Origin of the sequence: Micromonospora sp. NPDC005206 (genome assembly GCF_040608175.1) — a bacterium.
Taxonomy (GTDB): domain Bacteria; phylum Actinomycetota; class Actinomycetes; order Mycobacteriales; family Micromonosporaceae; genus Micromonospora.
In genome coordinates, this window is the sequence record NZ_JBEXHU010000002.1 from 57,672 (window position 1) to 113,203 (window position 55,532).

Sequence of the window (55,532 nt, forward strand, 5' to 3'; positions counted from 1 at the left end):
TGGAGGAGGTGGCGAAGTTCCGCGCGGCCCGCAAGATCTGGGCCCGGCTGATGCGTGACGAATTCGGCGCCAAGGACCCGAAGTCGATGATGCTGCGCTTCCACACCCAGACCGCCGGCGTGCAGCTCACCGCCCAGCAGCCGGAGGTGAACCTGGTCCGGGTCGCGGTGCAGGGGCTCGGTGCGGTGCTCGGCGGCACCCAGTCGCTGCACACCAACAGCTTCGACGAGGCGATCGCGCTGCCCACCGAGAAGGCCGCCCGGCTGGCGCTGCGTACCCAGCAGGTGTTGGCGTACGAGACCGACCTGACCGCTACCGTCGACCCGTTCGCCGGCTCGTACGTGGTGGAGGCGATGACCGACGAGATCGAGGCCGCGGCCGTCGAGCTGATGGAGCGGGTGGCCGACCACGGCTCGGCGGTGGACGCGATTGAGGCCGGGTTCCAGAAGCGCGAGATCGAGCAGTCCGCGTACCGGATCGCCCAGGAGATCGACTCGGGTGACCGGGTGGTGGTGGGTCTCAACCGGTTCGCGGTCGACGAGGAGGAGCCGTACGAGCCGCTGCGGGTCGACCCGACGATCGAGGCGGCCCAAGCTGACCGGCTGGCCCGGCTGCGCGCCGAGCGGGACTCCGACGCGGTGGCGCGGGCCCTGGCCGAGCTGCGGGCCGCCGCCGACGGCACGGAGAACGTGCTGTACCCGATGAGGGAGGCGCTGCGGGCCCGCGCCACGGTGGGTGAGGTCTGCGGGACGCTGCGCGAGGCGTGGGGTCTGTACCGGCCCACCGATCGGTTCTGATCGGCTGACCGGCCGTTCTCGCAGGTCAGGGCGGGTTTATTCGGTCCTGGCAGAGCTACAGTCGGAAGCGGATCCTCCACCGGCCGGGCCGAGGGCGGCGTGGCCCCCGACGGCGTCCGGGGTGTGTCCATCAGGTTTGGGGGTACCCCGACCGGGTGATCGGGGACGCACACCGTGTGCGGTCATGGCGGGCCGGCGCGTGTGAGCGTCTTTTCCGGCTCGCTGCGGAGCGTGGTCGGCTTATTGTCGGAGTGTCAGTTCATCATCCCGACTAATGCGACAATTCGCAACGTGGGCCCGCGAGTGGCGCCGGATTCGTGACCGCCGACATCGGTTACGCGTTGTAGGAGGTGAGGGGGAGATGACGGCGTTCGACCGCGATCTACCTGCTGTCCCGCGCATCTCCGAGCGCCCTCAGCAGGGCATACGTGACGCTGTGCGGTCTGATCATCACCGTAACGAGGTTGCGCAGCGTCACCGCCGGAGGTCTAGGCTGTCTGCTGTTCCCGATGATCCATCCATCTCTAGTGATCGAGAATTCGACGTGACGAGTGCGTTGACGCTGCCCACCGGCAGCCAGCTGGCGTCGTCCTGGCCGGAGCTGCCGCCCGGGTCCCAGCCCCTGCCCCGCGACCTGGACCACCTCCTCGCGCTCCGGGTACCCGGGCTGATCGCTACCCGCCGTCACATCCACTCGCACCCAGAGCTCTCCGGCACCGAGTTCGAGACGGCCGCACTGATCGCCAGGGAGCTCTCACTGGCCGGGTTGAAGCCGCGACTGCTGCCCAAGGGCAACGGCGTGATCTGCGACGTCAACGGCCGCCCGGACGGCCCGGTCATCGCGCTGCGCGCCGACATCGACGCACTGCCGCTGGACGACCCCAAGGACGTGCCCTACCGGTCCACGGTGCAGGGCGTCTGCCACGCCTGCGGGCACGACGTGCACACCACGATCCTGCTCGGCGTCGGCATGCTGCTGGCCCAGCTCGCCGACCTCGGCGAGCTGGACGGCCGGGTCCGGCTCATCTTCCAGCCGGCCGAGGAGATCCTGCCCTGCGGCTCGCTGGAGGTCATCGAGGCCGGCGGCCTGGACGACGTGGCGCAGATCTTCGCGCTGCACTGCGACCCGAACCTGCCGGTGGGTCAGGTCGGCCTGCGGGTCGGTCCGATCACCGCGGCCGCCGACAACGTCACCGTCCGGCTCAGCGGCCCGGGCGGGCACACCGCCCGCCCGCACCTGACCGTCGACCTGGTGGACGCGCTCGGCCGGCTGATCACCGAGGTGCCCGCCCTGGTCAGCCGCCGGGTGCCGGCCAACAGCGGGCTGCTGCTGGTCTTCGGCCACGCCTCGGCCGGCACCCGCTACAACGTCATCCCCTCCGAGGCGTCCGCCTCCGGCACCCTGCGGGTGATGGACCGCGACACCTGGGAACAGGCTCCCAAGATCGTGGCTCAGGTCGTCCGGGACGTGATCGCGCCGACCGGTGCGACCGTCGATCTGGAATACCTGCGCGGCCGGCCACCGGTGTGCAACGACGCGCGGGCGATCCAGGTGCTGACCGCCGCCACCGCCGCCGCGCTCGGCCCGGACGGCATCGCCGAGACGCCGCAGAGCATGGGCGGCGAGGACTTCTCCTGGTACCTGGAGTACGTCCCCGGCGCCCTCGCCCGGCTCGGCGTGGGCCGCTCCGGCCCCAACGTCGACCTGCACCGCGCGTCCTTCGACGTCGACGAGGGGGCCATCCCGGCCGGCGTACGCGTCATGGTGCAGACCGCGCTGCGGGCACTGGCGGCGGTGCGCTGACCGGAGCGACCAGGGCCGGCTCCTTCTTCCGCCGGCGCAGCACCAGCAGCAGCACCGCCAGCGGTACGCCGAGCGCCACCAGCCAGGGCAGCAGCGCGCCCAGCACGGTGAGCAGGACGGTCAGCGAGGCGACGAACGCCTTCCAGCCGCCCTTCAGCCCGACCAGGAAGCCGGTCTCGGTCTTCTCCTCGGGGGTCTTGGCAGCCGGCCCGGCCAGCGACACGGTGATCGTGGAGAGGGCGGTCAGGTCGGACAGCCGCCGCTTCTTGGCCTCCAGCGACGCCAGGTCGGCCTCGCGGCGACCCAGCTCGTTCTCCAGCGACACCAGGTCGGTGATCGAGGTGGCTCGGCCGAGGAGCCGGCGTGCGCTGTCGACCCGGGCCCGTTGACTGGTGATCCGGGCGTCCAGGTCGACGGTCTCCTCGGTGACGTCCTGGGTGCTGATCTCCCGGCTCTGCTGCTTGCCGAGCTGCGCGATCTCCTCCACCACGCCGGCGAACTTCGCCGCCGGCACCCGCAGCTGCAACTCCGCGACCGCGTCGGCCTCGGCGCTGCGCCGCTGGTCACCGCCGATGAAGCCACCCGCTCGGGTGACCGCGGCGGCGACCTCGCGGGCGGCGCCGTCCACATCGTCCACCTGGACCCGCATGGCTCCGGTGTAGATGATCGCCCGCTGGTCCACCCGCAGGTCCGGAGCGCCGGCTCCGGCAGCCCCCGGCGCCCCGGCGGCGCTGTCCTTGTCCGCCGCGCCGCCGTTCGCCGCCGGTGCCTCGGCCGCCGCGCCCGCCGTGTCCCGTGCACCGCTGTCGCCGGCACCGCACCCGGTCAACCCGAGCACCGCCGCCAGCGCCGTCGCCGCCAGCAGTGCGCCGCGGCGTCGTCCCGCCCGTCCGTCCATCCCCGCTCCCATCGTCGTCAGCCGGTGTGGCGATACCTCGGACGCGGCGCGCTCGTCGGCTGGTTCCGGCAGACTGCGCTGAGGACGTCACGATTCGATAATCGAGGAGTCACGATGCGGCTCACCAAGTACGCCCACTCCTGTATCCGGGTGGAACACGACGGGGGAGTGCTCGTCGTCGACCCCGGGGTGTTCAGCGACCCTGCGGCGTTGGACGGTGCGGACGCGGTGCTGATCACCCACGAACACCCCGACCACCTCGATCTGGCGGCGGTGCGCCTGCAACTCGACCGGCGACCGTTTCCGATCCACGGGCCCGCCTCGCTCGCCGGCACCCTGGGCGACACGGCCGAGGCGTTGCATCCGGTCGCGGCCGGTGAGTCCTTCACCGCCGCCGGGGTGGCCGTCCGCGCCTACGGCGGGAGACACGCGGTGATCCATCCGGACATCCCGGTGGTGGACAACCTCGGGTTCCTGATCAACGACGTGGTCTACCACCCGGGCGACGCCCTGGTGGTGCCGGAGGAGACGCCGGTCGACACGCTCTTCGCGCCGATCCACGCCCCCTGGTCGAAGTTCTCCGAGGTGGTCGACTTCATCCGGGCGGTCGCCCCGCGCCGCGCGTACGCGTTGCACGACGGGTTGCTCAACGACACCGGGCTGGGCGTGCTCGACCGTCAGTACTCGGCGCTGTCCGGCACCGAGTACCAGCGCCTGGAGCCCGGTAGCCGGGTGGACGTCTGAGGCCATGCCCGGCCCCTCCCCGGAGCTGGTGCAGCAGCTCTACCGCACCCCACCGGAGCGGTTCGTGGCCGCCCGGGACGCCGCCGTGGCCGAGGCCCGCCGCGCCGGCGACCCGACCACGGCCCGGCAGTTGGCCCGGTTGCGCCGCCCCACGGTGGCCGCCTGGCTGGTGAACCTGCTCGCCATCGACCGTCCCGAGCTGGTCGCCGACCTGGTCCAGCTCGCCGACGCGCTGCGGGCCGCCCAGCGGGAGCTGCGTGGGCCGCGGCTCCGGGAGCTGTCCGCGCAACGCCGGGCGGTGGTCGGCGCGCTGGTCGCCGAGGTCCGCAAGCTCGCCGCGGCGGAGCCGGACGCGCCGTCGGCCGGCAAGCTGCCGTTGGCCGAGGTGGAGGCGACCCTGAACGCGGCGCTCTCCGACGCCGAGGTCGCCGAGCAGGTCCGGTCCGGGCGTCTGCTGCGATCGGCCAGCTACGCCGGCTTCGGCGAGGTGCCCCGCCCGCAGCTGCGGCTGGTCACCGGCGATGAGGAGGATCGGGCCGAGGAACGCCCGGCCCGCCGACCCGGCACCCAGCGGACGGGTCCCGAGGCGGCCCCCCGTACCGACCGGGCCGCGGAACGCGCCGAGCGGGCGGCGCAGCGGGCGGCCCAGGCCGAGCGGGCGCGGCAGCGCCGGGCGCTGGACCGGGAACTGGCCAGGGCCCGGACCGATCAGGAGCGGGCCGAGGCCGAGTTGACCGAGGCGACCGGGCAGGAACGGGACGGCGTCGCCGTGCTCGACGGGATAGAGACCGAGCTGGCCGAGCTGGAGCGGCGGCGGGCGGTGGCGGAGCAGGACCTCAGCCGGGCCAAGCTGGCCCGGCGTGCGGCCGAGCGGGCCGTCACCGTGGCCCGGCGGCGCGCCGGCGAGGTGGAGGCGGCGGTCGAGGCGCTGGCGGCCGAAGAGGGGGATGCGGACTCGGGCGGTGGCCCGGCAGACTGACCATCGATGGACGACGACGAGTGGCCGGACCGTCCCGGGCCGGCGATCCCGGATCCGGAAGCCGCCGTGGCCGGCGGGTCGAGGCACCCGACGTTGGCGTCCGGATGACACCGGAGCAGGTCGCCGCCGCCAGCAAGCCCGTCGCGCTCGACCTGGGCGACCGATACAGCCGGTGCCCGACCACACTGCGCCGGGCACGGCTGCTCGGCATCTCCGGCTGGGCCTTCTACATCAGCGGGCGGGCCGGTGCTCTCGGCGACGTACGGGCCGAGACGGCGGCCGCGGCACTCGGCTTCGTCGCCCCGGACGCGGTCGCCGACGGCTGGGACGCGGCGGCCCGGGTCCTCCGGCCGGCCGAGGTCGCCGCCGCGAGCCTCGCCGAGTGCTGCCGGTGGGGGGCGCAGCGGTTGGGCGCCCTGCCCACCGTCGAGCGCCTGGCCGGGCTGGTCGAGCGGGCGGTGGCGGCGGCGGACGCCAGCGGCATGCCACTCTTCGCCGCGTGGCGGGCCATGCCACTGCCGGATCTCTCCCCGGGCGCCCGGAGCGCCGCCGGGCTGCGGCTGCTCCGCGAACACTTCGCCGGCGCCTACCTGTTGGCGGTACGCGCCGCCGGGATGACCCCGCTGGAGGCCGTGCTGGCCGGGCCGGAGGGGGAGGCCGGTGCGGTCGCCTGTGGCTGGTCGCCGCCGTACCCGCCGGTCGGGCCGCTGGTGCGCCGGCGGCTCTGGGCGGAGGCCGTCACCGACCGGCTGGCCGCACCGGCGTTCGCGGCGCTCGGCCCCGCCGACGGCATCGAGCTGGTGGAACTGCTGCACCAGACCCGGGCCGACCTCGCCGCCCGGTGAAAAATCGGCGGCGCTCGCGGGCCTCGGCTGTCAGGATCACCTGCCGTGACCCTTCCTGCTGGCTGGACCGTGCGCCGGCCCACCCTCGACGACGTGCCGGCGATCCTCGCGGTGGTGCACGCCGCCGACACCTTCGCCATCGGTCATCCCGACTTCGACGCCGAGGACGTTGCCGAGTCGCTGACCGGCCCGTTCTTCGACCCGGCTCGTGACTCCTGGCTGGCACTGGACCCGGACGACACCGTGGTGGGCTGGGCGACCGTCGACAACCCGACCGGGGTGGGCAGGGAGTTCGTCGAGGTCTACGTCGATCCGGAGCGGGGCGCTGCGGTCCGGGCGCCGCTGCTGGCCCGGCAACTGGACCGGGTCGCCGAGCGGGCGGCCGAGCGGGGGCTGCCCGCACTCACCGTCCGCTGCGCGGTCTTCGCGCCGGAACGTGACTGGGAACGCGACCTGCGGACGGTCGGCTTCACCCTGGCCAAGAGATACGTCCGGATGCGCCGCCCGCTGGCCGACCTGCCCGCCGAACCGCCCCCGCCGCCCGGGATGACGGTGCGGCCGGTCCGCTCCGACGACGAGGCCGAACTCCGGGAGTTCCACCGCATCCAGGACGCCGCCTTCCGCGACACCCCGGACCACGAGCCGCTGTCGTACGAGCGGTGGCGGGCCCGGATCGGTGACATGACCGCCTGGGACGAATGGTTCGTCGCCGAGGTCGACGGGGCGGTGGCGGGCGCGTTGCAGTCCTCGGATCAGGCGCTCGACCAGCAGGAGGGCTTCGTGCGGAGCCTGGCGGTGCTGCCCGCGTACCGCCGGCGGGGGGTGGGCGCCGCGCTGTTGCGCCGCGCCTTCGCCCGCTACGCCGAGAAGGGCCGGCAGGCGGCCGGCCTGGGGGTGGACCTCACAAACCCGACCGCCCCGCTGTCGCTCTACCGGACCGTGGGCCTGCGGGAGACCCGGTGGACGGACATGTACCAGCTGCTCGTCCCGGTTGCCGGTGTGTGATTGACGACGCCGGTCGAGCCCGACGGACGGTCCGGCCGGCGTCGGTAGCAGACTGGCAGCGTGCGACAGCCTCCAGGCCGACTGCGACAGCCCCTAGGCCGACGCGGTGCCGGTGGGGCGGGCCCGCAGCTCGGTGACGTAGTCGTCCGGCGCGCCCGCCTTCTCGGCGGCGTTCGCGATCTCGGAGAGATACCACGACGTCGGCAGGCCGCCCTCGTACCCGTCGAAGACGTAGATCCACGCGGTCACGTCGCCGTCGAGGGTGGAGACCCGAACGTGCAGCTTGCGGTACGTGCCGGCGGCGACCCCCTCAAGCTCGTCGAGCTGGGCCGCGTCGTACGGGTGGATGTCGTAGAGCGCCACGAAGACCCGGTCACCGGGGGACTCGACCAGGGTGCTCACCGCGCCCTCCCAGCCGATCACGTCCGCCCCGGCGAAGGTCAGCCGCCACCCCTCCAGCCAGCCGACGCCCACCATCGGCGAATGCGGGCAGTAGGCGCGCATCCGGGCGGGATCCAGGTTTGAGCCGTAGGCGGCGTGAAGACCCACGGCGATGACGATAGCCGGACAGGCGGGTGGGGGAGAATACGACTGTGCGTGTCGGGTGCGTTCGGGAGAAGAAAGTCACTGTGAGCATCGACGAAGGGCAGACGCTGTGAGCCGGATCGTGATCATCGGTGGGGGGCCGGCCGGGTACGAGGCGGCGCTGGTCGCCGCCCAGCTGGACGCCGATGTCACCGTGGTGGAGGCCGACGGCGCGGGCGGGGCGTGCGTGCTCTCCGACTGCGTTCCGTCGAAGACCTTCATCGCCAGCTCGGAGGTGGTCACCGGCTATCGGGACACGGAAGAGTTCGGGGTGCACTCGGACGGCCTGGAGGCGGTGACCGTCGACGCGCGGGCGGTGCACGAGCGGGTCAAGCGGCTGGCGCTGGCGCAGTCCGCCGACATCCACGCCAAGCTGCTCAAGGCGGGGGTCGCCTTCGTGGCCGGCACCGCCCGGCTGGGTGAGGACACGCTGGGCCACACCCACCGGGTCATCGTCACCCCCGCCGACGGTGGCGAGGAATACTCGATCGCCGCGTCCACCGTGCTGGTGGCCACCGGCTCGACGCCCCGCCAACTGCCCACCGCCGTACCGGACGGTGAGCGGATCCTGACCTGGCGCCAGGTGTACGACCTGCCGGAGCTGCCCGAGCATCTGATCGTGGTCGGCTCCGGCGTGACCGGCGCCGAGTTCGCCAGCGCGTACCTGGCGATGGGGGTCCAGGTCACCCTGGTCTCCAGCCGCGACCGGGTGATGCCGCACGAGGACGCCGACGCGGCGTCGGCCATCGAGCGGGTGTTCCGCAACCGGGGCATGAGCATCCTCAACAACTCCCGCGCCGACGCGGTCCGGCGTACGGCCGACGGCGTCGAGGTGGAGCTCTCCGACGGCCGTAAGGTCTCCGGCTCGCACGCCCTGATCGCGGTCGGTTCGATCCCGAACACCGCCAACCTGGGCCTGACCGAGTACGGCGTGGAGCTGGGCCGGGGCGGCTACGTCACGGTCGACCGGGTGTCCCGGACCAACGTGCCCGGCATCTACGCCGCTGGTGACTGCACCGGCGTCCTGCTGCTGGCCAGCGTCGCCGCCATGCAGGGCCGGATCGCCATGTGGCACGCCCTCGGCGAGGCGGTCCGCCCGCTGCGGCTGCGGACCGTCGCGGCGAACGTCTTCACCGACCCGGAGCTGGCCACCGTGGGCGTCTCCCAGGACGAGGTGGACGCCGGCAAGGTGCCGGCCCGGCAGGTGATGCTGCCGCTGTCGGGCAACGCCCGGGCCAAGATGGACGACCTCTCCGACGGCTTCGTGAAGCTGTTCTGCCGGCCGGCGAGCGGCCAGGTCGTCGGCGGGGTGGTGGTCGCGCCGAAGGCCAGCGAGCTGATCCTGCCGATCACGATGGCGGTGGAGAACAACCTCACCGTCAACGAGTTGGCGCAGACCATCACCATCTACCCGAGCCTCTCCGGCTCGATCACCGAGGCGGCCCGCCAACTAATGCTCCACGAGTTGGAGTAGGACCCACCCTCCGCGTCGCGGTCAGCGGGCGGGCGACGGACGTCCGGGTCAGGGCCACCGCGACGGTGCCTAGTACGGCGACCTCGGTGAGGATGAGCAGGCGCTCGGCCAGGCCGATCAGCACACGGTCGCCGGGGTAGGCGGACCAGATCATCGCCGCGGCCAGGGCCAGGCTGAGCACGACGAGGGTGCGCAGCGTCCGGGCGGTGGGCGCCAGGTCGGGCCGGCGGGCGAGCAGCCAGCCGGCGGCCGGCAGCGCCAGGAAGGCGACCACCGAGGCGTACCGGTGCAGGTAGGCGGCGGTGGTCATGGCGGTGCCCGGCTCGTTCGTCGGCACCACCGCGGCCAGCAGCAGCCCGGCCGCCCACGCGCCGAGCAGCAGCTCGGCCGGCCGACCCGGGGCCGGTTGGGGTGGGCCGGCGCGGCGCAGCCCGTACAGCAGCGCCACGGTGGCGAGCGCGAGAACCACCATCGCGATGTCGATGACGCCGCCGCGGTCGGAGACCGCGAAGTCGCTGATGGTCAGCGCCCACGGGTTGAGGTCGTCGTTGACTTCGAGGTGGCCGATCACGGTCAGCAGCGCCGCCAGGGCGATCCCGCCGAGGGCGAACAGGCCGGTGCTCCGGGTTCCAGGCATGCCTCAGCCTGTCGCTCCGGAGGCCCGAGCCGGATCCGGGACGGCCACCGAAATCGTCCCGGGGGACTACCCCTAGAGGCACCCGGGTGTGCCGCGCCCGACACTCAGTCGATGGGGATGTCGGCTGCCGCTGCGGCCCGGGCGTGCCGTGCACTGACCAGGGTCATGGCCCACCCGGCGGCGGCGAAGCCGGCCGCTGCGGCGGTGGCGATGATGGCCAGCCGCCAGGCCGACTCGGTCAGCGCGGTGCCGCCGAGGTGCCCGACCAGCGCACCGTAGGTGGCCCAGCCCAGCGCCGCCACCGTCTCGTAGAGCACGAACAGCCGGTACGGGTAACGGCTGCGGCCGGCTGAGAAGCAGGCCGCCATTCGCCCGCCGGGCACGAACCGGCAGAGCAGGATGACCAGCGGCCCGGGCTGTCGCAACCCCTGGGTGACCCGGCTGGCGACCCGTCGTGCCCGGCTCGGCTCGGCGTGCCGGGGTGCCCGCCGGTCCGGTGCGCCGCGACCGAGCAGGTAGCAGGCCAGGTCACCGGCGAAGACGCCGAGCGCGCCGACGATGATGGTGACCGGCAGGCTGAGCCCGCCGTAGACGGTGAGCGCACCGCTGGTGATCATGACGATCTGGGTGGGAATCACCGGGACGAAGGCGTCCGCGATCAGCAGGCTGAGCAGCACGAGGTACGCCCAGGTCGGCGATGCGACGTCAGTCAGTAGTTCGGGCACGCGTGCCACCTCGCCGGATGCGGCCGATTGGGTGTCTCGAGCCTGACGGCGTGTCCGGCGTCACCGTGGACAGCCCCACCCCGCCGTGACCGTCGACACGACTGGGCCACCCAGGTACAACGAGGCGAGCCGTCCTCGGGTGACGGTCCGGTGGCCGTCCGCCCGCCCCGCGCCGGTCGGCGGATCGGCGTTCGTCGGCGTACCGTTGTCCGCGCGGCCCCAGCACCGTCGGGTCCCCCGTTCCTGACGATCCGGGTCGCCCAGGGCCGCCGGCGGGTCCCGCGCCGGCGGCCCGCCCTCCCCTCCGCCACGCCAAATCCGGGTGCGTTCCCGATCGCCCGACGGGTACGGTCGCCGCATGCGCAGCGCGGTAGTGGTGACCACGACGCCGGGTGTCCCCGGCGTGCCGCTCTGACGTAACCACCGTCGACCAGGCCTCGGGGCGATCCGCCCCGAGGGCCGCGCGGCGTTCGGAGTCCGGGTCGCCTCCGGGTCGTACCCGATCCAGGAGCGCGACATGATCGACCACCGCAAGCTCGGCCGGGAGCTGGACCTCTTCGTCTCCGACCCGTTGGCCGGCGCCGGCCTGCCGATCTGGCTGCCGGCCGGCGCCGCCGCCCGGCACGCCGTCGAGGAGTACGTCCGTGAGCTGGAGCGCCGGTCCGGCCACCAGCACGTCTACTCGCCGCCGCTGGGCAAGCGCGAACTCTTCGAACTCTCCGGGCACCTCGGCTACTTCGCCGACGACATGTTCCCGCCGATGCGGCTGAGCGCCGACGACGAGTTCGTGCTCCGGCCGGCGCTCTGCCCGCACCACGCGCTGGTCTTCCGAGCCCGGGGCCGCTCCTACCGGGAGTTGCCGCTGCGGATCGCGGAGCTGGGTGGGATGTACCGCTCGGAGCGCTCCGGGGTGCTCGGCGGGCTGTCCCGGGTGCGAGCTATCTCGCTCAACGACGCGCACACCTTCTGCGCGCCCGACCAGGTGGGCGCGGAGGTCGCGGAGATCCTCGGGCTGATCCGTGCCGCGCACGCCGCGCTCGGCGTCCGCCCGGCCGGTTTCCGGCTGTCGCTGCGCGGGCTGGGCGAGAAGTACGTCGGCGACGACGCGCAGTGGGCCCACGCCGAGGAACTGCTCCGGGGTGCGCTGGCCGGGGTGGCGTACGTCGAGGCGCCGGGGGAGGCCGCGTTCTACGGTCCGAAGATCGACATTCAGATCGTCGACGCTGCCGGTCGGGAGTCGACCATCTCCACCATCCAGCTGGACTTCGACAAGCCGGAACGGTTCGACCTGTCGTACACCGACTCCGACGGCGGCCGGCGCCGGCCGGTGATGGTGCACCGCAGCCTGGTCGGCAGCATGGAGCGGTTGTTCGCGTACCTCATCGAGGTGCACCAGGGCGCCTTCCCGGCCTGGTACGCCCCGGTCCAGCTGGTGCTGCTGCCGGTGGACGACGGGCAGGCCGAGGCGGCGGCCGAGCTGGCCCGGCGGGCCCTCGCTGCCGGGCTGCGGGTCGAGGTCGCCGCCCCCGGCTCGTTGGGCGCCCGGATCCGGGACGCGACCCGCCGCCGCGTCCCGTACCTCGGAGTGCTGGGCTCCCGGGAGGAGGCCGACGGGCACCTCGCGCTGCGCCTCCGCGACGGCCGCACCCTGGATCCGATGCCCGCCGCGGCCGCACTGACCCTGATCACCCGCCAGGTCGCCGCCCGCTCGGCCGACCTTTTGCCCCCCGACTGACCCACCCGTCGATCCGGGGTGGGTCGTTGTGAGTGGATCTCCGTTCATGATGATCCGCCCTAGATCGACGCGGGCTGGGGGGACTTGGCGGGTGCGGCGGGGTCTTCCTCGACCACGGCGGCGGTGAACTGGGAGCGGTAGAGCTGGTGGTAGGGGCCGTGGGCGGCCAACAGCTGTTCGTGGGTGCCCTGCTCGACGATGCGGCCGTTCTCCATCATCAGGATCAGGTCGGCGTCGCGAATGGTGGAGAGCCGGTGCGCGATGACGAAACTGGTCCGATCCGAGCGCAGCGCGGCCATCGCGCGCTGGAGCAGCACCTCGGTGCGGGTGTCCACCGAGCTGGTCGCCTCGTCCAGGATCAGCAGGGACGGCTCGGCGAGGAACGCCCGGGCGATGGTGATGAGCTGCTTCTCGCCGGCGCTGACGTTGCTGCCCTCCTCGTCGATGACCGTGTCGTAGCCGTCCGGCAGGCTGCGCACGAACCGGTCGACGAAGGTGGCCCGGGCCGCGGCGAGGATCTCCTCCTCGGTGGCGTCCGGCCGGCCGTACGCGATGTTGTCGCGGATGGTGCCGCCGAAGAGCCAGGTGTCCTGGAGCACCATGCCGATCCGACCCCGCAGGTCGTCGCGGCGCATGGTGGTGATGTCCACCCCGTCCAGGGTGATCCGGCCGGCGTCCAGCTCGTAGAACCGCATGACCAGGTTGACCAGGGTGGTCTTGCCGGCGCCGGTCGGGCCGACGATGGCCACCGTGTGGCCTGGCTCGGCGACCAGCGACAGGTCGTCGATCAGCGGCTTGTCCGGCTCGTACCGGAACGAGACGTGCTCGAACTCGACGCGACCGTGCGGGTCGGTGACTCGGGCCGGCTGAACCGGGTCGGGGCTCTGCTCGTCGGCGTCGAGGACCGCGAAGACCCGCTCGGCCGAGGCCACTCCGGACTGGAGCAGGTTGGCCATCGAGGCGAGCTGGGTGAGCGGCTGGGTGAACTGACGGGAGTACTGGATGAACGCCTGCACATCGCCGAGGCTCATCGTCCCGGAGGCCACCCGCAGCCCACCGACCACCGCGATCGCCACGTAGCTGAGGTTTCCGATGAACATCATCGACGGCATGATGATCCCGGAGATGAACTGGGCGCCGAAGCTGGCCCGGAACAGCTCCTCGTTCTTGGCGTTGAACGCGGCCTCCACCTCGCGTTGCCGGCCGAAGACCTTCACCAGCTCGTGACCGGTGTAGGCCTCCTCGATCTGGCCGTTCAGCTCGCCGGTGTGCTTCCACTGCGCGATGAACTGCTGCTGGGAGCGCTTGGCGATGCGCTGGGTGACCAGCACCGACAGCGGCACCGCGACCAGGGCCACCAGGGCCAGCAGCGGCGAGATCCAGAACATCACGGCCAGCACGCCGACCACGGTCAGCAGCGAGGTGAGCAGCTGGCTGAGCGTCTGCTGGAGGCTGGTCGAGATGTTGTCGATGTCGTTGGTGACCCGGCTGAGCAGCTCGCCGCGGGGTTGCCGATCGAAGTACGGCAGCGGCAGCCGGTTGAGCTTCTCCTCCACCTCGGCGCGCAGCCGCAGCACGGTGCGCTGGACCACCCCGTTGAGCAACCAGCCCTGCCACCAGGACAGCACGCTCGCGGCGAGGTAGAGCCCGAGCGCCAGCAGCAGCACCCGGCTCAGGGCGCTGAAGTCGATGCCCACGCCGGGCACCACGTCCATTCGGCCCAGCATGTCGGCGAAGCTGTCGTTGCCGCCGGCCCGGGCCGCCGCGACGGCCTGCTCGGTGCTGGTGCCCGCCGGCAGTTGCCGACCGATCACCCCGTTGAAGATCAGGTCCGTGGCGTGGCCGAGGATCTTCGGTCCGACCACGCTGAACCCGACGCTCACCACGGCCAGGGTGATGATGGCGGCCAGGTGCAGCCGGTGCGGGCGCAGCCGGCCGAGCAGCCGCCGGGCGGACGGCCCGAAGTTCATCGACTTCTCGGCGGGCATCCCCGCGCCCGCCCACGGCGGCCCACCGCCCTGCCGGCCGGGGGGCAGCCGCTTCGGCGTCGGCCCGTCGCCGGCCGGCTTCTGCGTGGGTACGGCCGCGGTCCGCGGCTCGTCGGGCTCGCTCATGCCGGCACCTCCGCCGTCTGCTGGGAGGCCACGATCTCGGCGTACGTCGGGCAGCTCTCCAGCAACTCCTCGTGTCGTCCCACTCCGACGACCCCCCCGTCCTCAAGCACGATGATCTGATCGGCGTCGACGATCGTGGAGACCCGCTGGGCCACGATCACCACCGCGGACTGCGCGGTGACCGGACGTAGCGCCGCCCGCAGCCGCGCGTCGGTGCCGAGGTCGAGCGCGGAGAACGAGTCGTCGAAAAGGTAGATCTCCGGCTGTTTGACCAGGGCCCGGGCGATGGCCAGGCGTTGGCGCTGCCCGCCGGAGACGGTGCTGCCACCCTGGGCGATCGGAGCATCCAGCCCGCCGGGCATCTGGGCCACGAAGTCCCGGGCCTGGGCGAGCTCCAGGGCCCGCCACAGCTCGTCGTCGGTGGCGTCCGGGTTTCCGTAGCGCAGGTTGCTGGCGACCGTGCCGGTGAACAGGTACGGCCGCTGCGGCACCAGGCCGATGCGCCGCCACAGCTCGTCGGGCGCCAGCTCCCGCACGTCCACGCCGTCGACCAGCACCGCGCCGGCGCTGACGTCGACCAGGCGGGGAATGAGTGACAGCAGGGTGGTCTTGCCCGCGCCGGTGCTGCCGATGATCGCTGTGGTGGTGCCGGGGGTCGCTCGGAAGGAGATGTCCCGCAACACCGGCTCGACCGCGCCCGGGTACTGGAAGCGCACCCCGCGCAGCTCCAGCTCGGCCCTGGTGGGCGGCTCAGCGATGGGCTCGGCGGCGGGAACCACCGAGGAGTCGGTGTCCAGCACCTCGACGATCCGCTCGGCGCAGACCGCGGCCCGGGGCACCATCATCAGCATGAAGGTGGCCATCATGACGGCCATCAGGATCTGCATCAGGTACTGGAGGAAGGCGGTGAGCGCGCCGACCTGGATCGCGCCGGAGTCGACCCGCTGGGCGCCGAACCAGAGCACCGCCACGCTGGAGACGTTCAGCACCAGCATGACCACCGGGAAGATCAGTGCCAGCAGTCGGCCGGTACGCAGCGCGGTGGCGGTCAGGTCGGCGTTGGCGACGGCGAAGCGGTCCGTCTCGTACGGCTCGCGGACGAAGGCGCGGACCACCCGGATGCCGGTGATCTGCTCGCGCAGCACCCGGTTGACCGTGTCGATCCGGGTCTGCATCAGCCGGAAGCCTGGCACCATCCGACGGATGATCATGCTGAGCGCGACGGCCAGGACCGGCACGCTGACCAGCATCAGCCAGGAGAGCCCGAGATCCTCCCGGAGCGCCATCACCACACCGCCAACGCTCATGATCGGTGCGGCGACCAGCATGGTGCAGCTCATCAGCACGAGCATCTGCACCTGCTGCACGTCGTTCGTGTTGCGGGTGATCAGCGACGGTGCGCCGAACCGGGCCACCTCGCGGGCGGAGAAGCGGTTGACGTGCCCGAACAGGGTCGCCCGGACGTCCCGGCCGAAGCCCATCGCGATCCGTGCGCCCAGGTAGACCGCGGCGATCGAACAGATGATCTGGATCAGGCTGACCAGCAGCATCCAGCCGCCGATGCGCACGATGTAGTCGGTTTCGCCCCGGGCCACGCCCCGGTCGATGATGTCGGCGTTGAGGCTGGGCAGGTAGAGCGACGCCATGGTGCCCACGAACTGGAGCAGCACCACTGCCGTCAACGGTCGCTGGTAGGTGCGCAACTGGTTGCGCAACAGTCGGATCAGCACGCCGGGTCCTTCGCGTCGGTGGGGCGTCCGGTCATCCGCGGGTCGTCCCCGCTGCCGATGACCTCGAGCAGGAAGTCCCGGATCACCTGCGCCTTCGCCGGGTCAGCGTCGACCGAGGTGAGCGGACTTCCGGAGTGCATCAGGGTGGTGAGGGCCGCCACCCGCTCCCGGCCGGCGGGGGTGATGGCGAGCCGGACGCTGCGTCGGTCGCTGTCGTCGCGCTGCCGCTCGACCAGCCCCTCGCGGGCCAGCGTGTCCACGATGCCGGTCAGGGTCGCCGGGCGCACGAAGCCCTTCTCGGCGACCTGGCGGTGGGGCAGCTCGCCGTGCCGGGCGAGCGTCATCAGGGTCACCATGCCGGCCTGGGTGAGACCGTGCTCCTCGGCGAGGTAGCGGTTCCACCGCTGCCCGACGAGGTGCCCGGCCACGACCAGCAGCCGGCCGAGCGGCACGTCCTGGAGAGTGACGATGTCCACGGCAAGCAGGTTAGTCCCCTGATAGTCAGGGGCCAAACGAAATAGCCGCCGCGGTGGCTACGAACATGATCTGCAGAACGGTGCGCTGGCCGAGCGGGGTGACCGGTTGCCCGGCCAGGGTCAGCCCCCGGCGGGCGGCCGAGACGTTGGCCGGGAACATCGCGAGCATCAAGAGGCCGAGCCCGGCGGCGGCCAGGCGGGCGGTTGCCGGAATCAGCAGGCCGACCGCGCCGACCAGCTCCAACACGCCGGTGACGGTGACCAGCAGCCCAGGGCGGGGCATGCCGGGCGGGACCATTGCAATCAGGTCGGTGCGGCGCTGGCCGGCGAAGTGCGCCACGGCGGTCAGCGTGAACATCAGGGCCAGTCCGACCCGTAGTGCGGGGTGCCAGCCGTCCACCGCGTCGACGCCGGCGAAGCCGGTCAACCGGGCCAGTGCGGTGCCGACCAGCAGGGCGATCAGGGGTGCCATTGGAATCCTCCTCGTGAACTTGTCAGTGACAAGATTGCCTGGGCGAGTGGCATCTTGTCACTGACAAGATAGGATTCGGGTATGACCGGAACGCGCGCCTACCACCACGGCGATCTGCGCCGTGCCCTGCTCGCCGCCGCGGTCGAAGCGATCGAGGAGGTGGGGCCCGTCGCGCTGAGCCTGCGCGACCTGGCCCGCCGGGCCGGCGTCTCGCACGCCGCGCCCGCCCACCACTTCGGCGACAAGGCCGGGCTGCTCACCGCGCTGGCCGCCCAGGGCTTCGACCTGTTGGCGCAGGCGCTGACCGCGACGGCCGACGACCTGTTGGACGCCGGTGTCGCGTACGTCGACTTCGCCGTCCGGCACCGCGCGCACTTCGAGGTGATGTTCCGGACCGAGCTCTACCGGGCCGACGACGCCGAACTGGTCGCCGCACAGGAGCGCGCCGGTGCCGCGCTCCGGTCGGGGGTGGCCGCACTGCCCGCCCGTGGCGCGCCCGTCGACGCCGACAGCGACGCGCTCGCCGCCTGGTCGATCGCGCACGGCTTCGCGACCCTCTGGCTGGCCGGCGCACTGCCGGACCGGGTCGGCGACAACCCCAGCGACGCAGCCCGCGAAGTCCTCAAGCGCCTGACCCGGTAACCACCCACCCCTCCACGGCGTCGATCATGGAGTTGTGGTGGGGGCTCGCCCATTGGTGCCCCTTGTGTGAGGCACCACCACAACTTCATGATCGACACGTCCGTGGGATGCGGGATCACCAGCTCGTGGGCAGCGGCATCCCCTCGGTGAAGCCGGCGGCGCTCTGCACACCGACGACCGCCCGCTCGTGGAACTGCGCCAGGTCCCGCGCGCCGGCATAGGTGAAGGCGCTGCGGACCCCGGCGATGATCTCGTCGATCAGGTCCTCGACGCCGGGCCGGGCCGGGTCCAGGTGCATCCGGGCCGAGGAGATGCCCTCCTCGAACACCGCCTTACGGGCGCGGTCGTACGGGCTGTCGTCGGCCGTACGGGCGCTGACCGCCCGCGCCGAAGCCATCCCGAAGCTCTCCTTGTACCGCCGACCGTCGGCGTCGGTGTACAGATCGCCGGGAGACTCGTAGGTGCCGGCGAACCACGAACCGATCATCACGTTCGAGGCGCCGGCGGCGAGCGCGAGCGCCACGTCACGGGGGTGCCGCACGCCGCCGTCGGCCCAGACGTGCCGGCCGAGCTCGCGGGCCGCCACCGAGCAGTCGAGCACGGCGGAGAACTGGGGTCGGCCCACGCCGGTCATCATCCGGGTGGTGCACATCGCCCCCGGGCCGACGCCGACCTTGATGATGTCGGCGCCCGCCTCGACCAAGTCACGTACCCCCTCGGCGGTCACCACGTTGCCGGCCGCCACCGGCACCCCCGGGTTCAGCTTGCGGACCGCCCGCAGCGCCGACATCATCCGCGCCTGGTGGCCGTGAGCGGTGTCCACGACCAGCGTGTCCACCCCCGCCTCCAGCAGCGCGGCGGCCTTGCCGGTGACGTCCCCGTTGATCCCGACCGCGGCCGCGATGCGCAGCCGACCCCGGTCGTCCACCGCCGGCGTGTAGAGCGTGGCCCGCAACGCGCCCTGGCGGGTCAACACCCCGACCAGTCGGCCGTCGGCGTCCACCACCGGAGCGAGCCGGCGCCGCCCCGCGGAGAGCAGGTCGAAGCCGGCACGCGGGTCCGCGTCCGCCGGGACGGTGTGCAGCTCGGTGGACATCACGTGCCGCAACTGGGCGAACCGGTCCACGCCCATGGTGTCCGCCTCGGTCACCACGCCCATTGGCCGGCCGGCCTCGTCGACCACGATCACCGCGCCGTGCGAGCGCTTCGGCAGCAGGTGGATGGCGTCACCCACGGTCTCGGTCGGACCGAGCGTGATCGGCGTGTCGTAGACCAGGTGCCGTTGCTTCACCCAGGCGACGACGTTCGCCACCACCTCGATCGGGATGTCCTGCGGAATCACGGCGATCGCGCCCCGCCGGGCCACCGTCTCGGCCATCCGCCGACCGGCGACGGCGGTCATGTTCGACACCACCAGCGGAATGGTGGTGCCCGTGCCGTCGCCCGTGGACAGGTCGACATCGAGCCGGGAGCCCAGGTCGGAGCGGGCCGGCGCCATGAAGACGTCGGTGTAGGTCAGGTCGTGCGCGGGGGCCGCGCCGTGAAGGAACTGCACCTGGCCATCATTCCTGCCTCCGACCGTCCGCGCCCACGTCGGTGCCGCAAACCACCCCCGCGCCGAGCCCCACCACGGACAAAGTGTTAGGAAGGGCCCCTTCTTATGCACCAGGCGTTAATAAGGTGCCCTTCCTTCAGGCGATGGTGCAGATCGCGGCGCCGGCGGTGATCACGGCGCCGACCTCGGCGGAGAGTCCGCTGACCGTGCCGGCCTTGTGGGCGTGCAGCGGCTGCTCCATCTTCATCGCCTCCAGCACCACCACCAGGTCGCCCTCGGCGACGGTGTCGCCGTCCGCCACTGCGATCTTGACGATGGTGCCCTGCATCGGCGAGGCGAGGGTGTCGCCGCCGATCGGGGCACCGGCCTTGGCCCCGCCGCGCCGGGTCGACTTGCGCGCGGCCGGTGCGGCGGTGGTCGTACCCCCGCCGAAGCCGGCGGGGAGGCTGACCTCCAGCCGCTTGCCGCCCACCTCGACCACCACGGTCTCGCGCTCGACCGGCGCCTCGGCGGCGCTGGCGGCGGCGAACGGCGGCACGGTGTTGTGGAACTCCGTCTCGATCCACCGGGTGTGCACGGTGAACGGCTCGGCGGTGAACGCCTCGTCCCGCACCACCAGCCGGTGGAACGGCAGCGCGGTGGCCATCCCCTCGAGCACCATCTCGTCCAGCGCGCGGCGGGCCCGCTCCAGCGCCTCGGTGCGCGTCTCGCCGGTGATGATCACCTTGGCCAGCAGGGAGTCGAAGTTGCCGCCGATCACGTCGCCGGCCGAGATGCCGGTGTCCACCCGGACACCGGGGCCGGTGGGCAGCCGCAGGGCGGTGACGGTGCCGGGGGCGGGCAGGAAGTTGCGGCCCGGGTCCTCGCCGTTGATCCGGAACTCGATCGAGTGCCCGCGCGGCGTCGGGTCCTCGGTGATGCGCAGCTTCTCGCCGTCGGCGATCCGGAACTGCTCGCGGACCAGGTCGATACCGGCGGTCTCCTCGGTCACCGGGTGTTCGACCTGGAGCCGGGTATTGACCTCCAGGAAGGAGATGGTGCCGTCCACGCCGACCAGGTATTCCACCGTGCCGGCGCCGTGGTAGCCGGCCTCGCGGCAGATTGCCTTGGCGCTCTCGTGAATCTGGGCCCGCTGGGCGTCGCTGAGGAACGGCGCGGGGGCCTCCTCAACCAGCTTCTGGTGTCGCCGCTGCAACGAGCAGTCCCGGGTGCCGACCACGATCACGTTGCCGTGCTGGTCGGCGAGGACCTGCGCCTCGACGTGCCGCGGCTGGTCCAGGTAGCGCTCGACGAAGCACTCGCCCCGGCCGAACGCCGCGACCGCCTCCCGGGTGGCCGACTCGAACAGCTGGGGGATCTCCTCCATGGTCCGGGCCACCTTGAGCCCGCGCCCGCCACCACCGAAGGCGGCCTTGATGGCGACCGGCAGGCCGTGGTCGACGGCGAACGCCATCACCTCGTCCGGGCTGGCGACCGGGTCCGGGGTGCCGGGGACCAGCGGCGCGCCGGCGCGCTGGGCGATGTGCCGGGCGGTGACCTTGTCACCCAGATCGCGGATCGCCTGCGGGGTGGGGCCGATCCAGGTCAGCCCGGCGTCGATGACCGCCTGGGCGAAGTCGGCGTTCTCGGACAGGAAGCCGTAGCCGGGGTGCACGGCGTCGGCGCCGGCCCGGGCGGCCACGTCGAGCAGCTTGTCGATGCGCAGGTACGTGTCGGTCGCGCTGTCCCCGCCGAGCGCGTACGCCTCGTCCGCGAGCGTGGCGTGCAGGGCGTCGCGGTCGGAGTCCGCGTACACGGCGACGCTGCCGAGGCCAGCGTCGCGGCAGGCGCGGATCACCCGGACGGCGATCTCGCCGCGATTGGCGATGAGTACCTTGCGCACCTTCGTGGCTCCTCCCGGCAGGTTACTGACGGGGAGTGTATCGGCCGCCCTGGTGGCCCTAACGATCGCTCAGTGTGGGATGCCGCACTGTGCGTGCCGCGCTCTAGTCAAACTTGCCTATTACGCTTGTCCGGTGTCTGCGACTCGGATGATGATTCTCGGTCTGGTGCGGTGGATGCAGCCCGTACACGGCTATGACGTGCGCCGCGAGCTGCTGAGCTGGAGCGCCGACAAGTGGGCCAACGTGCAGCCCGGCTCGATCTACCACGCTCTGCGAAAGCTCACCGAGGAAGGGCTGCTCCGCGCCGTCGCGACCGAGCAGGTCGGTGCCCGTCCCGCGCGGACCACGTACGAGGTGACCCCCAAGGGTGAGGACGAGTTCGAGACGTTGCTGCGCGGCCTCTGGTGGAACTTCTCCGAGCCGGTGGACCCGTTCACGGCGGCCTTCTCCTTCCTGCCCGCGATGCCGCGGCCCGAGGCGGCGGCGGCTCTGCGCAACCGGGCCAACCTGCTGCGCGCCGGCATCGAGTCGATGCGCGCCTCGCTTGAGTCGGACTGGGTGCGCAACACCAAGCCGGTCCACGTCGGTTGGATGTTCGAGCTGTGGTCGGCGCGGGCCGAGGCCGAGATGGCCTGGTGCGAGCGGATCGCCGAGAAAATCGATTCCGGAGTGTCGTACCTACCTGCTGAGCTGGAGAGCGCCGAGGGTTGGCCGCAGTGGACGGACGGGACCGAGCCGGCCGCTCCCAACGCGGAATAATCAACGTTGACCATAAGAGCTATATCGCGTTAGCCTGCTGTCGGCACAGCGGGGGAGTGCGCCGTCCGGCGTCGTCCCCTTCGACGGCCGGCTCGACCGGCCCGGACGACCAGGAGCAGAAATGATCGAGACCAGGGGGCTGCGGAAGTCGTTCCGCTCCCGCGCGGGTCGAGAGACGAAGACGGTGGACGCCGTGCGGGGCGTCAACCTCGAGGTCGCCGAGGGCGAGATCTTCGGCTTCCTCGGCCCGAACGGCGCCGGCAAGACCACCACGCTGCGGATGCTCGCCACGCTGATCGAGCCGGACGGCGGCGAGGCCACCATCGCTGGCGCGGACCTGCGCAAGGACCCGGCCGAGGTACGCCGCCGGATCGGCTACGTCCCGCAGGGCGGTAGCACCTGGGACGAGTCCACCGCCCGCGAGGAGCTGGTGCTGCACGCCCGGATGTACGGCATCGGCAAGGCCGACGCGCAGCGCCGCGCAGCCCGCGCGCTGGACGCCTTTCAGCTCACCGAGTACGCCGACCGCAAGTGCAAGACCTACTCCGGCGGCCAGCGCCGGCGGGTGGAGATCGCGCTCGGCATCATCCACGAGCCGAAGATCGTCTTCCTGGACGAGCCGACCACCGGCCTCGACCCGCAGAGCCGCGCGCACATGTGGGACGAGATCCGGCGGCTGCGCCGGGACGGGATGACCGTCTTCATCACCACCCACTACCTCGACGAGGCCGACGCGCTCTGCGACCGGATCGCGATCATGGACAACGGCGAGGTGGTGGCCGAGGGCACCCCGGCCGAGCTCAAGCGGGAGATCTCCGGCGACGTGGTGCTGGTCGGCCTCGACCTGGCCGCCACCCCGCAGGCCGCCCAGGCGCTCGACGGCGAGCCGTACGTCAACAAGCTGGAAACCGCCGACGAGGGCGGCCTGCGCCTCTACGTCGACGAGGGCGCCACCGCCATCCCGCAGGTGCTGCGCCGACTCGACAACGCCGGGCTGGAGCTGCGCTCGATCGAGCTGCACCGGCCCAGCCTGGACGACGTCTTCCTGACCAAGACCGGCCGCTCGCTGCGCGAGTCCTGACCACCCGGAGACGACTCATGAAATTCGCCCGTGACACGTGGCTGATCTTCCAGCGGCAGATCCAACTCCTGCTGCGTAACCCGGTCTGGGTCTTCGTCGGCGTCTTCCAGCCGGTGATGTACCTGCTGCTCTTCGCCCCACTGCTCAAGCCGGCGCTGAACGCGCCCACCCAGGCCGCCGCCTACAAGATCTTCGTACCCGGTCTGCTGGTGCTGCTGGCCATCTTCGGTGGCCTGTTCCAGGGCTTCGGCCTGATCGCCGAGCTGCGCGCCGGGGTCATCGAACGCTCCCGGGTCACCCCGATCAGCCGGCTCGCTCTGCTGCTCGGCCGCTCGCTGCGCGACGTGGTCTCGCTGCTCGTGCAGGCGGTCATCATCACCCTGCTGGCGCTCCTGTTCGACCTGCGGGTGTTCATCGGGGACCTGCTGCTCGCGTACCTGATGCTCGCCCTGATCGCGCTGATGACCTCGGCCGTCTCGTACGGCGTCGCGCTCAAGGTCAAGAGCGAGGACGCGCTGGCCCCGCTGATGAACACGGTGGCGCAGCCGGTGCTGCTGCTCTCCGGAATCCTGCTGCCGCTCACGTTCGCGCCCGGCTGGTTGCAGGCCATCGCCGACTGGAACCCGTTCTCCTGGGCGGTCGACGGCACCCGGGCGCTGTTCGCCGGGGACCTCGGCAGCGACAAGGTCTGGCAGGGCCTGACCATCACCGCGGTGCTCGCCGCGGCGGGGGTCGTCTGGGCCGCACGCCAGTTCGCCCGCAGCGTCCGCTGACGTTCGCGCTCCGGATGTCGGGGTGTCCTTCGCGCGAGGACACCTCGACATCCGCGTTCACGGTTGCCTGCGTTCAGCGCACCCGGGCGAGGGTCAGGCCGTCCGCGACCGGCAGCATCACCGGGTCCACCCGTACGTCGGCCAGCACCTCGTCGTTGAAGGCGGCGATGGCCCGGTCGTCGGCGTTCTGCGGTGCGATCACCCGCCCGCCGCGCAGCACGTTGTCGACGGCGATCACCCCGCCGGGGCGCATCCGGGGCACCAGCTCCGCCCAGTAGACCGGGTAGCCGGTCTTGTCCGCGTCAATGAACGCGAAGTCCAGGTACCGCTCGTGCGGCAGCTCCCGTAGCCGGTCCCCGGCCGGGCCGATACGCAGGTCGATCCGGTCCTGCACGCCCGCGCGAGCCCAGTAGCGCCGGGCGATGCCGGTGAACTCCTCGGAGATGTCAAAGCAGGTCAGCTGCCCGCCCTCGGGCAACCCGCGGGCGATCGCCAGCGACGAGAGCCCGGTGAACGTGCCGACCTCGACGGCCTGCCGCGTGCCGAGCAGCCGGGTGAGGAAGGTCAGGAACGCAGCCTGTTCCGGAGCCACCTGCATCGTGGCGTGCTCCGGCAGCACCGACCGGGTCTCCTCGGCCAGGTCCCGGATGATCTCGTCCGGCGGGGCTCCGTGCGCCACCAGGTAGGCGTGCAGCTCGTCGGTGAGCGGGATCGATTTGGCGGTCATGACCGGACGTTACCGAGCGGCTCGACCGACTGGCCGCCGGGCGCGACCTTCGTCCACAGATCCGTGATCCGCAGGTCCAGCTCGGGGAGGAGGCGGCGCAGCAGCGGCATCGACAGCCCGATCACCGTCCCCGGGTCACCCTCGATCCGCTCCACGAACGGCCCGCCCAGCCCGTCGATGGTGAACGCGCCGGCCACCGCCAGCGGCTCGCCACTGGCCACGTAGGCGGCGATCTCGTCGTCACTGATGTCGGCGAAGTGGACGGTGGTCGAGGCCACCGCCTCAGCGCGCCGCCCGGCGACAACGTCGATCAAACAGTGCCCGCTGTGCAGGACGCCGCTGCGCCCCCGCATGCGCTGCCAGCGCCGGGTGGCGTCTGCCGGATCCGCCGGCTTGCCGAGGATCTCCCCGTCGAACGCGAGCACCGAGTCGCAGCCGATCACCAACGTCCGCTGGTCGGTCGCCGGGCTCAGCCGGGTCAGCACAGCCTGTGCTTTGAGCCGCGCCAACTCCAGGCACAGCTCCTCGGCCCGATCGGTCACGACCAGGGATTCGTCCACCCCGCTGACCAGCACGTCCGGCTCGATGCCGGCGGCCTGGAGTGACTTGCGACGGGCTGGGCTCGCCGAGGCGAGCACGAGACGGAGCGGCAGGGATGCAGACACCCGACCGACGTTACCGGCTCACCACCCTCGCCACGACCATCCGCCCCGCGCCGGCCCGTGCCCACCAGTTCACCCGCTCTTGATCGACTCGATTTCATTGATACCTGGCGGTCCCACCACCCCCGACACCGCGACATCAATGATCCCGAGTCGATCACTGTGCCGTCTTCCGGTCAGCGACTGACCCGGGGAGGCGGATCGTCCCGCGCCGCCGACGCCGCACCACCAGCACCCACCCAGCACCAGCGGCCACGATCACCCCGAGGGTGGCCAGACCGCGCACCGACGAGCCGCCGTCGTCGTCCGGCTGAGCGCCGGCCGTCGTGGTCGGGCCACCGCCGGCCGGCGCGCTCGCCGACTCGAACCCCAACGGGGGTACGTCTGCCGTCAGCGCCGCCACGAGGTCGATCACGCCGTAGCCGTACTCGTCGTCGCGCCCGGGCGGACCCTTGTCTACCGCGGTGGCCGTGAGGCGGTGCGCCACCTCCTGCGCGGGAAGGTAGGGGTATTTCGATCTGATCAACGCCGCCGCCCCCGCCACGATCGCCGTCGCACTCGAGGTCCCGGTGCCCTTCGAGTATTTTCCGTCGTAGCTGGTGCTGTAGATGTCGACCGCCGGTGCTACTACGTCGACTTCCGGTCCAGTCACCGAAATAGCCGCATGTTTCCCCGTGCGGTCGACACCACCGACGGCGATTACCCCAGTCTCGCTGGCCGGGTATCCGATGGTCTGGTCACGAGGCAGATTGCCAACACCAGCGACGACAACTATGTTTGCGTTCAGGGCGCCTTTGATCGCTTGGCGCAGCCTCGAACTGCTCCCGCCGACGGAGGCAATGCTTATCACGTCCGCGCCGTTCGCTATTGCGTACTCTATCCCCTGCGCGAGGCCGTCCGGATTGCCATCGCCGTGCGGCGGGGAAGCGTAAATAGGCAGTATTTTCGCTTCGGGTGCAATGCCTAGCGCGCCCAGCTCTCCACCCCGGCCATGAGCAGCAATTAGGCCCGCCATGGACGTCCCATGGCTATCCCTGTCTTGTCGAACGTCACCACTTCCGCCAGCGATGATGTCTGTTCCCGTAAGTAAGTTGGTACGTAGATCGGGATGTGAGTCAACCCCAGTATCCGGTACAGCGACAACTACCCCGTTGCCGCGACTAATAACCTGGGCCTTGGTCGTCTTAAGATAGCTGAGGTGCCATTTGCCATTGCTCTGCGCGAATCCGGGCTGCGGCATCAGTCGCTTGGCTAGGCTGGGTCGAGGAACTTGTTGACGCGGCTAACGCGACGATCGCCGACATCGAAGTCAGCAGCAATATGGCGCGAATGGTCACCGATTGAAACCAATGGCGGGGCCAGGGTCAATCGGGCCTTGCTCATCTCCTGGGCGGACAACTGGGTTCACCCCTTGGTCGGTCTCCCACGGATTATCCGGATCCCATCGGCCGGTCTGATCGTTGTCTCGCTGCTGGCGGCTTGGACGTCCGGGAGGTAGGCCTGCGCCCGTATTAGTCCCCATCGAAGGTGCGCCGCCGATTGGAGTAAGACCGCCGTGAACGCTGCCAGCTGCGCGGCTGCCGCCCGGACGAGACCCAGCTCCCCCTGTCGGTCCTGTGCCAGCCCCACCGCCGCCGATCACACCTCCAATCGGATTGACCTTCCGGGGCGGAGTTGTCCCCGGGGCCGGTGGGCCGAGCCCCAGGCCAGGCGGTCCGCCAATCAGTCCGCTAGGGGGCGTCAGGCGTGGCTGCGACATCGGAGGCGACGCTTGCGGTCGATTCATGCTGCTGCCGGGTGGTCGATTAGTGGAGATTGGCGGGCCTGCGCCACGGGATGAGATAGACGGGCCGGGTGGCAGCCCAGGTCCTAGATGTGGGCCCGTCGACGTCGTTGAAGGTGGACTTCCTGTGTTCACAGTGGCAGGACTATTCACCAGCCCTGTCCCTGCACTGCCTAGAACTGGTCCAACGCCTTGCGACTGCGGCATGGGCACTGCGATGTCGGCTGTCGCAGGTCGGGCTGCCACGGACCTGCCGACAGTTGGCATCGGTACCGGGACGATCGGCGGGATAACTGGTGCTGTGGGGTTGGGGCCTAATGCGTCAGGATCCCCAGACTGAATTGGCGGTCGCACCACCGGTGGTTTTTGGAGGGTGGCTTGGGCTTGTTGGAGTTCCCCGCTGAGGTTGAACATCATGCCCCGCGCCTGCGCGTTCAGCCGTTCCAGTTCGGCGTCGGTCACCGGTGATTCGGTGACTCGGCTGCCCATGACCGCTTTCGCGTCGGCGGCCGTGGCCTCGTACGCCTGTTTCCGCTGGAGCTTGGTCGCGTACTCCTCATGGATCTTGCGAAGCTCGGCGCGGGTGGTGCCGATGGCCTGGGTGGCGGCGGAGAGCGCGGTGTAGTTGGCGGCGGCGGCGTCGTGGGTGTGCCGCACCTTGTCGATCAGCTCATCGAGTTGGGCGAGGTACGTGCGGGAGGCGGCGCTGGTTTCGGGCGGCCACGCCTCGGCGAGACCGCGCCGGTATTCCTGGAGCCGGCCGAGGTGGATCTGGGCCAGGTCGCAGACCTTGCGCCAGCCGGCGACCTGCTTCCAGTGGTTGGCGGTGTCGTGGTCCTGCAGGCAGGCCCACATGCTGTTGACGTCCATCAGTTGCCAGTCGGTGACGCCGGAGGTGCGGCCGCTGCCCCGTTCGATCACGGCAGCACCACCGGCCTGTCCCCGTCGGCGCCGGTCGGGTCGGGCAGCATCGGGGTCGGGCCTCCGGGCAGGACGGTCCCCGGGTCGGCGAGTGCCCGCTGCACGTCCACGACGCGGGCGGCCGAGAAGGCGTCGGCGTCGGAGTATTGGGTGGCGACCCGGTCGGCGACGGCGGCCAGGTGGCCGGTGGCGCCTTGGACGGCATACACCATGTCGGCGGTGGCCTGCTGTGTCTCGTGGTGTGCCTGCAGGAAGGTGACCAGCTCGATGAAGGCGTCGCACGGGTTGGGCAGTTGGGCGGACATGTCGTCGGCGATGTACGACAGGTGTGGCGCGTAGTTGCTCTCGACCTCCGCGGCGAGCCGGTCGGCGAACTCTCGGAGTTGGCGGATGTCGGCCTCGATGCCGCCATAGTTGCGCAGCCAGGGGGTTGGCCGGTCCTCTTCGGGGATCATCGATCCTCCCTACCCGTCACGGCACCGTTTCCCTGAGTGAGGTTAACGGCTGGGAGCGACGCTGGCAGCCCCCGCACGGCGGGTCGGGTCAGCGGGGCAGACCGGCGGAGCGCCATCCGCCCGGGCGGGCCGTGAGCACCGCGCCGGCCGGTCGACCGCTGCGAGCCCAGGCCGACGTGGCCACCGGCGCGGAGGCGGCGGCCGGACGGGACCGGACGACGATCGCCCCCACGAGGGCGGCCAGTTCCTCGGTGGTGGGCACGCCGCGGACGACCCGGAACAACGGCTCTTCGGCAGACATGACGCCAGGGTACGCGCCGCGAAGTTACCGACAATGCGGAGTGGCGTGCCGGCGGTGTGACGATCAGGGGGTCCGGGTACCGTCTCACCGATGTCGAACGCGCTTCCCCAACTCGTCGCTGACCGATACCGGCTCCTGTCGCCGCTCGGCCAGGGCGGCATGGGTCGGGTGTGGAAGGCGCGCGACGAGGTGCTGCACCGGGACGTGGCCATCAAGGAGTTGGTGCCGCCGCCTGGCCTCACCGACGAGGAACGCCGCGAGATGCGGGAGCGCTCGCTGCGCGAGGCCCGGGCCATCGCCCGGCTCAACCACGTCAATGTGGTGCGCATCTTCGACGTTCTCCGCACCGACGGCGATCCGTGGATCGTCATGGAGTACGTGGCGTCGAAGTCGTTGCAGGACACCCTCGCCGAGAGCGGGCCGGTGCCGCCGGCCCGCGCGGTCGAGATCGGCCTCGGCGTGCTGGGCGCCCTCAACGCCGCGCACAAGGCGGGCGTCATGCACCGCGACGTGAAGCCCGGCAACGTGCTGCTCGGCGACGACGGCCGGGTGGTGCTGACCGATTTTGGTCTCGCGACCATCCCGGGCGACCCGAACGTCACCCGCACCGGCATGGTGCTCGGTTCGCCCGCGTACATCTCTCCGGAGCGTGCCCGGGAGGGCACCGCCGGGCCGGAGGCCGACCTGTGGTCGCTGGGCGCGACGCTCTACGCGGCGGTCGAGGGCAAGTCGCCGTACGCGCGGCCGTCGGCGATCGCCACGCTGGCCGCGCTGGCCACCGAGCCGATGCCGCCGCCGAAGAACGCCGGTCCACTCAAGCCGGTGCTCAACGGGCTGTTGCGCAAGGACCCGAACGAGCGGATCAACGCCGAGGTGGCGGAGCGGCTGCTGCGCCGCGCCGGGGGCAAGCGGGCGCGAAGCATCTCGCTGCTGGATGGCGTACGCCGGCCCGGGCCGAACGGCCCGCGCGAGCCGCGCCCGCCGCTCGTGCCGGCGCCGCGACCCGCCGACAAGGGCGCCGACCGGCCGGTTTCGCCGCCGGCCCCGCGGACCCAGCCGGCCGCCGCGGCCGTGACTCCCGTCGTCGACACCAGCTCGACGCCCAGCGATGCGAGCCCGACGGCCGTCGTGCCTCCCGCTGCGGACGCCGCGCCGGTTCCGGCCGAGCCGACCGCCACGATCGACCGCCCGGATACCGCCGAGGCCGACCCGACGGCGAAGGTGACGGCCGCGGTCGGCACATCCGCCGACGGCACGACGAAGGCCGACGACGAGCCGACCGAGGTCGACGGTCCGCCGGTGGCGCCGGAACAGCGCAGGCCGCCGACCCCGACGTCGGTCATGTCGACCCCGGTGAGCCCCGCCGGGCGGGCGTCCGTGCCGCTCTATGGCGGTACGAAGCCGAACAACACGCAACGCAACCTGCTGATCGGGGCCGTGGTGGCCCTGCTGCTGATCGGCCTCGTGGTGATCGTGCCGCTGCTCACCAAGGGCGACGGCGACGGCGACAAGAGCCCGCAGGCCGGCCCGACCGGGGGTGCCGCTACCTCGGCTCCGGCGCCGCAGACCACGGCTCCGGCGGTGCCCCCGCCCACCAGCGGCGCGCCCAGCCCGACGGCCTCGGCCACCCCGTCGGTCGACCCGAACGCGCTGCCGGCGGGCTGGAAGCTGCACAGGGACCCGGCCGGCTTCGCCCTGCCACTGCCGGACGGCTGGTCGCGCCGGCAGGTCGACGGCAGCACGGTCGTCTTCAGCCAGAACAACGGGCCGGGTGAACTGCTCGTGCAGTGGACCAGCACTCCGGCGAAGGACGCCGTCAAGGACTGGCAGGCGCAGGAGCCGAACCGGAAGAGGCTCGTCAACAACTACCAGTACCTCAGCATCAATGCCTGCGACTTCTGGAAGACCTGCGGCGACTGGGAGTGGCTGGAGACCCGGGACGGGACCCGGATTCACGTCCGCAACCGCGGCTTCGTCACCGCCAGCAACCGCGGCTACGCCCTGCGGTGGGAGATCGCGGAGAAGGACTGGCAGGCCAACCTGCCGAACTTCGACCGGATCGCCAAGGGTTTCGTGCCTGACCGCAAGGACTGAGCATGACCTTCCGTCGTCCGGGGTATGTGACCTTCGACGACGGAAGGAGGTACGACATGGGTTACCGACGGAGGGACGCTCGGCCCCGGCTGGCACTGTGGATGCTCGTCGCGCTCGGCGACGCCGTCCTGCTGCTGGTCAGCGCGGGAATCTGGGCGCTCATCGCGCTGCTCAGCGTCGTGACCGTTGCCGTCTGCGGGGTGGCTGCCTGGCGGCTGACCCGGCGGAGCGCTCTGGCCAGTGAGGACGCTCCGGTGGTGGTGCCGGCGATGAGCCGACGGCGGGCCTGACCAGTACCGGTGGTGTGGCGGCAGCCGGACCGATTGTCGACCGTGCGGTGACAGCCGATCCCGCTGCCGCCAACCGCCTCCCCAGGCGGATCAGGCGGACCGGTCCGGTCAGGGCGTGTTGTTGGCCAGCGCGATCAGCCGCGACCGGTCGCCGTTCCAGTAGTTGCGGTCCACGTTGCCGCTGATCCCGGAGACGGCGCCGGTGCTGGTGTACTGCCAGAAGCTCCACACCGGCGCGCCGGCCGGCAGGGCGCCCGGCGTGCTCGCCCAGCGGGCCAGCCAGAGCGGGTGGTTCGCCCACGGACCGGTCCAGCTGCCGGTGCACTGGTTCCAGAAGCTGGTCGTGGTGTAGATGACCGCGTAACGGCCGGTGCGGGAGCGGTAGGTGTTCAGGAAGTCCTGGACCCAGTTGCGCATCCCGGTGGTGCTCAGGCCGTAGCAGTAGCCGCCGGCGTACGGGTTGGCTTCCAGGTCCAGGGCGGCGGGGAGGGTCCGGCTGTCGGCCGACCAGGCGCCGCCGTTGGAGGCCAGGTAGTTGGCCTGGGTCGAGCCGGCGGAGATGTTCGGCCGGGCGAAGTGGTACGCCCCGCGGATCACCCCGGCGTTGTACGAGTTGACGTAGTTCGCGTTGAAGTTCGGGTCCTTGTAGCTGGTGCCCTCGGTGGCCTTGATGAAGGCGAACTGGATGCCGGCGTTGCGCACGCTGGTCCAGTTGATGGTGCCCTGGTAGCGGGACACGTCGACGCCGGGCGTGGTGGCGGCGGCCGCCGGGCCGGCGGTCGCGACCAGGGTCGCCGCCGCGGTGGCGAGCAGGGTGAGGCCGGCCGCGAGCACGCGGCGCAGCGGTGATCTGGTACGGGCCATGGCTGCCTCCAAGGACGTCGGTCTATTGACGCCCATCTTTGGAGGTAAGTGCCCTAGATCGCAAGAGTTGTAGAAAAAAGCTTCATCGACGGGTGTCGGTGGCACCTCGACGTAGTGCTCGCCGTCGAGCCGGAACAGCCTCAGGGAATCCCACCCGATCAGTCTCACCCGATACGAGCCGGTGGCCCGGGACCGACACCGGAACGACGCCGGTAGGCTCGCGCCCCATGATGTCGATCGACGGGCTGAGCGACCTGTGGGACACGCTGTTCGGCGCGCAGCCGGACCCGCCCGCGCTGTTGGTGCTGATCACCGCGGCCGTCGCGCTGGTGGTGGTCAGCACCCGACTGCCGTGGCGGATCGCCCGTAACGCCATCACCATCGCCCACGAGGGCGGGCACGCGCTGATCGCCCTGCTCACCGGCCGCAAGCTGCGCGGCATCCGGTTGCACTCGGATACCTCCGGGCTGACGCTCTCCGCCGGTCGGCCCTCGGGGCCGGGCATGATCCTCACCCTGCTCGCCGGTTACGTCGCCCCGCCGCTGGTCGGGTTGGCCGGCGCCTGGCTGCTCGGCGGCAACCGGATCACCCTGCTGCTCTGGGTCGCGGTGGTGCTGCTGCTCGCCATGCTCGTGATGATCCGCAACGCTTTCGGCGTGGTGTCGCTGCTGGTCACCGGCGCCCTGGTGCTCGCCGTCTCGTGGTACGCCACCCCGCAGGTGCAGGCCGCGTTCGCGTACACCGGGGTGTGGTTCCTGCTGCTCGGTGGGGTGCGGCCGGTGGTGGAGCTGCAACGGCTGCGCTCGCGCGGCCGGATGCCCGCGTCCGACGCCGACCAGCTCGCCGGCCTCACCCCGTTCCCGGCGTTCTTCTGGGTGCTCTTCTTCGCCCTGGTCAACCTGGTCGCGCTCGTCGCCGGCGCGCTGCTGCTCGCCGGCCCGATCCTCACCGACGCCGGCCTGACTCTCTGACCACGAGGGTTCGGGCGGGCAGAATGAGGCGCATGCGATACGTGATCATCGGGGCGGGCGCGGTCGGCGGGACCATCGGGGTACGGCTGGCCGAGGCCGGTCGGGACGTGACCCTGGTGGCGCGGGGCGCGCACCTGGACGCGATCCGCGAGCGGGGCCTGACCCTGCGCCAGCCTGACGGCGACCTGACCGCCCGGCTCGCCGCCGCGGACGGCCCCGGTGACCTCCCGCTGCCGGCCGACACGGTGCTGATTCTCACCGTGAAGTCGCAGGACACCGCGGGCGCGCTGGCCGCCTGGGTGGACGCGCCGGTGGACGGGGGTGGCACGGCGGGTGAGCGGCTGCCGCTGGTCACCGCGCAGAACGGGGTGGCTAACGAGAGGGCCGCCCTGCGGCTCTTCGCCGACGTGCACCCGGTCTGCGTCTGGCTGCCGGCCACCCATCTGGACCCGGGCGCGGTGGTGTCCAACGGCTACCCGCACCCGGGAATGCTGCACATCGGGCGCTACCCGGCCGGCGTCGACGACACCGATCAGGCGATCGCCGCTGACCTGACCGCCGCCGGGTTCGTCGCCCCGGTCCGGCAGGACGTGCTGCGCTGGAAGTACGGCAAGCTGCTCGCCAACCTCGGCAACGGCCTCCAGGCGCTGCTCGGCCGGGACATCCCGGACGCGCTGGCCGAGCGGGTACGCGCCGAGGGCGTCGCCGCGCTCGCCGCCGCACACATCGCGCACACCTCGCAGGACGAGGAGCGAGCCGAACGCGGCGATCGGGTTCAGCAGCGCCCGGTCGACGGCGCGGGCCGCTCCGGCGGTTCCACCTGGCAGAGCCTGGCCCGGGGTACGGGCTCAACCGAGGTCGACCACCTCAACGGTGAGATCGCGCTGCTCGGCCGGCTGCACGGCGTACCGACGCCGGCCAACGTGGCCGTGCAACGCGCGGTGCGCCGGGCGGTGCGGGAGCGGATCGGACCCGGCGCGTTTTCGCTCGCCGACCTGGAGAAGATGATCGCCTGACCGGGGCAACCGAGGACCCCACCCGGCGCGTGTTCCCTGCGACCGACACGGGGAGGTAGCGGGTGCCGGACGTCGACGGGTTCGACGAGTTCTACCGCGGGAGCCGGCAACGGCTGCTCGGCTTCGTCTACGCGCTCACCGGCGACCGGGTCGAGGCGCAGGACGCCGTGCAGGAGGCGTACATCCGGGCGTGGCAGCGCTGGTCGACGGTCAGCCGATACGACGACCCGGAGGCGTGGGTGCGGGTGGTGGCCAGCCGGATCGCGGTCAGCCGGTGGCGCAGCCTGCGCAGTCGCGCCCGCGCGTACCTGCGGCACGGCGCCACCGAGACCGTTCCCGGCCCGGGCACCGACACCGTCGAGGTGGTCGCCGCGCTGCGCCGGCTGCCCGAGGAGCAGCGCACCGCCATCGCCCTGTACTACCTGATGGGCATGCCGGTCGCCGAGGTGGCGCGGGAGACCTCGGCCCCGGTCGGCACCGTCAAGGCCCGGCTCTCCCGGGGGCGCACCGCGCTCGCCGGGCTGCTCGCCGTCTCTGAACTCGAGGAGGCTACCGATGCGTGACGACCTGGCATTCGTCGAGCGGGTCCATCGGGACCTGCGGGACGTGCGGTGGCCCGAGCCGCAGGAGATCCGGGCCCGGGCCCGGCGGCGCAATCGGCGTACCGCCGTGACCGCCACGGTGGTGCTGGTGATCACGGGGGCGTTCGCCGTCGACGTGGTCGGCAACGGTCGTGGGCCGACAGCACCCCCGGTGGCTGCCTCGGCGAGCCCGACCGCACCAGCCCGGGGCGAGATCGACGCCGACGCACTGTTGCAACCGGCCGACCTGGCGCAGCCGGCGCAGGTGCAGCTCAGCCAGTCGGGGTTGGGGGAGATGGTCGTCGTCGAGAACATGCTGGGTTACTGCCGGGAAGAGCAGGGGATGGCCCCTGCCTGGCAGACGTCCCGCTGGTCACGGGCGCTGACCATGCTCCGGGAACCCGCAGAGGCCGCCGACACCGGTCCCGATGACTTCCTGCTCAGTCAGGATCTGTACCGGGTGACGCCGGAGGCTGCCGGGTCGTTCTTCGCCGACCTCGACCGGCTGGTGGCTCCCTGCGCCGAGTGGCGCAGCGTCGGGCCGTACGAGGTCGCGGGACGAAAGGGGACCGGGACGGCCGTACATCAGTGGGCGGTGGTGCAGCGGGACTTCGCCGGCGACGGTGCCGCCCTGCTGCGCCACACCGTGTCGCAGCCCCGCGACCAGAAGACCGGCAAGGCCATTGGTGACGAGCACTCGCCGACCAGCACGGCGGTGGTACGAGTGGGTGACCTGATCACGGTGCTCAGTCTGGGACGGAACAGCTCCGAGCCGGAGCTGCGCCGGCTGGCCGTGGTGGCAGCGCGTCGGATGTGCCTCGCCGCCAACCCCTCCTGCTGACCGCGGCCGCCCTTGGTCTGCACAACTTCTGTGAAGTTGCGCGGACCAGGGAGCGCGGTCAGAGCGGGATGTTGCCGTGCTTCTTCGCCGGGAGGGTTTCGCGCTTGGTGCGCAGGACTCGTAGCGCCCGGACGATCTGGGTCCGGGTCTCATGCGGCGGGATCACCGAGTCGATGTACCCACGCTCGGCGGCCACGTACGGGTTGGCCAGAGTGTCCTCGTACTCGGCGATCTTCTCGGCCCGAACCGCCGCCGGGTCCTCGGCGCCGGCCAGCTCGGAACGGTAGAGGATGTTCACCGCGCCCTGCGCGCCCATCACCGCGATCTGCGCGGTCGGCCAGGCGAAGTTCAGGTCCGCGCCGAGATGCTTGGAACCCATCACGTCGTACGCCCCGCCGTACGCCTTGCGGGTGATCACGGTGACCTTGGGGACGGTCGCCTCGGCGTACGCGTAGATGAGCTTGGCGCCGCGGCGGATGATGCCGTCCCACTCCTGACCGGTGCCGGGCAGGAAGCCGGGGACGTCCACGAAGGTCAGCACCGGGATGTTGAACGCGTCGCAGGTGCGGACGAACCGGGCGGCCTTCTCCGAGGCGGCGATGTCCAGCGTGCCGGCGAAGTGCATCGGCTGGTTGGCCACCACGCCGACCGGGCGCCCCTCGACGCGGCCGTAGCCGACCACGATGTTCTGCGCGTAGAGCGGCTGGACCTCCAGGAACTCCCCGTCGTCGAGGACGTGCTCGATCACCCGGTGGATGTCGTACGGCTGGTTGGCCGAGTCGGGGATCAGCGTGTCGAGCTCCCGGTCCTCGTCGCTGATGGCGAGATCCGCCTCGGCAGGGTGGACCACCGGCTCGTCGAGGTTGTTCGACGGCAGGTACGACAGCAGTGCCTTGACGTAGTCGACCGCGTCCTCCTCGTCCGTGGCGAGGTAGTGCGCGTTGCCGCTGCGCGAGTTGTGCGTACGGGCCCCGCCCAGCTCCTCCATGCCGACGTCCTCGCCGGTCACCGTCTTGATCACGTCTGGGCCGGTGATGAACATGTGCGAGGTCTGGTCGACCATCACGGTGAAGTCGGTGACCGCCGGGGAGTAGACCGCGCCGCCGGCGCAGGGGCCCATCACCAGCGAGATCTGCGGGATGACGCCGGAGGCGCGGACGTTGCGGAAGAAGATCTCGCCGTAGAGGCCGAGGGAGACCACGCCTTCCTGGATGCGCGCCCCGCCGGAGTCGTTGATGCCCACCACCGGGCAGCCGATCTTCATGGCCAGGTCCATCACCTTGACGATCTTCTCGCCGAAGACCTCGCCGAGGGAGCCACCGAAGACCGTGAAGTCCTGGGCGAAGACGCAGACCTGCCGGCCGTCCACCGTGCCGTAGCCGGTGACCACACCGTCGCCGTACGGCCGGTTCTTCTCCAGCCCGAAGGCCGTGGACCGGTGCCGGGCCAGTTCGTCGAGCTCGACGAAGGAGCCCTCGTCGAGCAGCATCTCGATCCGCTCGCGGGCGGTCTTCTTGCCCCGGGCGTGCTGCTTCTCGACCGCGCGCGCCGATCCGGCGTGCACCGCCTCGTCGACCCGGCGCTCCAGGTCCGCCAGCTTGCCCGCGGTGCTGTGGATGTTGGTCCCGGTCTCGGTAGTCACCCAGGGAATATAACGATGGTTCAGGACGACGCCGCTGTGCAGTACGCCTCAGTGCCGGTGCGGCCACCGCCGTAGGCTGGCGGGATGCCGGGCTCCCCGTACACCGATCTGGACCGCCCGCCGTTGTCGGCGGCCCGGCTGCGGCGCGCGTTGGTCGCGCCGCACGGCCCGTGGGCCCGGCTGGAGCTGCGCACCGAGACCGGCTCCACCAACGCCGACGTGGCCGAGGCTGCCCGGGCCGGCGAGCCGGAGGGCCTGGTCGTGGTCGCCGAGCGGCAGACCGCCGGTCGCGGCCGGCGCGGCCGCGTCTGGCAGTCGCCGGCGCGGGCCGGGATCACCACCAGCGTGCTGCTGCGGCCCGGCGAGGCCGTGCCGGACCGTGGTTGGCAGGCCGCGCCGCCCACCGGGTACGGCTGGCTGCCGCTGCTGGCCGGCGTGGCGCTGGTCGAGGCGGTGGCCCGGCTGGCCGAGCTGGAGGCCACCCTGAAGTGGCCCAACGACCTGCTCATCGGCGACGCGAAGTGCGCCGGCGTGCTCGCCGAGGCGGTGCCTGGGGGTTCGCCGGACCAGCCGCCGGCGATCGTGCTCGGTATCGGGCTGAACGTGACGCTGCGCGCCGACGAGCTGCCGGTGAACCCGACCGGGCTGCCGGCCACCTCGCTGAAGTTGGCCGGCGGGGCGGCCACCGACCGGGACCCGCTGCTGCGGGCGTTGCTGCGCGCGGTCGCCGATTGGTACGAGCGCTGGCGCGCCGCCGGCGGGGACGCCGTGGCCAGCGGCCTGCGCGACGCCTACCTGGCGGCCTGTGCCACGGTCGGTCGCGAGGTGCGGGTCCTGCTTCCTGGCGGCGACGACCTGACCGGCACCGCCACCGGCGTGGATCCCGACGGGCAGCTCCTGGTCACCACCCCCACCGGCGACCGCGTCCTGGCCGCCGGCGATGTCCTGCACCTCCGGTGAACGCAACCCGCCCCGTGCGGCTGATCCGCCGGGGCGGTTGGACCGGTTACGGTCTGCGCGTCGGAAAAATGGCGATGGAGGTTCCCGTGGCGTTCCCCGAAGACGTGCTCACCGAGGACGAGCACGTCGTGCTGCACCTGCACCCGCACTGGAAGGCGTTGATCCGGCCGATCGCGGTGCTGGTGCTGGCCGTTGCGGCGGTAGTCGTTGGCGTGCTCCTGCTGCCGGCCGGCGGCGGTGGCTCGATCGCGCTGGCCGTGATCGGGGTGCTCGCCCTGGTCGCCGTGTTCTGGCTGGGGCTGTGGCCGTTCCTGGTCTGGCGCACCACGCACTACCTGTTCACCAATGAGCGGGTGCTGCTCCAGCAGGGTGTCTTCTCCCGGGACCGGCGGGACCTCCCGCTCACCCGGATCAACGACCACTCGATGAACCAGCGTTTCATCGAGCGGCTGCTCGGCTGCGGCACGCTCACGATCGAGTCCGCCGGCGAGCGCGGCCAGTCGGTGCTCGCCGACGTCCCGGGCGTCGGCCAGGTGCAGACCACCCTGTACGAGCTGGTCGAGGCGCAGCACGACAAGCACTCGCTGGGCGACGGGGAGATGCGTGACATCCTCGCCGACATGCGCGAGGGCAAGCCGCTGCGCGACACCACGAGCTGATTCCGACTGCGTGACCGCCCCGGCCACCGCGCCGGGGCGGGTCAGGCGGGCGGTTCGGTCTCGGTCGGTTCGGTCTCAGGCGACGGGTCGGCGGGGCGCAGGGCGAACCAGCCGCGGAAACGGGTCCGCAACACCTCCTGCTCGGGCCGGTCGTCCGGGCCGAGGCGGAGCATGGTGCCGGTGAGGCTGGCGGTGCCGAGGCCCGGGCGGGCGGTGGACGGCCGGGCGCCCATCACGTCGACCCGGACGGCGAGCCGGTCCCCGGCGCGCACCGGGGCGAGCCAGCGCAGCTCCTCCAGGCCGGGGGAGGCGTCCGCCGCCGCGCGGGACAGCAGGTGGTCGACGTACGCCCGCATGAACAGGCTGACCGTGTAGAAACCGCTGGCGATGAGCCCCCCGTGCCGGCTCGCTCCGGCCAGCTCCGGGTCGACGTGGTACCACTGCGGGTCGAAGCGGCGGGCGAAGGCGACCATCTCGTCGCCATCCACCGTGACCACGCCGAGGTCGACGGTGAGCCCCGGGACGAGGTCCTCGAAGAACAACTCGGCGCGTGCCCCGGTGCCGGAGCGGGCTGCGGGTGGGGTCACCGGCGGGGCGCGCGGCGGGTGCCGGCGTGCAGCTCCGCGGCGAGTTCCGCGTCCAGGTCGGCGGAGAAACCAGCGCTCAACGGCGTGGGCCTCCCCTGGGTGGGAGCGCCGATCGGGCCGGGTGCGGTCGCCGGACGGCCGTCGGACTCCTCCAGCTCGGAGACGGATTCGGCCAGCTCGGCGACCGGGTCCATCCCGGCCATGGTGTCCCACTCGTCACGCGGGATGCTGTGCCAGGTGGGCTCGGCCTTCGCCTCGGTCTCGGCCGGTACGACGGGCTGGAAGACGAAGGTCCGGTACGACCAGAACCGGAACAGGGTGGCCAGCAGCACGCCACCGGTCTTCGCGACGTTCAGTGCCAGCAGGCCGTGGACGCCGAGGCCGTACTTGGCTGCGGCCAGTACGCCCAACTCAATGAGCAGGCCGGTCGCGTTGAAGAGAAAAAACAGGACGTACTCCCGCCGGAGCGCCGATTTCGGGCGGTCCCGGTACGTCCAGTGACGATTCATAAGATACGACGTGATCGTGGCGACGATGGTCGCGATCACGGTGGCCTTCAACTGACCATCGGCAAAGACGGTGAGTGCAAGGACATTGAACACCGCGTAATTGATGACGGTGTTGATGCCGCCGACGATGCCGAATTTGAGCGCCTCGCGGATGAACTTCTGCCAGCGCTCAGGCAGCAGACGGACAAGACGCATGCGAAACACCTTAGGGCAGTCGGTGAGGCCGGCGATCACCGGCCGGACGAGGTGGGCGGCAGGTCACGCCCCGTGGTCTCGGTCGTGCTTCACCTGCGGAACGGTCCGGGTTCCCGCTTCGACGAAGACGAACCGCCGGTAGGACCAGAATCGGAAGAGCGTGCCGAGGCCCGTGCCGACGACGAAGCTGGCGATGTTGTCGGCCAGCGGCGTCTGGAACACCGCCGGCCAGATGCTGCCGAGCCCGTACCGGCTGATTGCGAGGCAGGCCACCGCGATGCCGAGGCCGACAGCGTTGAAGAAGAAGAAGAGCGCGTACTCCCGGGCCGGATTGTTGCGTTGGCGGTGCCGCCAGGTCCAGAACCGGTTGCCGACGAACGCGAAGCTGGCCGCGAGAACGGTGGAGATGGTCTTCGCCGTCACCTGTTCGACGCCACGCGCGGTCGTCAGGTAGTTGAACAGCGCGAAGTCGATGAGGAAGGCGATGCCGCCGACCGTGGCGAACTTGCTCAACTCGCGGACGAGGTGACCGAAACGGTCGAGGAGTGCCCGGACCAGACCCGGCCGGGTCTGCCGGGGACCCGGTTGCTCCCCGGTCATCGTGGCGGCCACGGGCCGAGCGTACCGGCTGATGACCAGTCAGCGGGGTAGCAACGGCGAGCATGCGTGGTCGCTCGTGCCGGGCTCGCGCCGGGTGCGTCGCTGCTGAACGCAGCGTAACCAACGGGAGGAGTGACGCGTCCCGGAACGGGAATCCACGCAACGGTCGGCGGGACCGGTTCGCCGCTCGACCGCAACTCACGTCGACGGGGTGCACAACAAGATTTGCGTGAAACTGCGCGGGAAAGCGGGTATCAGCTCCCAATGCCGCAGCGTAGCCGTAGCTTGTGCAGTTCTTCACAACCAGTCCCACTGACTCGGAAGGCTGCCCGGTTTACGCTGAGCCCAATCCCAGGTTTCCACGAAGCGACGCATCGCGCCGCTGAGACTCGTGCATCCCATAGATCGGTCAGCGTCGACCACAAGGAGATGTGTCATGGTTGCTCCGGCTGTTGTGCGGGGTATCGATCAGGCCCCGACGTCCCATCCGAAACTGCTCGCCTGGGTCCGTGAGGTCGCGGAACTGACCACCCCCGACCGGGTCGTCTGGGTGGACGGGTCCGACGAGGAGTGGCGCCGCCTCACGGATGAGCTGGTCGAGGCCGGCACCCTGATCCGGCTGAACCCGGAGAAGAAGCCCAACTCGTTCTACGCGCGCACCGATCCCACGGACGTCGCCCGGGTCGAGGAGCGCACCTTCATCTGCTCCGTCGACGAGGCGGACGCCGGCCCCACCAACAACTGGATGGCGCCGGCCGAGATGAAGCGGACGATGAACGACCTGTACCGCGGTTCGATGCGCGGTCGCACCATGTACGTCATCCCGTTCGTCATGGGCCCGGTCGAGGCCGAGAGCCCGATGTTCGGCGTCGAGGTCACCGACAGCCCGTACGTGGTCGCCTCGATGCGGATCATGACCCGGATGGGTGCCAGGATCCTCGAGGCGATGGGTGACGACGCGGACTTCGTGCACGCGTTGCACTCGATCGGCGCCCCGCTCGCGCCGGGCCAGGAGGACGTCGCGTGGCCGTGCAACGAGACGAAGTACATCTCGCACTTCCCGGAGACCCGCGAGATCTGGTCGTACGGCTCCGGGTACGGCGGCAACTCGCTGCTCGGCAAGAAGTGCTACTCGCTGCGGATCGCCAGCGTGATGGGGCGCGACGAGGGCTGGCTCGCCGAGCACATGCTGATCCTCAAGATCACCTCGCCCGAGGGGAAGGTCTACCACATCGCGGGGGCGTTCCCCTCCGCCTGCGGCAAGACCAACCTGGCCATGGTGGAGCCGACCATCCCGGGTTGGAAGGTCGAGACCATCGGCGATGACATCGCCTGGATGCGGTTCGGCGAGGACGGTCGCCTCTACGCGGTCAACCCGGAGTACGGCCTCTTCGGCGTCGCGCCGGGCACCGACTGGAAGACCAACGCCAACGCGATGCGGACGCTGGACCGGGGCAACTCCATCTTCACCAACGTGGGCCTCACCGACGATGGGGACATCTGGTGGGAGGGCATGGGCGAGCCTCCGGCGCACCTGATCGACTGGAAGGGCAACGACTGGACGCCGGACAGCGACCGCCTCTCCTCGCACGCGAACAGCCGGTTCTGCACCCCGATCACCCAGTGCCCGATCCTGGCCGAGGACTACTACAACCCCAACGGCGTGCCGATCGACGCCATCCTCTTCGGCGGCCGCCGCCGGGACACCATCCCGCTGGTGACCGAAGCTCGGGACTGGGTGCACGGCGTCTACATGGGTGCGACCCTCTCCTCGGAGACCACCGCCGCCGCGTCCGGCGCGGTCGGCGTGGTGCGTCGGGACCCGATGGCGATGCTGCCGTTCATCGGCTACCACGCCGGTGACTACTTCCGGCACTGGATCGAGATGGGCAAGGGCACCGACGGCGACGAGGCCAAGCTGCCCAAGATCTACTACGTCAACTGGTTCCGTAAGGACCCGGACGGCTCGTTCCTCTGGCCGGGCTTCGGCGAGAACTCCCGGGTGCTGAAGTGGGTCGTCGAGCGGATCGAGGGCCGGGCCGCGGCGGTGGAGACCCCGATCGGCATGGTTCCGGCCCCGGACGCGCTGGACGTCGAGGGCCTGGACATGACCCCGGAGGACGTCCGGATCGCGCTGAAGGTCGACCCGGACGAGTGGCGCAACGAGCTGCCGCTGGTCACCGAGTGGTTCGAGAAGTTCGGTGACAAGCTGCCCGGCGTGCTCTGGGCCGAGCTGGACGCGTTGCGGGCCCGACTGGACGCCGCGCAGCCGCAACGGTAGGTGTGAACATCGCCCCTGCCGGGCATCATCGGATCCCATGAGGACGGCCGCCGAGACCGAGGTCCGGCGGCCGTCCGCCGTCCGGGTGCTGACCATCCTGCTCGCGACGACCGCGGCGGCCACCGTCGTGGTCGAGCTGCTCAACTGGTGGTACGCCCCGGAGCCGGGCTTCGGGCTGGCGGTGCGCACCGGCTGGGCGATGCTGCGCTCGTTCGGTTTCCTGCTGCTGATCGGGCACGTCCGGCGGGGGCGTACGGCCGCCCGCCCGTTCGGGCTGATCCTCGCGGTCACCACGATCTTCGCCGTCGGCCGGCTGATCGTGCCCCGGCAGGGAGTGCCGCCACTGCCCGGGTTGCTCGGCTTCGCCGCGCTCACCGCGCTCTGCGCGGCGGTGGTCTGGCTGCTCTACCACTCGCCGGCGCTGACCGGGCACCTGGTCCGGCACCGGCCGCGACTGGTGATCGACCGGGCCGGCATCTCCTGGCGGGAGACGCCACGGCGCCGGCCGGAGGCCAGTGGCTGGCTGCTGACCAGTCGGGTGGCGGCGTTCACCTACAGCCCGCTGATGCTGGTGCCGGCGCTGGTGGCCGGAGGATCCATCCTGGACGATCGCCTGACCGCGGTGCCGGCCGTGCTGTTCTGGTTCGGCGCCGGGATCACGGCCAGCTACGCGGTGCTGTTCTGCACCGCGTTTCTGATGCGCGGCAAGCACTGGGCGCGCGGCCTGCTGGTCGTCGTCACGATGGCCGTACTCGCCGTGGACCTGCCGCTGTGCTGGTGGCTGTTGGGGCTGGACGGACTGATCCGGGACGGTGGCCCGCTGCTCGCTGCCGCGGCCCTGACGCTGTACGGGCTACGGCGCGCGGCTCGCGCGAAGGATGCCGCGGCCCCGGCCTGACCCCGCGTGGCGCGGCTCCGTTCGGGCCTGCCACGCCTCTCTGGTGCCCTGTCGAGCTGCCCCGGAAATGGGCCGCCGGGCACTTCGGCCGTTTGCGTGGCCCGCTCGCGGGCAGCTTCTCCGGGCACCTGTCGAGCTGCCCCAGAAATGGGCCGCCGGGCACTTCGGCCTTGCATGCCCCACAGGTGGGGCAGCTCTACAGGGCCTGGGACATGCACATACCCCGGGCTGCCGCGGCAGCGTGCGGCACGAGGGGGTGCCGGCCGGTTGGGGCGTTCTGGCCAGATCGGGCGCTTCGGTGTCGGTCGACCCGAGCCGGCAGGAGGCAGGATGGCGGGTGGCGTCGGTCACAGACCGGCGTCGGCGGCACGGGCGGATCGCCGGCGGGGCGGGACGGGCCGCGTCGCACCGGCCGGAGGGAGGCTCGCGGTGGGCGACGAGTTCGACGTGGTGGTGGTGGGAGCGGGGCCGGCCGGAGCGGCCGCCGCGCTGACGGCCCGCCGGGCCGGTGCCAGCGTGCTGCTGCTGGACCGGGCCGACTTTCCCCGGGACAAGGCGTGTGGCGACGGGATCGCCGCGCACTCGGTGGACGTTCTCGCCGAACTGGGGGTGGCCGAGGCGGTGGCGGGCTACGTGCCGCTGCCCGCGCTGCGCATGATCGCCCCGGGCGGGGGCGCGGTGGCGCGGGCGTTGCCCCGCCCGGCGTACACGGTGCCCCGGCAGGTCTTCGACGCGCGGTTGGTGGCGGCCGCGGTGGCCGCCGGCGCGCAGTTGCGCCGGCACACCGTCCGGCGGGTGGAGCCGCGCGCCAACCGGGTGGTGCTCGACGGGGAGTTGTCCGGCCGTGTGGTGGTGGGCGCGGACGGCGCCGGGTCGGTGGTGCGCCGGGCGCTCGGCCACCCGGTGAACCCCGACCGGCACCTGGCGCTGGCCATCCGGGGGTACGCGCCGGCGCTGCCCGGCCCGTCCGAGCAGCTCATCGTCACCTCGCAGGCTCACTGGCCGGCGTACGCCTGGTCGTTCCCGATCGGCGACGGACGGGCGAACGTCGGGTACGGGGAAGTGCTGCGCGGGGAGCCGCTGAGTCGGGCGTACCTGCTGGACCGGCTGGCCGCGCTGCTGCCCGGCACCGACCTCGCGACGGTGACCGCGCTGCGTGCCCACCACCTGCCGTTGTCCACCCACCGGCCGGCACCGGCGCAGGGCCGCACCCTGCTCGCCGGGGACGCGCTGTCGCTGATCAATCCGTTCACCGGGGAGGGCATCTTCTACGCGCTGCTCTCCGGTGCGCTGGCCGGGGCGGCAGCGGCCCGCGCACCCGAGGCCGCCGCCCGCCGCTACGCCGACGGACTCCGTCGCCGCCTCGGCACCCACCTGCGGCACAGCTCGGTGGCGGCCTGGTTGGCGCGGCGCCGGTGGGTGGTCGACGCGGCGGTCCGGGCGGCCCGTCGGGACGATCGGGTGTTCGACGACGTGGTCGAGCTGGGGCTGGGCGACGGGCGGCTCACCGCCCGTACCCTGGCCATGATCGGATTCGGGCTCTCCGGCGGGGATCGGCCTCCGAGGCGGTGATCCGCCCGGCGGGTCGCTACGCTGCTAGGTGATGACGCTGCGGAACCTTATCTACTCCGTGTACGAGCGCCGGCTCACGGCGAAGCTCGCGGGTAAGCCGGTGCCCCGGCACGTCGGGGTGATGTGCGACGGCAACCGTCGGTGGGCGAGGGAGATGGGCTTCGTCGACCCGAACGACGGGCACCGGGTCGGCGCCGCGAAGATCAAGCACGTCCTCGGCTGGTGTGACCAGGCCGGTATCGGGCACGTCACGCTCTACCTGCTGGCCACCGACAACCTGCGCCGGCCGGCCAGCGAGCTGGACCCGCTGCTCAAGATCATTGAGGATCTGGTGGTGGAGCTGGCCGAGGAGGGCAACCCCTGGCGGCTGCGCATCGTCGGGGCGCTCGACCTGCTGCCGGCACAGACCGCGGCGGCGCTCAAGGGCGCCGAGGAGCGCACCCGCGAGCGCAGCGGCGGCGCCGAGGTCAACATCGCGGTGGGCTACGGCGGCCGGCGGGAGATCACCGACGCGGTGCGCTCGCTGTTGCTGGAGCACGCCGCCTCCGGCGGCACCATCGAGGAGTTGGCCGAGGTGCTGGACGTCGAGCACATCGCCGAGCACCTCTACACCCGCGGCCAACCCGACCCCGACCTGGTCATCCGCACCAGCGGCGAACAGCGGCTGTCCGGCTTCATGCTGTGGCAGTCCGCGCACTCGGAGTTCTACTTCTGCGAGCTCAACTGGCCGGATTTCCGGCACATCGACTTCCTGCGTGCGCTGCGCTCGTACGCCACTCGGCAACGTCGCTACGGCGCCTGACGTCAGGGCAGGTGGGTCAGCGCCCGGGTGAGGAAGTCGCCCAGGGCGGCCGGGGACTCGATGGTCAGATCGGCGGCGTTCGCCACCTCCTGGCCGGTCTCCGGGTTGGCCACCGCCACGCAGACGCCGAAGAAGTCCGGGTCGGCCGCGGCTCGGGCGCGCAGGGCGGCGAAGGCCTTGATGTCCGAGACGTCGTCGCCGAAGTACCAGGCGCCGGTGGCATCCCGGATCACCTCGCCGATCACCATGCCCTTGTCCCCGTCGACCGGCGGCTTGAGCTCCAGCACCATCCGCCCGGCCTGCACACGCAGCCCCAGACGGTCGGCCTGGGCCTGCCCCCACTGCTGCATGGTCGGGCCGAGCTGCGGCGCGGTACGCCAGTGCAGCGCGACGGAGAGCCGCTTGTACTCGACCAGCGTGCCGGGCGGCAGCTCCGCACGGGCCAGGTCGGCCAGCTCCGCCATGGTCGGCACCCAGGGCAGCGCAGTCGGCTCGGTGACCGTCTCTCCGCCGGAGTGGCTGTGCTCCAGCCCGTAGAGGCCGTACAGGTCCACGCCTGCGAGCCCGCCGAGATGGTCCCGGAGGAACTCCACCGGTCGGGCGGAGACGATCGCGACCCGCTGCACCACCGGGGCCAGTGCCTCGATCGCGGCCAGCGCCTTGGGAGCGGGGCGTACCGCGGTCGGATCGTCGTCGACGGGCGCGAGCGTGCCGTCGAAGTCGAAGAAGAGGACGGTCCCGGCGGCCCGGCCGGCGGTGATCCGCCAGGCCTGGTCGGCGTTCAACGGGGTCCTCGGCTGCTGATTGCCCAGATTCAACGGCGGCACGCGCGTCAGCGTACCCCGGCGAAGGAGGCTCATTCCTGGCCGAGCGGGCCCACTCGGCGGCGCGTGGTCAGCGTTCGGCGGCTCCTCGTCCGCGACGGCCGAACGGCACCACCGCCGCCTCCTGGCCGTGACTCAGCAGATAACCCTCCACGAACCCGGTGTTGCGATCGCCGGTGTGGTTCTCGATCTCGTTGAGCCGTGCCACCAGGAACTCGGTGAGTGCGCTGATCCGGTCGTTCAGCCGCTCGTGCAGCTCCGCCATGACGGCCAGGATGACCGCGGTGCCGGCGCTGATGAGCACGAGGAGGTTGACGAGCAGCGGAAGCTGCCCGCCGTTGACCACGAGGGTCACCGCGTTGCCGGTCGCCCACAGTGTCATCGACACCGTGGCGACCACGACTGCCAACCACTTCAGGGTCATGGACAGACGCCTCCTTCTGTCCCGCAGGGCTGGGTTCGGCCTTGTCCCGTCCCCCGCCGACGACGAGCCCAAGCAGTACGAATAGGGACGCTAGCGTGCCCGTTCCGGCCCCGGAGCCAAACGAATGAACCTGACCAGGCGTTCTTTCGCCATCTGAGGAACTAGCCGGCCTGATTCCCTCTTTTTCGGACGTCGACCGGCAGCGTCGGGCGATATGCGAGGTATCGAATGGTTTCGCGGATGTGGAACTTCTCCGCGTCCGACACGTTCGGATCGACCAGCCGCCGCAGCAGTGCCTCCACGTCCGGGTCCATCGGCGGTGCCGGTTGGCCGGCGCGCGGGCCCGCGGCGGTGCGGTCCCAGCCGAGGGCGGCGAAGGCCGCGGCGGGGTTCAGCCCCAGACCCTCGCAGAAGGCGACCACACGTTCGGCCTCCGGGTCGCTGGCCCAGTCGCCGCGGACCCACCGGTTGATGGTCTGCCGGGAGACGCCGGTGCGCCGGGACACCTCGGTGCCGCTCCAGGCCCGGGTCGCCCGGGCCTCGTCGAGCGCGCGCCGGACGAAGGTGGCGAAGGCGATCTTCCGCGCATTGGCCGTCTCGGTCACCCCGTGACGGTACGGCCAGTCGGTCGTCGGCGCGCGCCCGGGCGCGCCGTCGTCACGCGAACGTGACGGGTTCTTCGGATTTCCGGTAAACGATCCAGTGCCACTGTTGAGGGGTGTCACCCGGGCAGAATAGATGCCTTTAGGGGCGGCGGTAAACGGACGAAAAGCTGATACTGTCACGCCCATGGGACAATCTACGGTGTGTCACGTGCATGAGACGACTGGTGCTCACATGCGTCACGCCCCCGGCGCGAGGGGGGTGCGGTGACCGAGCTCGCCACCCGAGCCCAGGCCTTCGGGCTGATTGCCGAAGGGGTGGCCGCAGGGCTGACCGCTCCGTGGCGCCTCTACGTCGCCCGAGGCTGCCGCTACCTGTCGCTGAGCGTCGGCGACCGCACCGAGTGGAACGCCTGGCGTACCCATCTCGGTTGCCCGGAGCTGAGCGTGCGGGTCTACGACGCGGGCGGAGAGATCCGCCGCTCCTCCGTGGCCGAGGTCGTGCTGGACGGCTGCCGGATCAGCGTCGAGCTGGTCGAGGAGGTCAGCACCGACGACCTGGACCGGCTGCTCGTCGCGGATCCCACCGCGGTCGAGCCGGAGGAGCGATGACCGGGCGTCCGGGCCGGGCCGGGGCCGCCCGATGAGCCCGTTCCTGGCGGTCTTCCTCGTCCTGGTGCTCGGCGCCACCAGCTACGCGGCCGGCCGGCTGCACGGCCAGCTCAGCTACCGCATCGGCTACCGCTTCGGCTACCGGCAGGGCTACTTCGACGGTGACCGGGGCGCGTGGAACCGACGGCGGCGCGACGCCCAGGCGGCCATCGCCTCCGCCCTGTCGGTCTCCCCCGCGGGCGTCGTGCGCTCAGCGGGCACGGTCGCTCGCCCCGGTACCACCTACACCGGCTCGTCGTTCACGGCGCCGGCCGCCCCGATCACCGGGCGGCACCCGACCGGCACGCTCGTCCGACGGACCGGCTGAGGCCGGTCGGCGAGCCGCCGGGGGCGGTTCCGCCGACCGGCGCCACGAGCGCGGTGCGTCGTCCGCGGCGGACACGCACCGTCGGGGCCACGTCAGACCGGTGACGGTGGCCCCACCGGCCGGGATGCACGCAGGGGGCATGCATCCCGGCCGGTTCCGCCGCGCCCCGTCGGCGCCGGCCCGGCCGCCGCCGCGTCGGGCTGTGCGCGTTCACACGGCGGTCACCGGAGATCCACGATCGCCCTCTAGCCGGGACGGTCCGCCGCCGCTAGCGTCTAGGCATGGCACGGGGTTCTCCCGGGCCAGCCGGTCCGCCCGGATCTGCGACCTCGCGCATGGGGTTCCGCATCCGACCCCGTGTCCCCGGGCACCGGAGGAGGCGGAACACGGGTGGCGGGTGCCCATCCGTCGGAGCAGGCCTGTGACGACTCGCCGTTCGACCGCCGGTGCCGATCAGACCCCGGCCGCGACTGCCACGACCCGCCGCGCCAGCAGGGGCCGCCGTGCGGCGGGCGCCGCGCCGGCCGACCCCAAGGAGCCGCGACCAACCGGCCAGGCCTTCGTCCTGGACACCTCCGTGCTGCTGTCCGACCCGGCGGCCTTCCACCGCTTCGAGGAGCACGAGGTGGTCCTGCCCCTGGTGGTCATCACCGAACTGGAGGGCAAGCGGCACCATCCGGAGCTGGGTTGGTTCGCCCGGCAGTCGCTGCGGATGCTCGACGAACTGCGGATTAGGCACGGGCGACTCGACCACCCGGTGCCCGCCAACGACAACGGCGGCACGTTGCGGGTGGAGCTGAACCACACCGACGACGGGGTGCTGCCGCCCGGGTTCCGCACCGAGAGCAATGACGCCCGGATCCTCTCCGTGGCGCTCAACCTCGCCGCCGAGGGGCGGGAGGTCACCCTGGTCAGCAAGGACATGCCGCTGCGGGTCAAGGCCGCCTCGGTGGGCCTGCGGGCCGACGAGTACCGGCACGGCCAGGCCAGCGACCCGACCTGGACCGGCATGTCCGAGCTGGAGCTGGGCGAGGAGCAGATCGGTCGCCTGTACGCCGGCGAGACGCTCGACGTGGACGAGGCGGGTGGGCTGCCCTGCCACACCGGCCTGGTGCTGCACTCGGGGCGCGGCTCCGCGCTCGGCCGGGTGCTGCCGGACAAGTCGGTCCGGTTGGTCCGGGGTGATCGGGAGGCGTTCGGGCTGCACGGCCGCTCGGCGGAGCAGCGGATCGCCCTCGACCTGCTGCTGGACGAGTCGATCGGGATCGTCTCGCTGGGTGGACGGGCCGGCACCGGCAAGTCGGCGTTGGCGCTCTGCGCGGGCCTGGAGGCGGTGATGGAGCGCCGCCGGCACAAGAAGGTGATCGTGTTCCGCCCGTTGTACGCGGTCGGCGGCCAGGAACTGGGTTATCTGCCCGGGTCGGAGTCGGAGAAGATGTCGCCCTGGGCCCAGGCGGTCTTCGACACGCTCGGCGCGGTGGTGCACGAGAACGTGCTGGAGGAGGTGACCTCGCGGGGCATCCTCGAGGTGCTGCCGTTGACCCACATCCGTGGGCGCAGCCTGCACGACGCCTTCGTGATCGTGGACGAGGCCCAGTCGCTGGAGCGCGGCGTGCTGCTGACGGTGCTGTCCCGGATCGGGCAGGGCTCCCGGGTGGTGCTCACCCACGACGTGGCCCAGCGGGACAATCTGCGGGTCGGGCGGCACGACGGCGTGACCGCGGTCATCGAGGCGCTCAAGGGCCATCCGCTCTTCGCCCATGTCACGCTCAGCCGTTCGGAGCGGTCGCCGATTGCCGCCATGGTGACGGATCTGCTGGAGGACATCCCGCTCTGATGGTGCTTATGTAGGGATTCGTCTGCATTCTCAGTGTGACGCAGATCACGAACGAGTCGGTTGGTTTCCCATCGGTCTCACTGTGCGCGATGGTGTCCAACGAGCGCCCACGCACCACAGGAATCGTTGATGATCGTTCGTCCCGAGATGGACGACATCGGCGAAGGCCGGTGCGGCGGCGCGACCGGCAACCGGTCGGGGCGCTCGCGGCACGGCTGACGGCCCTCGTGTGGCCGGCGCCGCGCCCCGTCCTTGCCCCCGACGAAGGGACCACTTCGTGAGTCGGCTGTGGAGCCGGTTGGGCGCCCGTACGGCTGCTGTCGCACTGCTCTCCGTGGGCGTTGCCGGTGGCTTCTACCTGGGCGAAGACCGCGAAACCCAGCAACAGGGCCTGACCGCGCAGGTCGGCCTTGAGGTCGACCGCGCCGATTTCGCCTACCAGCGCGAGCGCCAGGCCGCCCACCGGGTGAAGTTCGCCAAGCAGCGGGCCGCCGAGTACGAGGCCAAGCTGCGGGCGGCCCAGGCCGCCAAGGAGGCCGCCGAGCGGGCCCGCAAGGCCAAGGCCGCCGCGGCGTCGCGCAAGGCGGCCGAGCGGAGGGCGGCGGAGCAGCCCAAGCCGTACGACGGGCCGATCCCGGCGTCCTGCGCCGAGTACAGCGGCAACCGCAAGGTCGGCTGCGCCATGATGATCGAGGCGGGTTTCGGCATCGCCGAGTTCCCGTGCCTGGAGAAGCTCTGGACCAAGGAGAGCGGCTGGAACCACAAGGCCAGCAACTCCGGGTCCGGTGCTTACGGAATTCCGCAGGCCCTGCCGGGCAGCAAGATGGGTACGGTCGCCGACGACTGGCGGACGAACCCGGCCACCCAGATCAAGTGGGGCCTGGGCTACATCAAGGGCAGGTACGACACGCCCTGCGGGGCCTGGGGTTTCTTCCAGAGCAACGGCCACTACTGACGGTGTCGATGGCGGGGCGGGTGGGCGACCATCCGCCCCGCCGTCGTCCGTACCGGGCCGGCGCGGACGGGACGCGAGTGGCGGCCGGCCCCATTTGCTGATAGCAGTTGGGGGGTGACCCTGCACCCTGGAAGCGGCGACCCCCACCGGTTCGGCACCGAGGCGTTCTACGCCGCGCTCGGCCGGGCCTTCGTCGCGATGTGCGCGGTGGTCCCGTTCCTCTTCCTCATCGAGGCCGTCGACCAGGGGCTGGAGTTCGGCCTGGACGCCACCGCCGGCATCATTCCGAAGCGTATCGACGGGCTGGACGGGGTCTTCTTCTCGCCGTTCCTGCACCATGGCTTCGACCACCTCTACAGCAACAGCATCCCGCTGATCCTGCTGGGCACCTTCGTGCTGGCCGCCGGCGCCCGGCGGTTCCTCTGGTCGACCCTGATCATCATCCTGGTCAGTGGGCTCGGCGTCTGGTTCACCGGCTCGCCCAACTCGGTGGTGGTCGGTGCCAGCGGCGTGATCTTCGGATACCTGGGCATCCTGCTCACCCGGGGCATCTTCGAGCGCAGTTGGTGGAACTTCGCCGTCTTCCTGCTGGTTGGTCTGCTCTACGGCTGGCAGCTGGTCGGCATCCTCCCCACCGACGAGCGGATCTCCTGGCAGGGCCACCTGTTCGGGCTGCTGGGCGGGGTGGTGGCCGCGATCCTGTTCCGTCGTCGCCGGCCGGTCGTCGGCGGCTCGGACTACACGGGGTCCACGCTCAGCCTGCCCTGACCGGTTCCCTCGGCGCGCCTCTGGGACGTGCTTGCCGGACCGCCGCCACCCGCCTACCGTCGTGATCAGCAAGCGTTGATCCGTGAGCGGAAAGCGACGGTACGCCATGCGCGAGGTCGATGTCGCCGTGATCGGGGCCGGTCCGGCCGGCCTCTTCGCCGCGTACTACGCCGGGTTCCGAGGGCTGTCGGTGGCGGTGATCGACGCGCTGCCGGAGCCGGGCGGTCAGGTCACCGCGATGTACCCGGAGAAGCTGATCCTCGACGTGGCCGGTTTCCCCGCCGTCAAGGGCCGCGACCTGGTCGCCAACCTGGTGGCTCAGGCCGCCCCGTTCGGCCCGCACTACCTGCTCGGCACCCGGGCCGAGAAGCTGTCGTACGCCGAGGAGCGGCCGGTGCTCGGGCTGGCCGGTGGCGAGCAGCTCGGCTGCGGCGCGGTCGTGATCACCGGCGGCCTGGGCAGCTTCAGCCCTCGGCCGCTGCCCTGCGCCGACAGCGCGCCAGGCGCCGGCATCGTCTACTTCGTACCGGAGCCGGCCGAGTTGGCCGACCGGGACGTGCTGATCGTCGGTGGCGGAGACTCCGCGTTCGACTGGGCGTTGACGCTGCAACCGCTGGCCCGCTCGGTGACCCTGGTGCACCGGCGGGAGAAGTTCCGGGCGCACGCCTCCACGGTCGCCCGGGTGCTGTCGCTGCCGGTGCGGGTGGTGGTCAACGCCGAGGTGACTCGGCTGTTCGGGGAGGCCACGGTGACCGGCGCCGAGGTGACCGTGCGCGGTGGCGCGACCGAGACGCTGCCGGTGGACACGGTGGTGGCCGCGCTCGGCTTCACCGCCGACCTGGGCCCGCTCGCCGAGTGGGGGCTGCGGCTGGACCGCCGGCACATCCTGGTGGACAGCGCCATGGCGACGAACCTGCCCCGGGTCTACGCGGCCGGTGACATCACCGAGTACGCGGGCAAGGTCCGGCTGATCGCGACCGGCTTCGGCGAGGCCGCGACGGCGGTCAACAACGCCGCGGTGGCCATCGACCCGAGCGCCCACCTGTTCCCTGGGCACTCGTCCGACGCCGGCTGACCGCGGTGCCGGCCGCGGACCGGTTCGCGTCGGTGGCGGTCACTGCGGGCGGGGCAGACCGATCAGGTCGGCCAGCAGCCCGACCTGGTGGTCGAAGTACGCGTCCCGGTGCGCGACGGTCCGGTTGAGCCGGCCGAACAGCTCGAAGCTGATCAGCCCGAAGAGCTGGGTCCAGCCGGCCATGCCCCGGGCCAGCAGGGCGGGGGGCATTCCGGGGAAGAACGTGTCGGCCAGTTCGGTCAGGTCGTCGTGCAGCGGCGCCGGCAGCTCACCGGCGGGCGGCGGGCTGAGCAGCCCCGCGTCCAGCCCTTCCCGGAGCAGGCCGACCAGGGTCAGTGGGGGGCGCTGGGCCGGGCCGACAGTGTCGTCCGGGGCGGCGTACCCGGGGACCGGGCTGCCGTAGAGCAGCGCGTATTCGGCGGGGTGAGCCAGCGCCCAGTCCCGGGCCGCCCGGCAGGCCGCCTGCCAGCGGGCGCGGAGGTCGAGTCGGTCGGGCACGGCCTCGGCCGCCTCCACCGCGTCGCCGAGTGCGTCGTACGCCTCGATGATCAGCGCGGTGAGCAGGTCGTCCCGGCTCGGGAAGTAGCGGTAGATGGCGGACGAGACCATGCCCATGTCCCGGGCCACGGCGCGCAATGAGAGGTTCGCGCCGTCGGTGGCGAGGTGCCGGCGGGCGACCGCCTTGATCTCGCCGAGCATCTCGGCGCGGACCCGGGCGCGGATCGAGGAAGCGGGCATGGGGCCAGTCTGCCACGGTTTGGAGCACCAATCAAAAAAGAGAGCACTGCTCTTGACTATTGCCACGGTGGCAGGCCATGCTGGACGAGCAACCGAGAGCACCGCTCTCGCTTCATATCCCCGCTCGGAGGAGTTCCCATGGCACTGCACGTGATCGTCGGCACCGGCCCGGTCGGCACCGCGACCGCCCTTCTTCTCGCCGAACGAGGTGAACGGGTCCGGGTGATCAGCCGCCGAGGCGCCGGGCCGGAGCACCCCGCCATCGAACGGATCGCCGCCGACGCCGCCGACGCCGACCGGCTCAGCGTGCTGACCGACGGCGCGCAGGCGCTGTACAACTGCGCGAACCCGGCCTACCACCGCTGGCCCATCGACTGGCCGCCGCTGGCCGGCGCGCTGCTCGCCGCCGCCGAGCGGACCGGCGCGGTGCTCGCGACGGTCGGCAACCTCTACGGGTACGGACCCGTCGACGGCCCGATGACCGAGCAGACCCCGCCGAACGCGACCGGCACCAAGGGTCGGGTACGCAACCAGATGTGGGCCGACGCGCTCGCCGCCCACCGGGCCGGCCGGGTCCGGGCCACCGAGGTGCGCGGATCGGACTACATCGGCGTCGGCGGCACCTCGCTGGCGATGATGGTGCTACCCCGGGTGCTCGCCGAGCAGCGGGTCTTCCTGCCCGTCAACTGGGACGCCCCGCACACCTGGACGTACATCGCCGACGTCGCCCGTACCCTCGTCGCGGCAGCCGCCGAGGAGCGGGCCTGGGGGCGGGCCTGGCACGTGCCCAGCGCGCCGGCCGCGCCGATGCGCGAGCTGGCCACCCGGGCGGCGGCGCTGGCCGGCACGCCCACGCCGAAGCTGATCCGGATGCCCTACCCGGTGCTGTGGCTGGGCGGCCTGACCAACCCGTTCATCCGTGAGCTGCGGGAGACCGCCTACCAGTTCGACCGCCCGTTCCTGATGGACTCGACCGCCACCACCGCCACCCTCGGCGTCGAGCCGACCCCCCTGGACCGCGCCCTGAAGGAGATCGTCGAGGCCCTGCACGGCTGAACCCGCACGTCACCTGCCGCGAGACCGGTCCCGCTCAGCGGCGGGCGGGCCGGGCCGTGCGAGCGCGGCGATCAGCACGGCCACCATGGTCAGCGCGGCCCCGAGCAGGGTGTTCGGGCCCGGGTGCGACGCCGCGGTGGGCAGCAGCAGGTCCAACAGGACGGCCCCCACGATCTGGCCGGCGATGGTGGCCAGGCCGAGCAGCAGCACACCGGTGAAGCGCACGATCGCCGCGGCGATCGCGATGAACACGATGCCGATCGGGCCACCCAGGTAGAGCCACGGTTCGGTCGGCAGGTGGCCGATCGGCCAGCCGCGTACGGCGATGTCGACCGCGAACGCGACGAGCA

Annotated in this window: 55 protein-coding genes and 2 pseudogenes (2 of these 57 cut by a window edge); 31 read left to right on the forward strand and 26 right to left on the reverse strand. The window is 71.6% G+C overall.

Annotated features, from left to right (window positions below; all coding sequences use genetic code 11):
* Both ABZU69_RS02420 and ABZU69_RS02425 read left to right on the forward strand, forming a co-directional pair.
* Window positions 1-797, forward strand: partial view of a methylmalonyl-CoA mutase family protein gene (locus ABZU69_RS02420; protein WP_354962636.1) — the 3' portion only. It extends 787 nt beyond the left edge of the window; 797 of the gene's 1,584 nt are visible here — the last part of the coding sequence; the start codon falls outside the window, past its left edge; it ends in the stop codon at window positions 795-797.
* A 544-nt stretch (window positions 798-1,341) separates the two neighbouring features.
* Window positions 1,342-2,601: an amidohydrolase gene (locus ABZU69_RS02425; protein ID WP_354962637.1), complete on the forward strand. Its 1,260-nt coding sequence runs from the start codon at window positions 1,342-1,344 to the stop codon at window positions 2,599-2,601.
* Here the strand turns inward: ABZU69_RS02425 and ABZU69_RS02430 are convergent.
* On the reverse strand, window positions 2,558-3,520 hold the full coding sequence (locus ABZU69_RS02430) for a DUF4349 domain-containing protein (protein ID WP_354962938.1): 963 nt from the start codon (window positions 3,518-3,520) through the stop codon (window positions 2,558-2,560). The two genes, ABZU69_RS02425 and ABZU69_RS02430, sit on opposite strands and share 44 nt — an antisense overlap.
* A 93-nt stretch (window positions 3,521-3,613) precedes the next feature.
* On the opposite strand from ABZU69_RS02430, the gene ABZU69_RS02435 reads away from it, so the two are divergent.
* The 4 genes from ABZU69_RS02435 to ABZU69_RS02450 all read left to right on the forward strand — a co-directional run bounded on the left by ABZU69_RS02435 (window position 3,614) and on the right by ABZU69_RS02450 (window position 7,072).
* Window positions 3,614-4,243, forward strand: a complete 630-nt coding sequence (locus ABZU69_RS02435) for an MBL fold metallo-hydrolase (RefSeq protein ID WP_354962638.1) — start codon at window positions 3,614-3,616, stop codon at window positions 4,241-4,243.
* A 4-nt stretch (window positions 4,244-4,247) separates the two neighbouring features.
* Window positions 4,248-5,222 carry a hypothetical protein gene (locus ABZU69_RS02440; RefSeq protein ID WP_354962639.1) on the forward strand — a complete coding sequence of 325 codons (975 nt, stop codon included), beginning with the start codon at window positions 4,248-4,250 and terminating at the stop codon, window positions 5,220-5,222.
* 104 nt (window positions 5,223-5,326) lie between these two features.
* Window positions 5,327-6,067, forward strand: coding sequence for a hypothetical protein (locus ABZU69_RS02445; protein ID WP_354962640.1), 741 nt, complete (start codon window positions 5,327-5,329; stop codon window positions 6,065-6,067).
* Window positions 6,068-6,112: 45 nt separating this feature from the next.
* The gene (locus tag ABZU69_RS02450) at window positions 6,113-7,072 is read left to right on the forward strand and encodes a GNAT family N-acetyltransferase (protein ID WP_354962641.1); all 960 of its coding nucleotides are present in this window, start codon (window positions 6,113-6,115) and stop codon (window positions 7,070-7,072) included.
* A 93-nt stretch (window positions 7,073-7,165) separates the two neighbouring features.
* On the opposite strand, the gene ABZU69_RS02455 is transcribed toward ABZU69_RS02450, so the two are convergent.
* Window positions 7,166-7,621 (reverse strand): gamma-glutamylcyclotransferase, encoded by a 456-nt coding sequence (locus ABZU69_RS02455; protein WP_354962642.1) that lies wholly within the window; start codon window positions 7,619-7,621, stop codon window positions 7,166-7,168.
* A 106-nt stretch (window positions 7,622-7,727) separates the two neighbouring features.
* On the opposite strand from ABZU69_RS02455, the gene ABZU69_RS02460 reads away from it, so the two are divergent.
* Complete coding sequence (locus tag ABZU69_RS02460) at window positions 7,728-9,131, forward strand: NAD(P)H-quinone dehydrogenase (RefSeq protein WP_354962643.1); 1,404 nt, start codon at window positions 7,728-7,730, stop codon at window positions 9,129-9,131.
* Here the strand turns inward: ABZU69_RS02460 and ABZU69_RS02465 are convergent.
* Entirely contained in the window at window positions 9,088-9,768 is a 681-nt protein-coding gene (locus ABZU69_RS02465) for a DUF998 domain-containing protein (RefSeq protein ID WP_354962644.1), read from the reverse strand. The genes ABZU69_RS02460 and ABZU69_RS02465 overlap by 44 nt on opposite strands.
* A 104-nt stretch (window positions 9,769-9,872) precedes the next feature.
* Entirely contained in the window at window positions 9,873-10,493 is a 621-nt protein-coding gene (locus ABZU69_RS02470) for a DedA family protein (RefSeq protein ID WP_354962645.1), read from the reverse strand.
* A gap of 517 nt (window positions 10,494-11,010) precedes the next feature.
* Between ABZU69_RS02470 and thrS the strand changes: the two genes are divergently transcribed.
* Entirely contained in the window at window positions 11,011-12,228 is a 1,218-nt protein-coding gene (gene thrS, locus ABZU69_RS02475; RefSeq protein ID WP_354962646.1) for a threonine--tRNA ligase, read from the forward strand.
* A 59-nt stretch (window positions 12,229-12,287) separates the two neighbouring features.
* Here the strand turns inward: thrS and ABZU69_RS02480 are convergent, their stop codons facing one another.
* The 4 genes from ABZU69_RS02480 to ABZU69_RS02495 are packed head-to-tail and all read right to left on the reverse strand — an operon-like array spanning window position 12,288 to window position 17,020.
* A complete protein-coding gene (locus tag ABZU69_RS02480) occupies window positions 12,288-14,342 on the reverse strand; it encodes an ABC transporter ATP-binding protein (protein ID WP_354962647.1) in 2,055 nt (684 codons plus the stop codon).
* Window positions 14,339-16,072 (reverse strand): ABC transporter ATP-binding protein, encoded by a 1,734-nt coding sequence (locus ABZU69_RS02485; RefSeq protein ID WP_354962648.1) that lies wholly within the window; start codon window positions 16,070-16,072, stop codon window positions 14,339-14,341. Before ABZU69_RS02485 ends, ABZU69_RS02480 begins: the two co-directional genes overlap by 4 nt.
* The gene (locus ABZU69_RS02490; RefSeq protein ID WP_354962649.1) at window positions 16,066-16,548 is read right to left on the reverse strand and encodes a MarR family transcriptional regulator; all 483 of its coding nucleotides are present in this window, start codon (window positions 16,546-16,548) and stop codon (window positions 16,066-16,068) included. Before ABZU69_RS02490 ends, ABZU69_RS02485 begins: the two co-directional genes overlap by 7 nt.
* Window positions 16,549-16,573: 25 nt before the next feature.
* Window positions 16,574-17,020 (reverse strand): DoxX family membrane protein, encoded by a 447-nt coding sequence (locus ABZU69_RS02495; RefSeq protein ID WP_354962650.1) that lies wholly within the window; start codon window positions 17,018-17,020, stop codon window positions 16,574-16,576.
* An 81-nt stretch (window positions 17,021-17,101) separates the two neighbouring features.
* On the opposite strand from ABZU69_RS02495, the gene ABZU69_RS02500 reads away from it, so the two are divergent.
* A complete protein-coding gene (locus ABZU69_RS02500; protein ID WP_354962651.1) occupies window positions 17,102-17,662 on the forward strand; it encodes a TetR/AcrR family transcriptional regulator in 561 nt (186 codons plus the stop codon).
* Between the two features lie 115 nt (window positions 17,663-17,777).
* On the opposite strand, the gene ABZU69_RS02505 is transcribed toward ABZU69_RS02500, so the two are convergent.
* Complete coding sequence (locus ABZU69_RS02505; RefSeq protein WP_354962652.1) at window positions 17,778-19,217, reverse strand: GuaB1 family IMP dehydrogenase-related protein; 1,440 nt, start codon at window positions 19,215-19,217, stop codon at window positions 17,778-17,780.
* Window positions 19,218-19,353: 136 nt separating this feature from the next.
* The gene (locus ABZU69_RS02510; protein WP_354962653.1) at window positions 19,354-21,099 is read right to left on the reverse strand and encodes a biotin carboxylase N-terminal domain-containing protein; all 1,746 of its coding nucleotides are present in this window, start codon (window positions 21,097-21,099) and stop codon (window positions 19,354-19,356) included.
* 148 nt (window positions 21,100-21,247) lie between these two features.
* Here ABZU69_RS02510 and ABZU69_RS02515 point away from each other — a divergent pair, with 148 nt between their 5' ends.
* The 3 genes from ABZU69_RS02515 to ABZU69_RS02525 all read left to right on the forward strand — a co-directional run bounded on the left by ABZU69_RS02515 (window position 21,248) and on the right by ABZU69_RS02525 (window position 23,713).
* Window positions 21,248-21,859: a PadR family transcriptional regulator gene (locus ABZU69_RS02515; RefSeq protein ID WP_354962939.1), complete on the forward strand. Its 612-nt coding sequence runs from the start codon at window positions 21,248-21,250 to the stop codon at window positions 21,857-21,859.
* Between the two features lie 121 nt (window positions 21,860-21,980).
* Window positions 21,981-22,940, forward strand: coding sequence for an ATP-binding cassette domain-containing protein (locus tag ABZU69_RS02520; RefSeq protein WP_354962654.1), 960 nt, complete (start codon window positions 21,981-21,983; stop codon window positions 22,938-22,940).
* A 17-nt stretch (window positions 22,941-22,957) separates the two neighbouring features.
* The gene (locus tag ABZU69_RS02525; protein WP_354962655.1) at window positions 22,958-23,713 is read left to right on the forward strand and encodes an ABC transporter permease; all 756 of its coding nucleotides are present in this window, start codon (window positions 22,958-22,960) and stop codon (window positions 23,711-23,713) included.
* 73 nt (window positions 23,714-23,786) lie between these two features.
* Here ABZU69_RS02525 and ABZU69_RS02530 read toward each other — a convergent pair whose 3' ends face one another.
* The 5 genes and pseudogenes from ABZU69_RS02530 to ABZU69_RS02550 all read right to left on the reverse strand — a co-directional run bounded on the left by ABZU69_RS02530 (window position 23,787) and on the right by ABZU69_RS02550 (window position 28,562).
* Entirely contained in the window at window positions 23,787-24,440 is a 654-nt protein-coding gene (locus ABZU69_RS02530; protein ID WP_354962656.1) for an O-methyltransferase, read from the reverse strand.
* The gene (locus tag ABZU69_RS02535) at window positions 24,437-25,105 is read right to left on the reverse strand and encodes a Maf family protein (RefSeq protein ID WP_354962657.1); all 669 of its coding nucleotides are present in this window, start codon (window positions 25,103-25,105) and stop codon (window positions 24,437-24,439) included. Before ABZU69_RS02535 ends, ABZU69_RS02530 begins: the two co-directional genes overlap by 4 nt.
* Window positions 25,106-25,278: 173 nt before the next feature.
* Window positions 25,279-26,406: pseudogene (locus ABZU69_RS02540) on the reverse strand (S8 family serine peptidase).
* Between the two features lie 1,396 nt (window positions 26,407-27,802).
* The gene (locus ABZU69_RS02545) at window positions 27,803-28,261 is read right to left on the reverse strand and encodes a hypothetical protein (protein ID WP_354962658.1); all 459 of its coding nucleotides are present in this window, start codon (window positions 28,259-28,261) and stop codon (window positions 27,803-27,805) included.
* Between the two features lie 88 nt (window positions 28,262-28,349).
* Complete coding sequence (locus ABZU69_RS02550) at window positions 28,350-28,562, reverse strand: acyl-CoA carboxylase subunit epsilon (protein ID WP_354962659.1); 213 nt, start codon at window positions 28,560-28,562, stop codon at window positions 28,350-28,352.
* A gap of 90 nt (window positions 28,563-28,652) precedes the next feature.
* Between ABZU69_RS02550 and ABZU69_RS02555 the strand changes: the two genes are divergently transcribed.
* Both ABZU69_RS02555 and ABZU69_RS02560 read left to right on the forward strand, forming a co-directional pair.
* A complete protein-coding gene (locus ABZU69_RS02555; protein WP_354962660.1) occupies window positions 28,653-30,656 on the forward strand; it encodes a protein kinase in 2,004 nt (667 codons plus the stop codon).
* Between the two features lie 56 nt (window positions 30,657-30,712).
* Window positions 30,713-30,946 (forward strand): hypothetical protein, encoded by a 234-nt coding sequence (locus ABZU69_RS02560; RefSeq protein ID WP_354962661.1) that lies wholly within the window; start codon window positions 30,713-30,715, stop codon window positions 30,944-30,946.
* Between the two features lie 108 nt (window positions 30,947-31,054).
* Here ABZU69_RS02560 and ABZU69_RS02565 read toward each other — a convergent pair whose 3' ends face one another.
* Window positions 31,055-31,810, reverse strand: coding sequence for a GH25 family lysozyme (locus ABZU69_RS02565; protein ID WP_354962662.1), 756 nt, complete (start codon window positions 31,808-31,810; stop codon window positions 31,055-31,057).
* Between the two features lie 227 nt (window positions 31,811-32,037).
* Here ABZU69_RS02565 and ABZU69_RS02570 point away from each other — a divergent pair, with 227 nt between their 5' ends.
* The 4 genes from ABZU69_RS02570 to ABZU69_RS02585 all read left to right on the forward strand — a co-directional run bounded on the left by ABZU69_RS02570 (window position 32,038) and on the right by ABZU69_RS02585 (window position 35,219).
* On the forward strand, window positions 32,038-32,781 hold the full coding sequence (locus ABZU69_RS02570; protein WP_354962663.1) for a M50 family metallopeptidase: 744 nt from the start codon (window positions 32,038-32,040) through the stop codon (window positions 32,779-32,781).
* A gap of 32 nt (window positions 32,782-32,813) precedes the next feature.
* A complete protein-coding gene (locus ABZU69_RS02575) occupies window positions 32,814-33,797 on the forward strand; it encodes a 2-dehydropantoate 2-reductase N-terminal domain-containing protein (RefSeq protein WP_354962664.1) in 984 nt (327 codons plus the stop codon).
* Window positions 33,798-33,859: 62 nt separating this feature from the next.
* Window positions 33,860-34,360 (forward strand): SigE family RNA polymerase sigma factor, encoded by a 501-nt coding sequence (locus tag ABZU69_RS02580; RefSeq protein ID WP_354962665.1) that lies wholly within the window; start codon window positions 33,860-33,862, stop codon window positions 34,358-34,360.
* Complete coding sequence (locus ABZU69_RS02585) at window positions 34,353-35,219, forward strand: hypothetical protein (protein WP_354962666.1); 867 nt, start codon at window positions 34,353-34,355, stop codon at window positions 35,217-35,219. Before ABZU69_RS02580 ends, ABZU69_RS02585 begins: the two co-directional genes overlap by 8 nt.
* A 58-nt stretch (window positions 35,220-35,277) precedes the next feature.
* Here ABZU69_RS02585 and ABZU69_RS02590 read toward each other — a convergent pair whose 3' ends face one another.
* Entirely contained in the window at window positions 35,278-36,861 is a 1,584-nt protein-coding gene (locus ABZU69_RS02590) for an acyl-CoA carboxylase subunit beta (RefSeq protein WP_354962667.1), read from the reverse strand.
* A gap of 84 nt (window positions 36,862-36,945) precedes the next feature.
* On the opposite strand from ABZU69_RS02590, the gene ABZU69_RS02595 reads away from it, so the two are divergent.
* On the forward strand, window positions 36,946-37,821 hold the full coding sequence (locus ABZU69_RS02595) for a biotin--[acetyl-CoA-carboxylase] ligase (protein WP_354962668.1): 876 nt from the start codon (window positions 36,946-36,948) through the stop codon (window positions 37,819-37,821).
* An 86-nt stretch (window positions 37,822-37,907) separates the two neighbouring features.
* Window positions 37,908-38,480: a PH domain-containing protein gene (locus ABZU69_RS02600; protein ID WP_354962669.1), complete on the forward strand. Its 573-nt coding sequence runs from the start codon at window positions 37,908-37,910 to the stop codon at window positions 38,478-38,480.
* 41 nt (window positions 38,481-38,521) lie between these two features.
* Here the strand turns inward: ABZU69_RS02600 and ABZU69_RS02605 are convergent, their stop codons facing one another.
* The 4 genes and pseudogenes from ABZU69_RS02605 to ABZU69_RS02620 form a co-directional block, all read right to left on the reverse strand.
* Window positions 38,522-39,067, reverse strand: coding sequence for a MaoC/PaaZ C-terminal domain-containing protein (locus ABZU69_RS02605; RefSeq protein WP_354962670.1), 546 nt, complete (start codon window positions 39,065-39,067; stop codon window positions 38,522-38,524).
* Window positions 39,064-39,771, reverse strand: a complete 708-nt coding sequence (locus tag ABZU69_RS02610) for a GtrA family protein (RefSeq protein ID WP_354962940.1) — start codon at window positions 39,769-39,771, stop codon at window positions 39,064-39,066. The genes ABZU69_RS02605 and ABZU69_RS02610 overlap by 4 nt, the downstream gene beginning before the upstream one ends.
* 63 nt (window positions 39,772-39,834) lie before the next feature.
* On the reverse strand, window positions 39,835-40,371 hold the full coding sequence (locus tag ABZU69_RS02615; RefSeq protein ID WP_354962941.1) for a GtrA family protein: 537 nt from the start codon (window positions 40,369-40,371) through the stop codon (window positions 39,835-39,837).
* Window positions 40,372-40,582: 211 nt separating this feature from the next.
* Window positions 40,583-40,672: pseudogene (locus ABZU69_RS02620) on the reverse strand (GtrA family protein); the annotation flags it as partial.
* A gap of 135 nt (window positions 40,673-40,807) precedes the next feature.
* Here ABZU69_RS02620 and ABZU69_RS02625 point away from each other — a divergent pair.
* The 4 genes from ABZU69_RS02625 to ABZU69_RS02640 all read left to right on the forward strand — a co-directional run bounded on the left by ABZU69_RS02625 (window position 40,808) and on the right by ABZU69_RS02640 (window position 45,924).
* A complete protein-coding gene (locus ABZU69_RS02625) occupies window positions 40,808-42,652 on the forward strand; it encodes a phosphoenolpyruvate carboxykinase (GTP) (protein ID WP_354962671.1) in 1,845 nt (614 codons plus the stop codon).
* Window positions 42,653-42,689: 37 nt separating this feature from the next.
* Window positions 42,690-43,550, forward strand: coding sequence for a hypothetical protein (locus tag ABZU69_RS02630; protein WP_354962672.1), 861 nt, complete (start codon window positions 42,690-42,692; stop codon window positions 43,548-43,550).
* Window positions 43,551-43,979: 429 nt separating this feature from the next.
* Window positions 43,980-45,122 (forward strand): geranylgeranyl reductase family protein, encoded by a 1,143-nt coding sequence (locus ABZU69_RS02635; RefSeq protein ID WP_354962673.1) that lies wholly within the window; start codon window positions 43,980-43,982, stop codon window positions 45,120-45,122.
* A gap of 31 nt (window positions 45,123-45,153) precedes the next feature.
* On the forward strand, window positions 45,154-45,924 hold the full coding sequence (locus ABZU69_RS02640; protein WP_089017723.1) for an isoprenyl transferase: 771 nt from the start codon (window positions 45,154-45,156) through the stop codon (window positions 45,922-45,924).
* A 2-nt stretch (window positions 45,925-45,926) separates the two neighbouring features.
* Here the strand turns inward: ABZU69_RS02640 and otsB are convergent, their stop codons facing one another.
* The 3 genes from otsB to ABZU69_RS02655 form a co-directional block, all read right to left on the reverse strand.
* Window positions 45,927-46,751: a trehalose-phosphatase gene (gene otsB / locus ABZU69_RS02645; protein WP_354962674.1), complete on the reverse strand. Its 825-nt coding sequence runs from the start codon at window positions 46,749-46,751 to the stop codon at window positions 45,927-45,929.
* Between the two features lie 67 nt (window positions 46,752-46,818).
* Window positions 46,819-47,172: a hypothetical protein gene (locus ABZU69_RS02650; RefSeq protein WP_354962675.1), complete on the reverse strand. Its 354-nt coding sequence runs from the start codon at window positions 47,170-47,172 to the stop codon at window positions 46,819-46,821.
* 161 nt (window positions 47,173-47,333) lie between these two features.
* The gene (locus ABZU69_RS02655) at window positions 47,334-47,777 is read right to left on the reverse strand and encodes an XRE family transcriptional regulator (protein WP_089021730.1); all 444 of its coding nucleotides are present in this window, start codon (window positions 47,775-47,777) and stop codon (window positions 47,334-47,336) included.
* Between the two features lie 264 nt (window positions 47,778-48,041).
* On the opposite strand from ABZU69_RS02655, the gene ABZU69_RS02660 reads away from it, so the two are divergent.
* From ABZU69_RS02660 to ABZU69_RS02685, 6 genes are all read left to right on the forward strand, one after another.
* Window positions 48,042-48,386: a hypothetical protein gene (locus ABZU69_RS02660; RefSeq protein WP_354962676.1), complete on the forward strand. Its 345-nt coding sequence runs from the start codon at window positions 48,042-48,044 to the stop codon at window positions 48,384-48,386.
* A 31-nt stretch (window positions 48,387-48,417) separates the two neighbouring features.
* Entirely contained in the window at window positions 48,418-48,753 is a 336-nt protein-coding gene (locus ABZU69_RS02665; RefSeq protein ID WP_074316807.1) for a hypothetical protein, read from the forward strand.
* 421 nt (window positions 48,754-49,174) lie between these two features.
* Window positions 49,175-50,590, forward strand: a complete 1,416-nt coding sequence (locus ABZU69_RS02670) for a PhoH family protein (RefSeq protein ID WP_354962677.1) — start codon at window positions 49,175-49,177, stop codon at window positions 50,588-50,590.
* A 277-nt stretch (window positions 50,591-50,867) separates the two neighbouring features.
* The gene (locus tag ABZU69_RS02675) at window positions 50,868-51,545 is read left to right on the forward strand and encodes a transglycosylase SLT domain-containing protein (RefSeq protein WP_354962678.1); all 678 of its coding nucleotides are present in this window, start codon (window positions 50,868-50,870) and stop codon (window positions 51,543-51,545) included.
* A 114-nt stretch (window positions 51,546-51,659) separates the two neighbouring features.
* Entirely contained in the window at window positions 51,660-52,313 is a 654-nt protein-coding gene (locus ABZU69_RS02680; RefSeq protein WP_089017719.1) for a rhomboid family intramembrane serine protease, read from the forward strand.
* Window positions 52,314-52,419: 106 nt separating this feature from the next.
* Window positions 52,420-53,388 carry an NAD(P)/FAD-dependent oxidoreductase gene (locus tag ABZU69_RS02685; RefSeq protein ID WP_354962942.1) on the forward strand — a complete coding sequence of 323 codons (969 nt, stop codon included), beginning with the start codon at window positions 52,420-52,422 and terminating at the stop codon, window positions 53,386-53,388.
* A 39-nt stretch (window positions 53,389-53,427) separates the two neighbouring features.
* Here ABZU69_RS02685 and ABZU69_RS02690 read toward each other — a convergent pair whose 3' ends face one another.
* Window positions 53,428-54,126 carry a TetR/AcrR family transcriptional regulator gene (locus ABZU69_RS02690; RefSeq protein ID WP_354962679.1) on the reverse strand — a complete coding sequence of 233 codons (699 nt, stop codon included), beginning with the start codon at window positions 54,124-54,126 and terminating at the stop codon, window positions 53,428-53,430.
* Window positions 54,127-54,264: 138 nt separating this feature from the next.
* Here ABZU69_RS02690 and ABZU69_RS02695 point away from each other — a divergent pair, with 138 nt between their 5' ends.
* Window positions 54,265-55,182: an NAD-dependent epimerase/dehydratase family protein gene (locus tag ABZU69_RS02695; RefSeq protein WP_354962680.1), complete on the forward strand. Its 918-nt coding sequence runs from the start codon at window positions 54,265-54,267 to the stop codon at window positions 55,180-55,182.
* A 9-nt stretch (window positions 55,183-55,191) separates the two neighbouring features.
* Here ABZU69_RS02695 and ABZU69_RS02700 read toward each other — a convergent pair whose 3' ends face one another.
* Window positions 55,192-55,532, reverse strand: the 3' portion of a protein-coding gene (locus tag ABZU69_RS02700; RefSeq protein ID WP_354962681.1) for a DMT family transporter. The gene runs 661 nt beyond the window's last position; only the last 341 of its 1,002 coding nucleotides appear in the window; the start codon falls outside the window, past its right edge; it ends in the stop codon at window positions 55,192-55,194.

What these genes read in the sequence shown, in the direction of transcription:
- ABZU69_RS02495 (WP_354962650.1), bottom strand. Translation starts at nt 17,020, where the DNA reads ATGGCACCCCTGATCGCCCTGCTGGTCGGCACCGCACTGGCCCGGTTG.
- ABZU69_RS02440 (WP_354962639.1), top strand. Translation starts at nt 4,248, where the DNA reads ATGCCCGGCCCCTCCCCGGAGCTGGTGCAGCAGCTCTACCGCACCCCA.
- ABZU69_RS02520 (WP_354962654.1), top strand. Translation starts at nt 21,981, where the DNA reads ATGATCGAGACCAGGGGGCTGCGGAAGTCGTTCCGCTCCCGCGCGGGT.
- ABZU69_RS02570 (WP_354962663.1), top strand. Translation starts at nt 32,038, where the DNA reads ATGATGTCGATCGACGGGCTGAGCGACCTGTGGGACACGCTGTTCGGC.
- ABZU69_RS02480 (WP_354962647.1), bottom strand. Translation starts at nt 14,342, where the DNA reads ATGAGCGAGCCCGACGAGCCGCGGACCGCGGCCGTACCCACGCAGAAG.
- ABZU69_RS02525 (WP_354962655.1), top strand. Translation starts at nt 22,958, where the DNA reads ATGAAATTCGCCCGTGACACGTGGCTGATCTTCCAGCGGCAGATCCAA.
- ABZU69_RS02575 (WP_354962664.1), top strand. Translation starts at nt 32,814, where the DNA reads ATGCGATACGTGATCATCGGGGCGGGCGCGGTCGGCGGGACCATCGGG.
- ABZU69_RS02435 (WP_354962638.1), top strand. Translation starts at nt 3,614, where the DNA reads ATGCGGCTCACCAAGTACGCCCACTCCTGTATCCGGGTGGAACACGAC.
- ABZU69_RS02585 (WP_354962666.1), top strand. Translation starts at nt 34,353, where the DNA reads ATGCGTGACGACCTGGCATTCGTCGAGCGGGTCCATCGGGACCTGCGG.
- ABZU69_RS02610 (WP_354962940.1), bottom strand. Translation starts at nt 39,771, where the DNA reads ATGCGTCTTGTCCGTCTGCTGCCTGAGCGCTGGCAGAAGTTCATCCGC.
- ABZU69_RS02560 (WP_354962661.1), top strand. Translation starts at nt 30,713, where the DNA reads ATGGGTTACCGACGGAGGGACGCTCGGCCCCGGCTGGCACTGTGGATG.
- ABZU69_RS02695 (WP_354962680.1), top strand. Translation starts at nt 54,265, where the DNA reads ATGGCACTGCACGTGATCGTCGGCACCGGCCCGGTCGGCACCGCGACC.
- ABZU69_RS02465 (WP_354962644.1), bottom strand. Translation starts at nt 9,768, where the DNA reads ATGCCTGGAACCCGGAGCACCGGCCTGTTCGCCCTCGGCGGGATCGCC.
- ABZU69_RS02565 (WP_354962662.1), bottom strand. Translation starts at nt 31,810, where the DNA reads ATGGCCCGTACCAGATCACCGCTGCGCCGCGTGCTCGCGGCCGGCCTC.
- ABZU69_RS02445 (WP_354962640.1), top strand. Translation starts at nt 5,327, where the DNA reads ATGACACCGGAGCAGGTCGCCGCCGCCAGCAAGCCCGTCGCGCTCGAC.
- thrS (WP_354962646.1), top strand. Translation starts at nt 11,011, where the DNA reads ATGATCGACCACCGCAAGCTCGGCCGGGAGCTGGACCTCTTCGTCTCC.
- ABZU69_RS02555 (WP_354962660.1), top strand. Translation starts at nt 28,653, where the DNA reads ATGTCGAACGCGCTTCCCCAACTCGTCGCTGACCGATACCGGCTCCTG.
- ABZU69_RS02595 (WP_354962668.1), top strand. Translation starts at nt 36,946, where the DNA reads ATGCCGGGCTCCCCGTACACCGATCTGGACCGCCCGCCGTTGTCGGCG.
- ABZU69_RS02515 (WP_354962939.1), top strand. Translation starts at nt 21,248, where the DNA reads ATGATGATTCTCGGTCTGGTGCGGTGGATGCAGCCCGTACACGGCTAT.
- ABZU69_RS02640 (WP_089017723.1), top strand. Translation starts at nt 45,154, where the DNA reads ATGACGCTGCGGAACCTTATCTACTCCGTGTACGAGCGCCGGCTCACG.
- ABZU69_RS02550 (WP_354962659.1), bottom strand. Translation starts at nt 28,562, where the DNA reads ATGTCTGCCGAAGAGCCGTTGTTCCGGGTCGTCCGCGGCGTGCCCACC.
- ABZU69_RS02690 (WP_354962679.1), bottom strand. Translation starts at nt 54,126, where the DNA reads ATGCCCGCTTCCTCGATCCGCGCCCGGGTCCGCGCCGAGATGCTCGGC.
- ABZU69_RS02625 (WP_354962671.1), top strand. Translation starts at nt 40,808, where the DNA reads ATGGTTGCTCCGGCTGTTGTGCGGGGTATCGATCAGGCCCCGACGTCC.
- ABZU69_RS02665 (WP_074316807.1), top strand. Translation starts at nt 48,418, where the DNA reads ATGAGCCCGTTCCTGGCGGTCTTCCTCGTCCTGGTGCTCGGCGCCACC.
- ABZU69_RS02500 (WP_354962651.1), top strand. Translation starts at nt 17,102, where the DNA reads ATGACCGGAACGCGCGCCTACCACCACGGCGATCTGCGCCGTGCCCTG.
- ABZU69_RS02630 (WP_354962672.1), top strand. Translation starts at nt 42,690, where the DNA reads ATGAGGACGGCCGCCGAGACCGAGGTCCGGCGGCCGTCCGCCGTCCGG.
- ABZU69_RS02530 (WP_354962656.1), bottom strand. Translation starts at nt 24,440, where the DNA reads ATGACCGCCAAATCGATCCCGCTCACCGACGAGCTGCACGCCTACCTG.
- ABZU69_RS02615 (WP_354962941.1), bottom strand. Translation starts at nt 40,371, where the DNA reads ATGACCGGGGAGCAACCGGGTCCCCGGCAGACCCGGCCGGGTCTGGTC.
- ABZU69_RS02650 (WP_354962675.1), bottom strand. Translation starts at nt 47,172, where the DNA reads ATGACCCTGAAGTGGTTGGCAGTCGTGGTCGCCACGGTGTCGATGACA.
- ABZU69_RS02685 (WP_354962942.1), top strand. Translation starts at nt 52,420, where the DNA reads ATGCGCGAGGTCGATGTCGCCGTGATCGGGGCCGGTCCGGCCGGCCTC.
- ABZU69_RS02545 (WP_354962658.1), bottom strand. Translation starts at nt 28,261, where the DNA reads ATGATCCCCGAAGAGGACCGGCCAACCCCCTGGCTGCGCAACTATGGC.